Genomic DNA, 57,171 nt, shown 5'->3' on the forward strand with positions numbered 1-57,171 from the left:
TCACAGTGCCGGGCCGGCGGATACCATCCCAGCAGACGCGCCGCTACGCGGGCATTACCAAATGATTCTTCGATAGCAGCTACGCGGGCATCTTTGATGAGTCAACGCGGACCGTTGCCAGTTCCCGGGGGACGGCCTAGACTCGGCCCACAACCCCAGCCGGGGAGAACTCCAGAACCCTTCACTCATCCCCTGTTCTGGGCGTGCGGATAGGTTCGTGTTCTGGGCACACAGAACAGGAATCGGCCATGACTAAGTATCTTTTCCAAGCAAATTATGTGGGCCAGGGCATCAAAGGCCTGATGCAGGAGGGTGGGTCCAAGCGTCGGGACGCGGTTGTAAAGGCCCTGGAGTCGGTTGGGGGATCACTGGAATGCATCTACTACGCGTTCGGCGAGACGGATGTCCTGGGGGTCTTCGACGTTCCCGATCAGCCCAGTGCTGTTGCCCTTTCCCTGATGATCAATTCCACCGGCGCCGTGGACCTTCATCTCACCCCGCTCATGACACCCGAGGATATTGACGCAGCCGTGGGCAAGACACCTGCCTACCGGGCCCCCGGTCAGTAACGGCTTCGACTGGGCTGCCTCGTGCAGCGCCAGTCGAACCTTCGGTCACCAGAAGGGACGGCCGGCAGGACCCACCCGAGAGCCGCGAGTTCCTTTCAAAAATATTCGAAAAAATCCGGTCTGGTTTCGGCGTCCAACCCATAGGATCAGGAAAGTGCCGCTAGGCACCACCTGACCGGCGGATTTCCAAGCCGCCTTGCCGATTGCGGGGGACCGATCGCTATGCTCAGAACTTTGAAATTTATCGCGGCAGTGGTTGGGCTGGGTCTGGCTTTGGGACTGATGCCGGCACAGGCCGCCCAGGCAGCGCCTGCCACAGGCCGGATTTCCCTCAGCCCGGCCACTGGACTGGCAGGATCCGCCGTCACAGTCAGCGGAACGGGGTTCAAGGCCTCCACCACGGGGACGGTGATCGCCGGTGCCACGACTTTTCCCTTGAAAACGGCGGCCTCGGGTGCCTTCAGCACCTCGATCACCATCCCTTCCACAGCCACTGGATCGTTGACCATCACGGCCAAGACCTCTTCCATCCAGGCCTCGTCCGTGTTCACCGTGACGGCACCGGCCCCGACGCTCCCTCCGGTCAGCACGGCCGCGCTTCGCTTCGGGGTCGCCACGGCCGGCGGCCCGCTGGCCAGCGGCGAACTGGATGAAGTGGCGCAACTGGCCGGCGAAAGCCCGTCCACCATTCTCTTTTACAAGGACTTCCTCCAGGCGCCCCCCATCGCCGAGATGAACTCCGTCCGGGCACGCGGCGCCGTCCCGCTCATCACCTGGGAACCTTGGGCCTGGGGCGGCGGAATGGAACAGCCCGCCTACTCCCTGGACCGAATTGCCGCTGGCGACTTTGACGCCCACATCACGCAGTGGGGCCAGGCACTGGCGGCCTGGGGCCAGCCGGTCCAGCTCAGATTCGCCCACGAGATGAACGGCAACTGGTACCCGTGGGCCGAAGGCGTCAACGGCAACCAGCCCGGCGACTATGTAGAAGCCTGGCGCCATGTTCACGACATTGTTGCTGCCACTGGAGCCAGCAACGTGTCCTGGGTTTGGAGCCCGAATGTTCCCTACTACGGTTCCACCGATCTCGCCGGACTCTTTCCCGGCGCCGGGTACGTGGATGTTGTAGCCCTCGACGGGTACAACTGGGGCACGTCCGCCTCGTGGAGCGGCTGGATATCGCCGCAGGATCTCTTCGCTCCGGGGATAGCCCAGTTGCGTACTCTGGCACCCGGAGTTCCCATCCTGATCAGCGAGACGGCTTCCAGCGAAGCAGGGGGCAACAAGGCTGCCTGGAACACTGAGCTTGTGTCGTATCTGGCGGCCCAGCCTGATGTTATGGGCTTCGTGTGGTTCCACCTCCAGAAAGAAACCGACTGGCGGATCAACAGCAGCGGCACCGCCGCCTCAGCATTCAAGTCCGCATTGCAGGCGCGCCGGACTCCCTGACACGGTCTTCAGGGACGCGCCTTGTTGTCCCGGCGGACCAGCCCCAGCAGGGCAACACCAATGAGCATCACGCCAAGCGCGGTCAGTAGGGCGGCCATGACGTCCAGGCCGGTGTAGGCCAGTCCGGTAGCGCCCAGAGCGGCTCCGGAAGCGGGTAGGGCGGCGTTCATTCCGTACATTTGTTAGTTGATTTCCTCTGCTGTGTATTGCGCTTCCCAGCGGTCTATCCGCCGCCGGGTGATCTTTGCCGTCAAGACAGCGCACCAGGAGGCCAGAAACCACCCGGACCGCAGCCACATAAACAATTCCTGCGGGAAAAACGTGGCTGCCATCAGGACGTCCTTCCAGTCGCGGTGCGGAATCCGCAGGGCCCGTTTGATGTCCAGCGCCACGAACAGGATTGGCACCAGCCACCAGAACAGGACGACGCGAAACACTCCCAATGAGAGTGAGAGGGCAATGACGGCGATCCACAGCAGCTTCAGGAACACACCCAGCAGACCCATGGCCTGCTGGCCCCAGTCCCGCAGGGTCAGCCGGTTGATTCCAAGGTCCAGCAGGTCTTCCACGGTGCCGACCTGCCATTTCATCCGCTGGCCCCACAGTGCTTTGAGTGTCTTCATCGAGTCGGTGTAGGCGCGGACATCGGGGGAGACCTGGCAGACAAAGCCCAGTTCCCGGATGCGGTACGTCAGTTCGAAGTCCTCGACCTGTGACGTGTAGACCCACGGCCCTTCCCGGTCGTCCCGGGCCGCGATCTGACGGAGGACGGCGTTATTGATAGCGCAGCCGGTTCCTGCCAGAACGCTGGTCCGGCCCCTCCTCAGGGCGGTATCGGTCCACGTGGCGAACTCAGCCTTCTGCAGCCGACTCAGAAATCCGGGGTCCTGCATCGTAAATTTCGACGACGAGCCACCGAGGAGCGCGCCCGTTTCCGCGCTGAACTCCCGGGACCAGGCTTCGACGGCGTTCGGGGGCAGGACCGTATCCGCGTCGAGGCAGATCACCACGTCGGCGTCGAATGCGTACTTCGCCCAGGCCCGGTTCAGGGCTTCGGATTTGCGGTGTTGCAATCGGGGAAGCTCCATGGTGGTCACCGGGTACTTCCGCGCTTCCCAGGCCGTTGAATCGGTGCAGCCGTTGGGGATGACCACGATGAGGTCCGCGGGACGGGACTGGAGCATCAGGCCATCGAGGGTTGCCCCGATTGAGCCGGCCTCGTTGTAAGCGGGCACCAGCACGACTATGTGCAGGCCCACCGAAGCTGCGGTAGCCACGGCGGCCTCCTCGGGTGGTTTCGCAGACCCCAGCGGCCTGCGAATCCATCCTGCAGGCGCCTTCTCAGATTTCGCCCCCGGATACCGTCAAGGTTGCATCAAGGACTTCGTCTGCAGAGGGCGAAGCGACGAAATCTGTCTGGTTGGCCACACTGTTGCCCAAGTAGCGGCATAATGACCTAAACTGCTTCACTGAGGCGCCTGAAATGGTGCCGTGCAGCGACGAAAGTGAACATGCCATGGCTACCGATTACGACGCTCCACGCAAGACTGACGACGAGCCTTCTGCCGAGTCGCTGGAGGCCCTGCAGGCATCCCGCAGCGGCAGTGCCCAGACCGCAGTCATCGACGTCGAGGAGACCGACACCGCCGAAGGCATCGACCTTCCCGGAGCCGATCTCTCGGGCGAAGAGTTGACCGTCATTGTTGTTCCCGAACAGTCCGATGAGTTCACCTGCTCATCCTGCTTCCTGGTCCGGCACCGGTCCCAGGTTGCACGCGAAAAGAACGGCCTGAAGTACTGCATCGAGTGCGAAGGCTGAACGGCCGACGGCGGCACTCCGGTGAGGCGCGCCGGCGTCGTTATTATGCATAACGGCAGGGTGCAGAAACGGTGTTAATAGCGTTTCGATGGCCCCGTAAAGTGCTCCAGAATTACGCCCGCGTGACCGGAACCAAGGCCGATTAACGGTTCCGTGCCGAAGCGGCAACAACCCTTTTGAGTGGCCCTGGAGACTCCTACGCTTGAGCTACCTAATCACTCGAAGGGTGGCCCACAATGAAAAAGATTCATACGTGGCTGACAGTCATTTTGATGGCTGTTGGATTGGGTTTCCTGGCTCCGGGGTCCGCCTCGGCAACCACATCGTATTGCGGGCTCGTATGGGGATCGCTGGCTGAATCAGACCCGGCCATGAGCACCGCATCCGTCACCAACGTCAGGACGGGGCAGCACTACTGCTTCGACCGGATGGTGGTTGATCTCAACGGCCCTGTTGCCGGCTACACGGTTCAGTACGTTCCGACCGTGGTCCAGGACGGTTCAGGTTTTGAAATCCCTATGCGGGGTGGCGCGTTCCTCCAGGTCACTGTGAATGCACCGTCCCACGACAGCAACTACAACGCGACATACAGCCCGGCGAACAACGCCGAACTGTCAAACGTTTCGGGATACCAGACCTTCCGTCAGGTGGCTTACGCAGGCAGCTTTGAAGGCTACACAAGCATCGGCCTCGGCGTCCGTGCACGGCTCCCGTTCCGGGTGTTCACCCTGGACGGCCCCGGATCCGGATCGCGCATGGTGGTGGATGTAGCGCACTTCTGGTGACCCGCGGTTCGCTGCTGTACTGCAGTTGAGACAAGATCAGGAAAACCAAAGAACGGCGCCCTGCTCCGGAGACTTTCCGGGCAGGGCGCCGTTCTGTGTGCTGTGGGTGGCGCAACTACTCGGGGACTACCAGCGCAGGCGTGTCCCGGCGGATGGTTTCGCCGCGGAAGAACCCCGGGCGGAGGCGTGCCATGACAACCATGAGCACGGCCCCAAGCAGCAGGATCCCGATGCCCAGGACAAAGACCAGTCCAACCCCGAAGACCTCGGAGCCGCTGCCGAACTCCGGCGCCCAGCTGTCGACGGCTGTCTGCAGGAAAACCACAAACAAGCCGACACCGCCCAGCACCGGGCAGAGCAGCCGCAGCATGAAGTTGCGGACGCTGCTGAACACGCTGTTCCGGAAGTACCAGGCGCAGGCGATGGCGGTCAGGCCGTAGTAGAAGCAGATCATCAGGCCCAGGGCCAGGATGGTGTCGTTCAGGACGTTTTCGCTGATCACATGCATCACCGCGTAGAACCCAGCGGACAGGATGCCCGCCGCCACTGTTGCGAAGCCCGGCGTCGAGAAACGCTTGCTGATGTGGCTGAACGGCGCAGGCAGCGCACCGTAGTGGGCCATGGCCAGCAGGCTGCGCGACGGCGACGTGAACGTGGACTGCAGGGACGCGGCGGAACTGGACAGCACCGCTAGCGACATCAGGATGGCGAACGGCCCCATGATCGGCGAGGCCAGCGCCGTGAAGAGGTTCTCGTGGTTCTCAGCGTTGTTCAGGCCAATCCCGGTATCGCCGACGCCGGCGAACATCATGGTGGAAATGGTCACCAGCAGGTAGATCCCCAGGACAACGACGGCGGTGAGCGTGCCGGCGAGGCCCGCGGTCTTTTTGCCGTTGGCGGTTTCCTCATTCACCGTCAGGCACACGTCCCAGCCCCAGTAGACAAAGATCGACAGTGAGATGCCGGCAGCGATCTGCCCGAACGTCTCGATCCTGGTGACGTCGAACCACTCCCAGCTGAACGGGATGGCCGTTTCCGACGTGGACCAGTTCGCGAACGCCATGCCCACGAAAAGCCCCAGGACCAGCAGCTGGAATCCGACGAGTCCGTACTGGACCAGCTTGGTGGTGTGCAGGCCGCGGTAGCTCACCCACACGGCGAGGGCCACGAACACGAAGCATGTCAGGACGTTCAACGGCTTATTGGCCGCGAGGTCCGCGAGTTCAGGCGCACCCGTCAGCTGTGACAGGAAGAGATAGAAGAAGTCCACGGCCACGCCCGCCAGGTTGGACAGGACGATGATGTTGGCGGCGAGCAGTCCCCAGCCGCCCATCCAGCCCACCCAGGGGCCAAACGCTTTGGTGACCCAGGTGAACGTGGTGCCGCTGTCCGGGGAATCGGCGTTGAGTTCCCGGTAGGCGAGTGACACCAGGATCATGGGGATGAACCCGATCAGGAAAATGACGGGCAACTGGAGCCCCGCCTCATTAACCGTGGGGCCCAGGGCGCTGGTCAGCGTGTAGGCCGGTGCGATGGTGGAAATGCCAAGAACGACGACGGCGAGGAGGCCCAGCTGCCCGCCCTTCAGTCCTTTTGTGGTGATGCCGTGCGCCGAGCCGGCCGGGTCGGTCCCGGATGGCTGGCCTGCGGGGGTGCTCGTGCGGGTGGTTTGGATCATGGTGGGCCCTTTCTACGAGGCAGCAGGCTGCTGTTGGGTGATGCAGTGGATGCCGCCGCCGCGGGCGAAGAGCTCACGGGCGTCAATGCCGACCACACGCCGGCCGGGGTAGGCCTCCGCCAGGATCTGCAGCGCCTTGTCATCGTTGGGGTCCCCGAAGGTACAGGCGATGACGCCGCCGTTGACCACGACGTGGTTGATGTAGCTGTAGTCGACAAAGCCTTCGTCATCCCAGAGCACTTCAGGGGCGGGGACTTCGATGATGGTCCACTCCCGTCCGGCCGCGTCCCTCGTGGTGCGCAGGTGCTCGATGATGTCGCGGCTTACCTGGAAGTCCGGGTGGCGGGGGTCCTGCTGGGAATGCACCAGCAGTGTGCCGGGGGAGGGGATGGCGGCCACGATGTCCACATGACCGCGCGTCCCGAACCGTTCCGAGTCGCGGGCCAGTCCGCGCGGGAGCCAGACCACCTGCGTGGCGCCGATGGTCCGGGCGAGCTCGGCTTCGACGTCGGCCCGGCTGAGTCCCGGGTTGCGGCCCGGATCCAGCTGCACGGTTTCGGTCACCAGCACGGTTCCCTGGCCGTCCACCTGGATGCCGCCGCCTTCGTTGACCAGCGCGGACACGATGTGCGTGGCGCCGGATCGGCCCGAGACTTCGCCGGCGATCAGCGCGTCCTTGTCCCAGCGCGCCCAGTCCTGGGCGCCCCAGCCGTTGAAGATCCAGTCGACGGCGCCGAGGCTCCCGTCCTGGTCCAGCACGAACGTGGGGCCGATGTCCCGCATCCACGCATCGTTGAGCGGGGCGGCAAGTACCTCGACGTTCCGGTTCAGATAGCGGGCGGCGATACCGACGTCGTCGGGGTCCACCACCACGGTGACCGGCTCAAATTCGACGGCGGCGTTGGCCACCGCTGCCCAGGTGGACCGGGCAGCGTGGGCATCTTCCTCCGTGTCGCCCAGGGTGTAACCGCCGGTGGGAAAGGCCATCCACAGCCGCTCCTGCGGAGCGGTTTCGGCGGGCATGCGCCACGTGCTCATGCGGTCACTTCCTGACGGTTGATGGAGCCTGGGGCCACGACCGCAGGGTTCCCTGACCGAGCTTGCGAGGTTAGGGGGCGGGTGGGGAGCGAAATCCCAGCCTCTTCGCCGCCGAGCGGCTGGTCACGGCGTACGGGTTCCGTAAGCCGGCCGTAGGTATCGGGGCGGCGCGTGGACAGGAAGGGGAAGAGCGTCAGCCAGTCCCGCCGCTGGTCCAGGTCGAGGTCTGCCACCAGAACTGCGGAGGCGTCACGCGGGGCCTGCACCAGGACGCGGCCGTAGGGGTCGGAGATGAAGGAGGAGCCGTAGAAGTTCAGCGTTCCTTCACTGCCCCAGCGGTTGGGGGCGATCATAAAGAGCCCGTTGGCGATGCCGTTGCCCACGATGACCTGCTGCCACAGCGGCTGGGTGTCGAATTCCGGGTGGTCCGGTTCGGAACCGATGGCGGTGGGGTAGACCAGGATCTCTGCGCCGCCGAGGGAGTAGAGCCGGGCCACCTCCGGGAACCATTCGTCCCAGCAGGTGGGCATGCCCAGCCGGGCGCCGCCCAGTTCTGCCGGCGCGTGGACCTCGTAGGCATCCGCGGCCGCCGGCCCCTGGCGGAAGAACTTGTCTTCGTAGTAGCCGGCGGTGACCGGGATGTGGAGCTTGTGCGTGCGGGCGAGCAGTTCGCCCTCGGACGACACCAGGATGGCGGTGTTCAGCCCCAGGCCGTCGTCGCTGCCGTCCGGGTTCGGTGCCTGCTGGTACAGCGAGGCATGGACAGCCACGCCGTGGCGGCGGGCCGACTCGGCAGCAAACCGGAAGGTGGGTCCGGTGAGCAGGTCCTCAGCGATGTCCGACGGCCGGGGCCGCACCGCTCCAGGGCGCGTGGTGTCATTTTCGGGGCAGGTGTCTGCAGGGTAGCGGGAAAGCGTGAGTTCGGGCAGGAAGACCACCGACGCGCCGAGCCGGGCGGCGCGGCCGATTCCTTCATCGAGTTCCGCCTGCAGGACGGCAGTGTCTGCGTGCCAGCGGTGCTGCACAACGCCCACCCGAAGGGCAGGGCGGACGGACGGCGTTGTCCGGGCCAGGGACGTGGGTGAGTCGAGGCAGGAAATTTCAATCATGTGCTTACTTCCAGTGAGACGACCGTCACTAAATGAATGACGTTCATTTAGTATGAAGGGTGCACGGCTTTCGCGCAATGGTTTAAATGAATTCCATTCTTTTGTCTCGCTCCGTGAGATTAGTAAGCTCACTGAGAAATTCGCCTCCGGCCTGCCGCGATCGATCCCGTGGCTGATAGCGTCGGGACTACTGGACCAATCGAGGAGGATTCATGAAAGCTTCACCGACCCTGACCAATAACCTGCAGGCCGTACTTGCGGACCTGATCGAGCTGCACATCCAGGGCAAGCAGGCCCACTGGAACATTGTGGGGACCAACTTCCGGGACCTTCACCTGCAGCTGGACGAAATCGTGGATGCCGCCCGGCAGTTCGCGGACGATATGGCCGAGCGGATGCGCGCCCTGCATGCCCTGCCGGACGGCCGCAGTGCCACCGTGGCTAAGTCCACCAGCCTCGCGCAGTTCCCCGAAGGCCTCATTAACACGAAGGACGCCATCGAGCGGATCGTTGCCGCGCTTGAGGCTGCCGTGGGCACCATGCGCAAGGTCCATGACGAAGTGGACGAAGAGGATCCCACCACCGCGGACCTGCTCCATGAATTCATCGCCAAGCTGGAGCAGTACGCGTGGATGGTGAACGCCGAGACCATGAAGGCCTCCGCCAGCGTCACCGCCCCTGACGCCAAGTAAGAGTCGGCCCCTAGTGAGGCCACAGGCGCCCGGCGCAGGAAGGACTTCCTGCGCCGGGCGTTTTTTGTGCGCTCGCCGGCGGGCCGGAGACGAGCGCCTAGTCCGCCGTCGGAACTTTCCGGAGTACGACGGCGGCAAGGACTGACGCGCTCGCCATCAGTACCAGCGCAATTGCCGCAGTGGTGTGGACGCCCGAATCAAACGCCAGGCGTGCTGCGCCGCGGAGCGCTTCGGCCAGCGGAGCAGGCAGGCCGGCGGCCAGCTCCACGGCGCCCGCCAGAGTTTCACCCGCCTGGTGTACTGCAGTGCCCGACGCCGTTTCCTCCACCCCGGCCGGAAGCCGGAGATTGCGCTGGTAGGAAGCGGTCAGGATGGAGCCCAGCACCGCCGTCCCCAGCAGGGACCCCACCTCATAGCCCGTCTCGGAGATGGCGGCCGCCGCTCCTGACTTCTCCGCTGGAACGGAGCCCAGGATGAGGTCATTGGAAATGGTTTCCGCTGTGCCCACGCCCAGGGCGAGGATCAGCAGCGCGGCCAGCAGGAGGGCCGGGCCGGAGCCGTGGTCACCGAAGACCACGATTCCGTAGCCGGTGGCGCTCAGGGCCAGGCCACCCGCCACCACAAAGCCCGGACGCACCTTCCGGACCAGCGGCACCACTGCCAGCCCGGCCAGCACTGTGGCCACCAGGGCCGGGATCATGGCAATTCCGGCGGCCGACGGCGTCATTCCGTCCAGGAGCTGCAGGTGCTGGGCGAGGAACAGGATGAAGCCGTTGAAGGAGAACAGGGCCAGCACGTTTGCCGTGATGGCAGTGCTGAAGACCCGGTTGCCGAACAGGGACATGTCCAGCAGGGGGCTGGCCAGCCGCTGCTGGCGGCGGACAAAGACGACGCCCATGGCCAGGCCAAAGGAAACAAGACCCACGGGAGCGGCCCCGACACCATCGGTCGCCAGCTCCTTGATGCCATACACAACGGGCACCATCACCAGCAGGGACAGGGCGATGCTGGGCACGTCCACCCGGCCCGGGCGCGGATCTTTTGATTCCGGGATGAACGCAGGGCCGAACGCCAGCAGGGGCAGCATGATGGGCACGGCGACCAGCAGGATGGCGCCCCACCAGAACTGCTCCACCAGCCACCCGCCGAAGATGGGACCCAGGGCGGCGCCGCCGGAGAAGCCGGCAGCCCAGATGGCAACGGCTAGCCGACGCCGGTTTGGGTCCGGAAAAATGTTGCGGATCAGGGACAGGGTTGAGGGCATCAACATGGCCCCGAAGAACCCCAGCATGGCCCGCCCCGCTATCAGCCACTCCGCGCTGGGAGCAAAGGCTGTTGCTGCTGATACCGCGGCGAAGCCAACACTGCCGGTCAGCAGCAGCCGGCGGCGCCCGATCCGGTCGCCCAGGCTGCCCATGGCGACCAGCAATCCGGCAAGCACCAGGGGATAGGCGTCCACAATCCACAGCAGCTGGACTCCGGTTGTCTCCAGGCTGCTCGCGATGGCCGGAAGCGCGAACGTCAACGCAGTGTTGTCCACCGCAACCAGGAGCACCGGAAACATCAGCAGGGCCAGCGCGAGCCAATCGCGCCAGGGCGCCTTGGCGGGCCCTGACGGCCTGAAATCGGCAGCCGTGGTGGATGTGCTTCGGGTGTTCTGGTTGGACTGTGCGGACAACGTCATGCCGATAACTATACCGTCCAGACGGTACAGTTAAGAAACGCGACCCGGAGCGTGCATGATTGAAGCCATGGCCAGAAATCCCGTCGCACGCGACGCAGTCCTCGACGCTTTTGAAGAACTCCTGATCGATGTGGGGGAGCGGGCTGCCACTTTGGATGCAGTGGCCAAGCGGGCAGGTGTGTCCAAGGGCGGGTTGCTCTATCACTTCCCCAACAAGGAAGCGCTGATCGCTGCGGTGCTGGAGCGGCTGGACCGATTGGCCGTCGAGGACCTCGCGCTGATGGCCGCAGCGGCCGAAGGTGCGGCGGCCTACTTCATCCGTTCCTCGCTCTGGTCCGACTCGCCCATGGACCGATCCTTCGTGGCCGCCACGCGCCTGGCTGAAGTGGCCCATGAAGAGGCCCGGCGCCGCTTTGCCGCCATCCAGCAGCAATGGCTGGACCTGATCGCGGCCGACGTCGGCACGGCCATGGCGAAAGCCGTGCTGTATATGGGGGACGGACTGTATTTCAACGCCATGTGGGAAAGCGGTACCACCGGGGACGGCCGGGGCAGGTATGGAGACATTGAGGAGCTCCTCGCTGCCGTGGAGCGGCTGCGGGACTGAACCCCGCCGACCTCATTTGCCCGGTGGCCCGGGGCGTAGGAGAATTGGACGGCGTGGCGACCATCTGCGGCCGCCACAAAATCTGAATATGCCTTTGATCTGCGGCGGGAGAGTTCTGTTAGTAGGTACAACAGGCGCCGTAGGAGCAAATCCTCCCCAGGAATCTCTCAGGCCCACGTACCGCCGCGGCCAGGCAACTCTGGAAAGTGGCAGGCCGTCCGCCTGAAGCGTCCCGGATCACTCCGGAATGTCAGGACCGCTGTGCCCACCGACGGTGCAAGCGCAGCCTAGCGGAAGCAGGCTGCGCGGAATCTCTCAGGTCCCACAGAGCGGGGAGGAACCCGAGTCGATGTGGCGCACCCTGCGCCGCCTTAGTAATGGAGTTCCTTGTGAGTGTTAATTCGGCCTCGGCCACTTTCGTTGATCGGCATATTGGTGCCCGCCGCCAGGCCGATATCGACTCCATGCTCAAGGCCGTCGGCTACGGCACTGTGGACGCGCTGGTGGATACGGCCGTCCCCAACGGCATCCGGCAAGATGTGGCACTCCGCCTCAAGGACGCCCTGAGTGAGGTTGAGGTCCTTGCCGAGCTGCGGAAGCTCGCGGCGAAGAACAAGACGGCCGTGCAGATGATCGGCCAGGGCTACTACGACACCGTGACCCCGGCTGTGATCCGCCGGAACATCCTCGAAGCCCCGGCCTGGTACACGGCCTACACGCCGTACCAGCCCGAGATTTCGCAGGGCCGGCTTGAGGCTTTGCTGAACTTCCAGACCATGGTCCAGGATCTGGTGGGCCTGCCGATCGCGAACGCGTCGCTGCTGGATGAAGCCACCGCGGTGGCCGAGGCCGTGCTGATGATGCGCCGGGCAAACAAGAACAAGGAAGCCCATGACGGCAAGACCGTTCTGGATGCTGACTGTCTGCCGCAGACCATCGCGATCGTGAAGGGCCGCGCCGAGGCCCTGGGGTTTGAGGTGGAGGTCGCTGACCTGTCCCAGGGCCTGCCCGACGGCGTCATCAACGGGATCGTCCTGCAGCAGCCGGGCGTCTCCGGCCGGGTCTTCAACCACGCCGCAGTGATCGCCGCCGCCAAGGAGCGCGGCGCCCTCGTCACGGTCGCCGCCGACCTGCTGGCGCTGACGCTGATCACCCCTCCCGGGGAACAAGGCGCGGACATTGCCGTCGGCTCCACCCAGCGTTTCGGTGTGCCGCTGTTCTTCGGCGGCCCGCACGCGGCGTACATGGCGGTGGCGAAGGGCCTGGAGCGGTCCATGCCGGGCCGCCTCGTCGGGGTGTCCAAGGACGACGCCGGGACCCCCGCGTACCGTCTGGCGCTGCAGACCCGTGAGCAGCACATCCGCCGCGAGAAGGCCACGTCCAACATCTGCACCGCGCAGGCACTGCTGGCCATCGTCTCCTCCTTCTACGCCGTCTACCACGGCCCGGACGGCCTCAAAGCAATCGCCGAGACCACCCACAGCCACGCTGCAACCATCGCCGCGTCCTTGAAGTCGGCCGGCCTGGACGTCCTGCACACAAGCTTCTTTGATACCGTCACGGTTTCCGTGCCGGGCAAGTCTGCGGCCATTGTTGCCGCAGCGGAGGCCAAGGGCATCAACCTGCGCCACATCGACGGCGACACCGTCGGCGTTTCCGCCGATGAAACCACCACCCAGGCCATCGTTGCCGGGGTTCTGGAAGCCTTTGGTGCTGCGGCGGTGGACGCGGCCGCCGGCACTGACACTGAGTTCGCGCTGGATGCCGCCGTCGAGCGTTCCTCCGGTTACCTGCAGCACCCGGTGTTCAACACGCACCGTTCCGAAACCCAGCTGCTGCGCTACATCCGCAGGCTGAGCGACCGCGACCTCGCCCTGGACCGCACCATGATCCCGCTGGGTTCCTGCACCATGAAGCTGAACGCCACGGCCGAGATGGAAGCCATTTCCTGGCCGGAGTTCGCCTCCATCCACCCGTTCGCCCCGGATTCCCAGACCGTGGGCTGGCGCGAACTCATCGGCGGGCTGGAAGCTGACCTCGCGGAAATCACCGGGTACGACCAAGTCTCGCTGCAGCCGAACGCCGGGTCCCAGGGCGAGCTCGCCGGCCTGCTGGCCATCCGCGGCTACCACCTGTCCCGTGGGGATGCCCAGCGCACCGTCTGCCTGATCCCGGCCTCGGCGCACGGCACCAACGCCGCCTCCGCCGTCCTGGCGGGCATGAAGGTCGTTGTGGTTGCCACCGCCGCGGACGGCAGCATCGACCACGCTGACCTCTACGCCAAGATAGAGGCGAACAAGGACGTCCTCTCGGCCATCATGATCACCTACCCCTCCACCCACGGGGTGTACGACGCCGACGTCACCGAAATCTGCGACGCCGTGCACGCTGCCGGCGGCCAGGTCTACGTGGACGGCGCCAACCTCAACGCCCTTGTGGGCCTCGCGCAGCCCGGCAAGTTCGGCGGCGACGTCTCGCACCTGAACCTGCACAAGACCTTCTGCATCCCGCACGGCGGCGGCGGACCCGGCGTTGGCCCGGTCGCAGCCAAGGCCCACCTGGCACCGTTTATGCCCGGTGACGCCAACAAGGCAGCCCACGAAGCGGGCCACGGCGTGGCCATCAGCGCATCCAACTACGGNCTGGGCCTACGTAAAGCTCATGGGCGCCGAAGGCCTGACTGAAGCGACCAAGTCGGCGCTGCTCGCGGCCAACTACGTTGCCGCCCGCCTGAACGAATACTTCCCGGTCCTCTACACCGGCGAAGGCGGACTCGTGGCGCACGAATGCATCCTGGACCTCCGCGACCTGACGGCGAAGACCGGCGTCACCGCCGAGGATGTGGCCAAGCGCCTCATCGACTACGGCTTCCACGCCCCCACCCTGGCGTTCCCGGTGGCGGGCACACTCATGGTGGAACCGACGGAGTCCGAGGACCTGGTGGAGATCGACCGGTTCATCGACGCGATGATCACCATCCGCAAGGAAATCGACCAGGTGGCCAACGGCGACTTCAGCGTGGAGAACAGCCCGCTGCGCCACGCACCCCACACAGCGTCCGCCGTCGTCACTTCCGACTGGACCCGTCAGTACCCGCGGGAGCAGGCCGCATTCCCGGTCCACCACCTCAAGCAGGACAAGTACTTCCCGCCCGTCGGCCGCATCGACGGCGCAGCAGGGGACCGCAACCTGATCTGCTCCTGCCCACCGCTGTCTGAGTTCGAAGACTAGGGCCCGGCAGACTGTTTCCGGTGGTGAGCTTGTCGAAACCGATCTCGATAAGCTCGATCACCGACAGTCGGTGGGTCCGCGGCATCCGGCAGCATGCTCCCCACCGTCCCCCTAACCTCGCAAGCTCGGTCAGGGAACCCGGACGGCGTGGGCCCAGCGCATGCAGAGGATATCGGGGACCCCCGAGGGATCTACTCAACCGGAGGCTTTAGACTTGTGGCTACATGTCCGCACGTAACTACGAGTACAGAACCGCGCACAAACCCCTGAGATTGGACACGGCCCCCTTGCGAGAATTCACCGCCCGCTTTGCCACAGCGGAGGAAATTGAGAACTGGGACAAGCACGTCACGGCCAACCCGAACGGCGGCAACATGTTGCAGTCCGCTGCCTACGCGTCCGTGAAGAACGGCAGCGGCTGGACCTCCCGCTTCCTGGTCCTGGAGTCTGCCGGGACCGCCAGCTACAACCTGGTGCTGGAGAAGAAATTCCCGGTGCTGGGCCGCCTGTGGTACCTGATCAAAGGTCCTGACCTGGGTGCCGTCGAGGACCTGAAGCCGGTCTTGGACGCGTGCGCTGCATTCGCCCGGAGCCGGAAGCTCAACGTCTTCACCATCAAGATTGAACCTGACATTGTGTCCACCCCGGAAGCCCGGGCACAGTTCGCCGCCGCCGGCCTGGTGAAGGCCCCGAACATCCAGTCCAATGACTCCACGGCGCTCCTGGACATCGCGGCACCGGAGAACCAGGTGTTCCGGTCCATCTCCTCCCGCGCCCGCAACGCAATCCGCCGGGCAGAACGCGAAGGCTGCACCGTGGCGCAGCAGGAGCCAGGCCCGGAAACGTACCGGGCGCTGTATGACCTGATGGCCGACACGGTGAACGCCAAGGGTTCCATGCCTTTGCGCAGCCTCGAGTACTACACGCGCTTCTGGGACGAATTCTGCACCCGCGGCCAGGGCAGCTTCTTCTTCGTTTATGAGGACGGCAAACCCAGTGTGGGCGCCTTTGTGATCAACTACGGATCCAAGGCAACCTACAAGGACGGCGGCTCCACCCAGAACAGGAAGCAGTACGGCGATTCGCACCTGGTCCAGTGGCAGGCCATCCGAAGAATGCAGGAACTCGGCTGCATCGAGTACGACTTCTGCGGCACATCGCCCTCCGGCCTGATCAAGGACAAGACCCACCACCTGTACGGCATGGGCATGTTTAAGACGAGCTTCACCAAGACGGTGACGGACTTCGTCGGCTGCTACGACTACGTGCTGTCGCCCGTCAGGCACACCCTGTGGGTCAAGGGCGCGGAACGGGTCTTCCGCCGGCTTGAAACCGAACGCACCGGCCAGCAGTTCTACTGACAGCCCACCAGCCATTCTCACCATCCACACCACGAAGGCCAGAGCCTGCCCCAGGCGGCAGCCCAGCCATAGATGAGGTTATTTCTGTGAATCCAACCAAGGCCGGAGCCGGACTCGAGCTCAGCGTCCTCAGCGATGCCGAGTTTGAGTCCTTCTCCCTCAAGCATCCGCAAAACAACTTCATCCAGTCCGCTGACTTCACCCGTTTCCAGCGTGCCCGCGGTCAGTCAGTGGAACTGTTCGGTGTAAGGCGCGACGGCGATCTGGTCGCCGCCGGGAAACTGAACTTCACCACCAACCGCTGGGGCTACAAGGTGTGCGAGTGCGCCAAGGGCCCCCTCCTGGACTACACGGACGCCGCACTGGTGCGTGACGTCGTCGGACTCCTCAAGGAACGTGCCGCGGAGCGCAAGGCTGCTGAACTCCGGATTTCCCCGAACCTGACGTACATCGCCCGTGATGCCGACGGCGCCGAACACCCCGAGATCGTGGACAACAGGCCGCTCGTGGCGGAACTGGCGGGCCTCGGGCTTGAACACCAGGGCTCGGACATGAACTTCGCCAACGTGAACTGGATGTTCATCAAGCAGCTCAGCGGCGTCTCGGACGCCGAGGAGCTCATCATGGGTACCAGCTACCGGACACGGAAGGCCATCCGGAAGGCTGAAAAGAACGGTGTGTTCCTGGAGCAGGCCACTTTGGAGTCCCTTGACGAGTTCTACGAGGCGCTGAGCACGGCGGGGGACGAGAAGGGCTTCTTCTACCGGGAACGCGAATACTACGAACAGCTCCTGCGGACCACCTCGGCCGAGTTCACCAAACTCATGATGGCCAAGATCGACATCCCCGCGTACCGGAAGTCCATCACCGAACGCCTGGAAGCGGAATCCGCGTCCGCAGCCGAACTCCGCCGTGAAGTTGAAGAGACCGGCAGCAAAAAGAAGGCCAACCGGCTCAAAGTGGTCCAGGACCTCGTGGACAGCTACGAGCGCAGCCTCAAGGACATCGAGCGGTTCCCGGACTCGGTGGGTGTGGCTGCAGTGGCTGCCATCCACTTTGTCTGCTTCGGCGACGAGGTGGTTTGCGTTATCGGCGGCACCAAGCAGGACTACATCTACTTCAACGGCGCCACGTCCCTGTACTGGGGAATGATGCTGCACGGGCTGGACAAGGGCTACTCGCGCTACAACTTCTACGGCACCTTCGGCATCCAGGGACAGGACGAAGAAGGCCACGGCGGCTACGAGTTCAAGAAGGGCTTCGGCGGCGACGTGGTCCAGCTGCTGGGTGACTTCGTGATGCCCGTCCGGCCGGTAGCCTTCCAGGCCAACCGCCTGGTCCGCGCGGCCATCGCGGCGGCGCGCACCCTGCTGGGCAAACTGCCACTGAAGCGCCAGGCCTAACACCAAACCACGAACTGCCAGAAAGGGAGGAGCACCAAGGTGAACGATCGACCTGAAAACCCAAGGCGCAGGCCTCCCACCGACGGTCTGCCCAAAACAGAGCCGCTCACCCCCTCCCAGCTCCGCCAGGATGCCGCGGCCAAGCGGATGCTGCGGCGCCTGGTGCGGGGGGAGAACCCGCCGACGGCGCCACTGAGCATTGTGGACAGGCTCGCCGGAAGCCCCTACGCCAACCCCATGATCCAGGTGGGAGGCGTGGACACCTCCGCACGCAAAACCCTGGACTTTTCCCTGCACCTGGCCGAGACCATGTTCCGGTACGGGGCAGGCGCCTTGGAAGTGGAGACGAGCATTATTGCCGTCACCGCGGCGCTGGGGCTGAAAAACATCGAAGTGGACATCACCAACCAGTCGGTGGCTATTAACTATGCGCCCAAGGACCAGACGCCCATCTCGCTGCTTCGGGTTGTGCGGTCCTGGACCAACAACTATGCCGGGCTGGCCAAAGTACACCGGCTGGTGACGGACATCGTGGCCGGGGGAGTGGGCCGCGATGAAGCCATCCGCCGGCTGGACGAGGCCATCACCAGCCCCAAACCGTTCCCGCGCTGGATGGTCACCATAGCGTTCGGCGTGTTCGCCGCAGTTTTTGTGGGTGTGCTCGGCGGCGGGCCGGTGTCCTCGGGCATTGCCTTCGTGGCCAACATCGGTGTCAGCCTGCTTGCCCGCCAGCTGGGTCGGTGGCGGGTTCCGGACTTCTTTACGACGGCGGCATGCGCCTTCGCTGTCACGCTCTCCGCGTTGCTGTTGTGGCGCTTTGACCTCACCAATGCACCGGCGATTGTGGTGGTGGGAGGCATCCTCCTGCTCCTGCCCACCGGACGCCTCGTCTCCTCGGTCCAGGACGCCATCAACGGCTTCCCCGTGACCGCCGCGGGCCGGTTCCTGTCCACGTTGCTGACTTTCGGCGCGATTGTGGCCGGGATCGCGGTGGCCTTTGTGGTGGGCGCGATGACCGGAATGCAGCCCATTAGTGTCACCCAGACGTTCCCGCCTGCATACGATCTCTGGGTCCTGGTGATCTTTATCGCCGTCGCAGTGATGGCCATCGGCATAACGGAGCAGACATCGTGGGAGCTGCTGCTGCCTACCGCAGGCGTGGGCGTGGTGGGCTATTTTGTGCTGCTTGGTGCCGCGACCCTCGGCGTGGGTGACCGGTTCTCCCCGGCGCTCGCCGCCGTCGTGATTGGCCTGCTGGCGCGGGTGGTGGCGTTGAAGATGGGCGCACCGCAGCTGGTGGTGGCCGTCCCGGCGGCCCTGATCCTGCTGCCTGGGCTGACCATTTTCCGGTCCATGTATGTGCTGACCATTGAGGAATCCGAAATCCTCCTCGGCGCCGGCGGTATGCTCAACGCCGGCGCGATCGTCCTGGGCACAGCCGCCGGGATCGTCCTCGGCGACACCCTGGCCCGGCCGCTGACACGCAGCCTGGCCAGCAACGAACGCCGCCGCGCCCGGCGGCGCTAGGTACAGCTCAGATCTTCCCTGCTTAGATCTTCCCCACGGGCAGTTTCTTCTCGGCCTGGAAGTCGTCCTCCACCCGGCCCTGGGCCCAGTAGCCGGACAGCGAAACCTGGCTCCGTTCCAGGCCGCGCTGGACGAAAAACACGTCCCGCAGGCTCTTCATGTAGCCGCGCTCGCCATGGGCAAAAACGTCAACGCGGCCCGTGGGCCATTCGGCGTCGGCCACCGCTGAGACGAGGAGGTCCCCGGCGCCTGCCGGCGCGCCGTGGCGGCGTAGCCAGGTCACCTTAACGCCCGCCGGGGACGCAAGGGGCTGGATGTCGGCGTCGCTGTCCACCTCGATAAACGCCAGGCCGGTCGCTTCAGCCGGCAACGATTCGATGGTGGCGGCGATCGCAGGAAGTGCGGCTTCATCGCCGGCAAAGAGGTACCAGTCAGCGTCAGGCGCCGGGTTGTAGGCACCGCCCGGGCCGGTGAAGGTGAAGGCGTCCCCGGGCTTGGCGGCAGCCGCCCAAGGGCCGGCCAGCCCTTCGTCACCGTGGATCACAAAGTCGATGGCGAGTTCCTTGGCCTCGGTGTCCACCCAGCGGACCGTGTAGGTCCGGGTGAAGGGCCACTGCTCGCGGGGCATGGATTCGCGGATGGTCCACAGGTCCAGGGGCTGGGCATAGTCAACGCCGGGCTGCGGAAAAACGATTTTGATGTAGCGGTCCACGAAGGTGTTGTTCACGTAGGCGGCAAAACCTTCGCCGCCGGCCACGATCCTGACCATGTGGGGCGAGAGTTCTTCGCGTCGAATGACCGTGAGATCGATCTGCGGACGTGTTTTTTTCGTGGCATTGGTGGTGGCCGGAAGAGTGCTCATAAGGCAAGCCTAAGCTAAGGGACCGGAGGGAGTTCCCAGGTTACGCCAGGGCATCCCTGGTCCTGCAGCAGCTGGTTGATGGTGCTGAAGGGCCGGGAGTCGAAGAATCCGCGCGACGCCGACAACGGGCTGGGGTGGGCGCTGGACACGACCGCCGCGCCGGGCAGGAGGGGCCGGACGCTCTCCGCGTCCTTGCCCCACAGCACCGCCACCAGCGGCGACGGCCCGCCGTCGGAAGTGCGCCGGCTGGCCACCGCGGTGACTGCCGCCGTCGTGATGACCTCCCAGCCTTTGCCCCGGTGGGAGCCGGCTGCCCCGGCGCGGACGCTCATGACCCGGTTAAGCAGCAGGACCCCTTGGCTGGCCCAGGCGGACAGGTCGCCGTGGACGCGCGCCGGAAGGCCGAGGTCGGACTCCAGCTCGCGGTAGATATTCGCCAGGCTCCGCGGGATGGGGCGGGTCCGCCCGTCAACGGCAAAGGACAGGCCGATCGCGTGGCCCGGAGTCGGGTAGGGGTCCTGGCCCACTACCAGGACCTTCACGCCAGCCAGCGGCTGCCGGAAGGCGCGCAGAACGTTCGACGGCGCCGGCAGCACCCGGTGCCCCGCGGCAACTTCGGCGGCCAGGAAGCCCAGGACGCCGCGCAGCTCACTCTCTACGGGGCCCAGCGCCTCCGCCCAGTCGGCAGCCATCAGCTCACTGAGCGGCAGGGCGGCCATCTCGGCAAAGCCAACGGCCTCCGCCGGGTCCGCTGTCAGTTCGAACAGCGCGTCAGATTCAAACACGCTCCCATTCTCGCAGGGTTGCCGGACGCCGCGGCCGGGGCGCAAATGACAACTGTGTTATTCACGCCGTAGCATGGGGAGGAGATTTTGTAACTTGACCGGTGATTCAGCGAGACCAGCGAAGGGGTGTGCCGTGGCGGAACCTGCTCGGGAACATATGCCGGAGCCGGAGGAGCGCGGTTCTTTGCTGGCTGACTTTACCCTCCGCGACTCCCCGTTGAGCGAGCGCGACCAGCAGATGCTGGCACTGGAGCGGCAGTGGTGGAAGTACGCCGGGGCCAAGGAACAGGCCATCAGGGAGCTGTTCGATCTGTCCGCGACCCACTACTACCAGCTGCTCAACGCCCTCATCGACACCGAGGCTGCACTGGCCCACGACCCCATGTTGGTCAAGAGATTGCGTAGACTACGTACGTCGCGTCACCGGGCACGCACTGCACGACGCCTGGGTTCCGACGCCTGACCACGCTCGTGCTGAGCCATCAGCAGCAATCAACAAGGACGTCTCCCCACCATGACCAAATACGCTCGGGATGAATTCGACAAGGTTCCGGAGTCCGCCTCGCGGCAGGGCGTCCACCGTGCGGCCTCGGCGCCTGCCCGGCGGAAGCTGTGGCCCATCCTCGCGGTGGGGATTGTGGCATTGGCCATTGGAGTGGTGTCCTTCCTGATCCTTCCCAAGCTCGGGTTCACCCAGGCCGGCAGTGAAGCCTCCACCAGCCTGGAATCAACCGCTGCCCCTGAGGCAAGCGTGGCACCGTCGGCCACTGCTGAAGCCTCCACGGACCCTGAGCCCTCCAATAGCCCTGACGCGGAGCCCAGCGCTTCGCCCAGTAACATTCCCTCCGCGGTTGTGCTGGACAAGACCCAGGGCGTGGCCATCTACAACGCCGCCGGTAAGGCCGGGCTCGCCGGACGCATCAGCTCGATGGTCCAGGCCGATGGCTGGACGCTGGGTCAGGTGGGGAACTGGGGCGGCGCTCCGCAGCAGACATCCGCGATCTTCTATTCGGGCCCGGCGCAGAAAGCCAACGCCGAAGCAGTCTCCGAACTCCTGAACATCCCCACGCTGGTGGAGAGCCAGGACTTCCAGGTGCCGTTGGTTGTTGTCCTGGGGCCGGGCTACCAGTAGCGTCTCGCGGTCACGCCCGAATAACTTTTGGGCACCGGAGCGGCCGTGTGGTTCGGCCCGCCGGATAGCTTGTCGCTAGAGTGATTTCAGGCTTCGGTCCGTAACAAGCGGCACACTTCCGACGGGGACCGACGGCACGACGGAAAAGAGTGGACATCATGGCATTGGGAACGGTTAAGTGGTTCAACGCCGAAAAGGGCTACGGCTTTATTACGGTGGACGGCTCCGCGGACGATGTCTTTGTGCACTGGTCGGCCATTGAGGGCGAAGGTTACCGCGCCCTGGATGAGGGACAGCGCGTCGAGCTTGAAGTCGGCGAAGGCGAGAAAGGCCCGCAGGCAGAAAACGTCCGGCCCGCTCAGTGATCTCCCGCAGCTTGCGTTCAACAATCGTCCTCACAACCACAGGGGCGGCACTCTTGCTCGCCCTGGTCGGCTGCGCTGGGGCTGGCGGCAACGCCCGCGTTGACTCCGCTGAAGCATCCGGTGACGGCACGCTGCGGATCGGGCTGATCCAGGACAGCACAGGGGAGCAGGCCTTCCTCAACGACTCGCAGCTCGCCGCGGCCCAACTGGCAATCAAGGAAATAAATGCGGCCGGCGGACACAAGGGCAGGCCTGTAGATCTGGTGGTAGGCGCCGGTGATGGCGCCGACGCCCAGGCCAGGAATCTGGCCTCAGCCAAGGTTGATGCGGTGATCGGCCCCACGGATTCGAGTCACGCCGCCGCCGCCATCGACGTCCTCTCGGCCGCGCGCGTCCCGCTCGTGTCGCCGGCCAACTCCGCTGCCGGCCTGTCCCGCTACAAGAGCGGCGGCTATTACTTCAGGACGGCCGCGGCGGACGTTGCCCAGGCCTCGGTGCTGGTGAAGCTGGCCAAGGACGGCGGCGCCAAGAGCCTTGCCGTGGTCCACCAGGACAGTGACTACGGCAAGGACGTTTCGGCCGCGGTGACCGGTGCCGCCAAGAACGCCGGCCTGGAAACCGTTTCCACGACCGCATTCAAACCCGGCGACGCCGGTAACGCTGCAGCTGCTGCCAAGGCCGCCACTCCTGACGCTGTAGTGCTGATCGCCAGGGACGACGCCCAGGGCGCCATCGCAGAGCTCAATAACGCGGGACTTTCGGGCAAGAGCATCATCCTGAGCGACGGTGCCTTCGCCCAGTACGGCTCGGGACTTGGATCCAAGGCGCTCGACGGCGCCCGTGCAGTGGTGCCGGGCCTGTTGCCGTCTGCGGACTTCCAGGCCCGTCTTGTGTCGGTCAACCCTGCCCTGAAAGACCTTTCGTTCGCCGCAGAGACCTACGACGCCGTGAATCTGGCGGTTCTGGCGGCAGCGAAGGCTGACGACGATGCCGGCCGCTCCATCGCCGCCAACCTGATCGCCGTCTCCGGCGGGACAGCAGGCGGGCAGCCCGCCGCGCAGGCCTCGGGCCCGGCCACCAAGCCGTGCCTGTCCTACACCGACTGCCTCGCGGTCCTGAAGACCGGGGCAGGCATTAATTACGACGGCGAATCGGGGCCGGTTGCCTTCGACGCCAACGGTGACATCACCACGGCCAACTACATGGTGTTCACCTACGGCGCAGACAACAGGGCAGTGCTCAGCGGCCGTGAGGCGGCAGGCCGGGCCGCAGGCTGATCGCCGGTGGCGAACGGGCCGCCCTGACAGGGCCATTTGCGGGACCTTTCGCTTGCACTCTCACCTAGGGAGTGCTAATTATTGAGTTAGCACTCCTACGTACCGACTGCTAAAGCAACGTCCGGTTTGTCCGGCATCGGGCTTGGCGGCGGTCGTGGAGCGAGAGAAATACCTAGCTGGAGTGAGATCCCCAGCCGCGGCATACAGAGGCCGCCGGTGAAGGATCGTCCGTCGCGGGCACTGCAGAGAGGTTCATTCTTAACGACTGTCCCGAAAGGACTACTGCCGTTATGGCCAAGATCATTGCATTTGATGAAGAGGCACGCCGCGGTCTTGAGCGGGGCCTGAACATCCTCGCCGACGCCGTCAAGGTCACCCTCGGCCCGCGTGGACGCAACGTCGTCCTCGAAAAGAAGTGGGGCGCCCCCACGATCACCAACGATGGTGTTTCCATCGCCAAGGAGATCGAGCTGGACGACCCTTACGAAAAGATCGGCGCCGAGCTGGTCAAGGAAGTTGCCAAGAAGACGGACGACGTCGCTGGCGACGGCACCACCACGGCTACCGTGCTGGCGCAGGCCCTGGTCAAGGAAGGCCTGCGCAACGTCGCGGCCGGCGCTGACCCGCTGTCCCTCAAGCGCGGTATCGAGAAGGCTGTAGCGGCCGTCACGGTTGAGCTGCTGGCCTCCGCCAAGGAAATCGAAACCAAGGAAGAGATTGCGGCTACTGCCTCCATCTCCGCCGGTGACGACGAAATTGGCGCCCTGATCGCTGAAGCCCTGGACAAGGTGGGCAAAGAAGGCGTCATCACCGTCGAGGAGTCCAACACCTTTGGCCTGGAGCTCGAGCTCACCGAAGGCATGCGCTTCGATAAGGGTTACATCTCCGCTTACTTCGTTACCGATACCGAGCGCCAGGAAACGGTCCTTGAGGACCCGTACATCCTGATCGTCAACTCCAAGATCTCCAACGTCAAGGAACTGGTTGCTGTCCTGGAAAAGGTCATGCAGTCCAACAAGCCGCTGCTGATCATTGCCGAGGACATCGAGGGCGAGGCCCTGGCCACCCTGATCGTCAACAAGATCCGTGGCACCTTCAAGTCCGTTGCCGTCAAGGCTCCGGGCTTCGGTGACCGCCGCAAGGCCCAGCTGGCCGACATCGCTGTACTCACCGGTGGCCAGGTCATCGCCGAGGAAGTCGGACTCAAGCTGGAGACCGCCGGACTGGAACTCCTGGGACGCGCCCGCAAGGTTGTTGTCACCAAGGACGAGACCACCATCGTTGAAGGTGCCGGCGACGCCGACCAGATCGCTGGCCGCGTTTCCCAGATCCGTGCCGAGATCGAAAACTCCGATTCGGACTACGACCGCGAGAAGCTGCAGGAACGCCTGGCCAAGCTGGCCGGCGGCGTTGCAGTCATCAAGGCCGGTGCCGCAACCGAGGTTGAGCTCAAGGAACGCAAGCACCGCATTGAGGACGCTGTCCGCAACGCGAAGGCTGCTGTTGAAGAAGGCATCGTCGCCGGTGGCGGCGTTGCGCTGATCCAGGCCGGCGCCAAGGCGTTCGCGAACCTGAACCTGACCGGTGACGAAGCAACGGGTGCGAACATCGTCCGCGTTGCCATCGACGCCCCGCTGAAGCAGATCGCCTTCAACGCCGGCCTCGAGCCTGGCGTTGTTGTCGACAAGGTCCGCGGCCTGCCTGCAGGCCACGGCCTGAACGCAGCAACCGGCGAATACGTCGACCTGCTGGCTGCCGGCATTAACGACCCCGTCAAGGTAACCCGCTCTGCCCTGCAGAACGCGGCTTCCATTGCCGGTCTGTTCCTCACCACCGAGGCCGTTGTGGCCGACAAGCCGGAGAAGAACGCTCCGGCCATGGGTGGCGGCGACGACATGGGCGGCATGGGCGGCTTCTAGTCCCCAGCGCCCGGACTACGTTCCGCGCAAACCATAATGCGGCCCCCTCCACTGGAGGGGGCCGCATTTGTTTTCGCTACTTGCGGGCCGTGGCCAGCATCCCTTCGACTTCCTTCTTGAACGCGTCGGCGGCTGCCTGGGGAGTCAGCCGGTCGTACAGGACTTCATCGGTAAACCGCTTGATGACGTTCTGGACGCTGCCGGCACCCACCGGCGGGACGGGAGGTGCGTCGGCGATGTCCGGCGCAATGTCCTTCAGGAAGGCCACCACAGTGATGTCTGCCGGCTTGAGCGCCGGTGTGATGCCCTCGACGATCTCAGAGTTGCTGGGGACTCCGCGGTCTGTCATAAGGATCGCGCCTGCCGCGGGGCTGTTGGCCAGGTAATTGATAAAGGTTGCGGCGGCTTCCGGGTGCTTGGACCGTGAGGACGCGGACCAGAACATGGTGGGCTTGTAGTACATGCCGTTGTCCGCAGACTTCCCGTCGGTGCTGGGGGCGCGGAGCATCCTGATGCTGCTGCCCGTGGTGGTTTCCAGCGATCCCAGCTGGTTAGTCCACCACCAGGCCATGCCTACCCGGTTGGTGCCGAACAGGCTCTCCTCAAGGCCTGCGCCGGAGTCCTCGGTGGCCACCGTGGCCGGCGGGCTCGCCTGGGAATCGCGCTGTTCCTTCAGCCGTTCCCAGAACGAAGCGGCCGTAGCGGTGTCGAAGTCCAGTTTTCCGTCCTGGGAGTAGAGGTTCTCGCCGTGCTGCCGAAGCCAGATGATGAGGTCCGCCTCGTTGCTGCCATAGGCTGCGCCGTAGCTCTTCCCGTCACCGGCCGCGCTGAGTTTCGCGGCAGTGTCCATGAAGTCGTCCCAAGTCCAGGTGGTGTCGTCGGGGACAGGCACGTTTGCTGCCTCAAAGACCTTGGTGTTTGCCATGATGACGTAGGCGTTCTTCCCGGTGCTCAACCCGAACTGTGCGTTGTCGTACTGGCCGGACTCCAGTGATTCCTTGTCCAGCTTGGAGGTGTCGATCCCGCCCTGTTTGGCCAGGTCCAGCAGCGCCCCTCGGCCACCGTACTCGGCGATGTATTTCTGGTCCATCTGGATGACATCCGGTGCGTCATTGGCCGCGGTCGTGGTGGCTAGTTTGTCCCAGTAGCTGGCCCATTCGCCCGGCTCGGATTCGATCTTGATGTTGGGATGTTCCGCCTCGAACGCGTCGATGGCTCTCTCTGTTTGGGCGTTGAGGTACTCGTTGCCCCACCACGCGAAACGCAGGGTGACTTCGCTGGTTTCGCTGGAGCCGGCGGGTGCACCGCAGCCTGTGGCGAGCAGTGAGACAGCGACGGCGACTGCGCCGAACTGGAACGTCCTGCGGCTGATGGCCCGAATCTTCATTGATGTGCCTTCCTCAAAAGGGTGGAGGTCCACCCCGGAGCGTGTCCCGTGACGGCGTCGGTGCCGGTGGGGAAGCCTCGACTGAGAAAGCGCTTTCCCGGTCAGGATTCCGATTCTGCCGCGCTTCGGCTTCGGCGTCAAGGCTTTTCGGTAAGCGGTTTCCCAAGGGCTGGTGAACCGGTTGTCGGCGCTGTCTGGCAGGATGGTTAAGTGACAATTACTGCAGCGGCCGACGGTTCGGCTTTAGGAAATCCCGGCCCGGCCGGTTGGGCCTGGTATGTGAACGACGACTGCTGGCGTGCGGGGGGATGGCCGCACGGCACCAACAACCAGGGCGAGCTGATGGCCGTCCTGGATCTGTTCCGTGCCACCGCCCACGTCCCGGAGGAGGACCTGAGGGTCCTGTGCGACAGCCAGTACGTGATCAACTCCATCACAAAGTGGATGCCGGGCTGGAAACGCAAGGGGTGGCGGAAGGCCGACGGCAAACCCGTCCTGAACGTGGAGCTGCTCAAGGAACTTGACCGGGAAATCGTCGGCCGGAAATACACCTTCGAATGGGTCAAGGGCCACGCAGGCCACGACCTCAATGAGGCAGCCGATGTCCGCGCGCGTGCAGCGGCCACCGCGTACCAGCAGGGTGTGGCAGCGCGTTCAGGCCCGGGCTTCGCGGGAGCCCCGGCAGCGGTTGGCCCAGCAGTTGATAGCCGGGTTGCCGTCAGCTCTGGGGCAGTCACCGCACTGACCAGCCCCGACGCCGCCACTCCTGCCAGCCTTCAGGCCGCCACCACAGCCGGCGGTGCTGGCTCCGACGGTCAGGGCTCGTACGGCCAGGACTTCTTCAACCAAAGCCCCTACGACGAGCCGGACCTCTTCAGCGAGCTGGAGAGCGACTCCTTCATCCCGTCGGAGTCCGCCGGGGCCGAGATGAGCCCCGAAGCGATCGTCGAGGCCCTCGAACGCGAGTTGTCGGGCCCCGACATCCGTGGCGACATCGGCCGCACCGGCGTCCTCCTGCACCCTGATTTTATGGAGATCGGAACCTCGGGCAGGGTATGGACCCGTGACGCCACGATGATGGCACTGGAAGAGGAACCAGGGCAGCACACTGAACTGGAGATCCTGGGTGCGGACCGCATCGGCACCAGCGCGATCCTGCTGACGTGCCGAAGCTACTCGCGCTCAGGCACGGCTCTCCATAGCTCACTGTGGGTCTTGGACGGCAACAGATGGCGGCTCCGATTCCGCCAGGGGACGCCGGAGGCGTAGAAGCCATTTCGGCTGCGGACTCAGCTGAAGCGCTGGGTGTTGCCCTGCTCGGCCTGGGCGTAGGTGGACGCTGCTGATGCCAGGGCCATGTTGATGGATGCCAGCGATGCCTCCACCTTGCCCTGGGTGAGTGTCCACTCGGTCACCAGGGCCTGGAAGTTGTTGGCAGCCGAGCCCCGCCAGGTGGACTGCAGTTCGTCCAGGCCGCGCTTCATGGTCTGGACGTCCGAGCTGATCCGATCCACGGTTGCTTTGACGTTGGCCGACTTGAGCTGAAGGAGTTCGGTGTCCACGGAAATGATGCTCATGGCTTGCTGCCTCTCGAAGTAGTGGGACAGCATCTGCTGCCCGCCCGGCTGCTCCGGGCCACTACAGCGAGCCTACGGACGGGCACTGCCCGCACGCCACGCTCCATGGCTATATGTGGATAACCTTGCCATCTCCGTGGCCTCCGTCCACAGGATCGCCATCCTGCGTGGCCGTTGCGCCCGGGTGGGCTTCCCCCACGTGGTCATCGCCGGCGTGAGCCTCGTCGGTGGCGTCGTCCCGGACCGGCAGGCTGACCACCAGCGTGGCCCCGCCGCCGTCGGTCTTTTCCACCCTGACGGACCCGCCGTGCGATCCCACGATGGCCGCGACAATCGCGAGCCCCAGGCCGCTTCCGCCGGTCTCGCGCGTCCGGGACGTGTCCGCGCGGTAGAAACGCTCGAACACCTTGGACGCGTCCTCTTCGGAGATGCCAGGGCCGTGGTCACGGACCTCGATCACCGCGAGCGGCTGCCCGCCGTCGGAGGTCCGGACCCCGACGGCTAGTTCGATCGGGCTGCCGTCCGGGGTGTAGCGCAGGGCGTTCCCCACGAGGTTCCCCACCACCTGCCGCAGTTTTGCTTCGTCACCGAGCACCGGCGCGGGGGCGGCCGGATCGTCACTAAGACCGGTCAGGGAGATGGGGCGCGAGCGGTCGCTTGCCTGCGTGTCCACCACCGCATCGTGGGCAATCAGCTGCAGGTCCACGGGCTTTTGCTGGAGCGGGCGCTGTTCGTCCAGCCGCGCCAGCAGGAGGAGGTCCTCCACCATTGAACCCATCCGTTTGGCTTCGCTTTCGATTCGGCCCATGGCCGTGGCCACGTCCTCGTCGGTGGCCAGCGCGCCATGGCGGTAGAGTTCGGAGAAACCCCGGATGGTCACGAGCGGGGTACGCAGCTCGTGGGAGGCGTCGGCCGCGAACCGGCGCATTCTGCCTTCGGAGGCTGTCCGGGCGGCGAAGGCCGTCTCGATATGTGCCAGCATGGCGTTCAGCGAGCTCCCGAGCCGCCCCACTTCAGTGCCGGGATTTTCGACGTCCACACGCCTGGAAAGGTCGCCCGCGGCGATGGCGGCTGCGGTCTTTTCCACCTTGGCCAGCGGACGGAATGACCGGGACACGGTCCAGCTGGCGATCAGGGAGGCCAGCAGCAGGGTGAGCAGGCCAACGCCGGTGACCACCAGGGTGGCGTGCTTGAGGACATCATCCACGCTTTGCAGCGGCAAGCCGATGACAACGACGGCGGGACGGCCGATATAGAGCACGGTCACCGCGACCACCCGCCAGTTCTGGCCGTCGGTGCCCCTGACCTGGTACGGGCGGGTGCCCCGGTTCTGGGCGTCCTCAACGGAGATGGTTGCGATGTCGGGATGGTCATCCGGATCGCCGCCCAACAGCTGGGGGTCCTCACCAGGGGTGTACAGGATCAGCGAGTAGTCAGTGGGGACCATCGGGTTGGTGGGTGCCTGCAGCTGGGTGAACGAGCGCTGCTTGCTGGCGAGGTCGACGGCGGCGTACAGCTTGTCATCCACCTGCGCCTGGAGGTAGCTGTGCAGCAGCGTGAGGGTGCCGGCGCCGGTTGAGGTCAGCGCAACAATCAGCAGTGCCATGATCATGGCCACCAGCTGGGACCTCAACGAGGCCGATTTCCACCGCTGCAGCAAGGTCAGCGCTTCTCTGCCGTCCGGAGCACGTAGCCGACTCCGCGTTTGGTCTGGATCAGTGCCGGTGCGTCCGGATCAATGTCCACCTTGCGCCGGAGGTAGGAGATGTAGGACTCCACGATCGAGGCGTCGCCGTTGAAGTTGTACTCCCAGACGTGGTCAAGGATCTGGGATTTCGACAGCACCCGGTTGGGGTTCAGCATGAGGTACCGGAGGAGCTTGAATTCCGTGGGGGACAGTTCGATCACGGTGCCGCCGCGGCGCACTTCGTGGGCGTCGTCGTCGAGCTCCAGGTCGTCCACCCGGATCACGGCGTCGTCGTCGAGCAGGGGCTGCGTGCGGCGCAGGACGGCACGGATGCGGGCCACTACCTCGTCCAGGCTGAACGGCTTGGTGACGTAGTCATCCCCGCCTACTGTGAGGCCGGTGACCTTGTCCTCCGTGTCGTCCTTCGCCGTGAGGAACAGGACCGGAAAGTGCTTACCCGAAGCCCGCAGCTTGCGGGTGACGGTGAAGCCATCCATGTCCGGCAGCATCACGTCCAGCACCGCCAGATCGGGCGCGTGGAGCTCGGCGGCGGCCAGCGCGTCACGGCCGTTGGCGGCAGAGACCACCTCGAAGCCTGCGAAGCGGAGCGAGGTGGACAGCAGCTCGCGGATGTTGGGTTCGTCATCAACAACTAGCAGCTTGGCTTCTGGGCCGGTCTTCTTCATGCTCCCATCATGCTCCCAGAAACTGTGAGTTTTCTGAATGGATGGTGGGTGTTCCATGGGGAGCCCGCCGTGGCATGGCCATCCCCATCGCCGGACAGGAACAGCGGGTGGCCGTCAGACGGTGCCGACATCCTTGGCGTCCATGATCCGGTAGGCATAGCCCTGCTCTGCCAGGAAGCGCTGCCGCTTGGCCGCGAAATCCTGGTCCAGGGTGTCCCGGGCAACCAGAGAGTAGAAGCGGGCCGCCCGGCCGTCCTTCTTGGGGCGGAGCAACCGGCCCAGCCGCTGGGCTTCCTCCTGCCGCGACCCAAAGGAACCGGAGACCTGGATGGCCACCGAGGCCTCGGGCAGGTCGATGGAGAAGTTGGCCACCTTGGAAACCACCAGCGTGTTCACGTCGCCGGCCCGGAATGCAGCGAAGAGCTTCTGCCGTTCCTTGACGGACGTATCGCCCTTGATGACGGGAGCCTGCAGGCGCTCGCCGATCTCGTCCAGCTGGTCAATGTATTGCCCGATCACCAGCAGCTGCTCGCCCTGGTGCCGGGCCACCAGCTGTTCCACGATCAGGGTCTTGGACTCGGACGTAGCGCACAGCCGGTACTTGTCCGCGTCCTCGGCCATGGCATAGGCCACGCGTTCGTCCCGGGGCAGGTCAATGCGGACCTCCACACAGTCCGCGGGGGCGATGTAGCCCTGGGCTTCGATGTCCTTCCAGGGCGCGTCGTACCGTTTGGGCCCGATGAGGCTGAAGACCTCGCCTTCGCGGCCGTCCTCGCGGACCAGGGTGGCGGTGAGGCCCAGCCGGCGGCGGGCCTGCAGGTCCGCGGTCATCCGGAAGATCGGCGCCGGCAGGAGGTGCACTTCGTCATAGATGATCAGGCCCCAGTCGTGGCCGTCCACCAGCTCCAGGTGCGGGTACAGGCCGCCGCGTTTGGTGGTGAGGACCTGGTACGTGGCGATGGTGACCGGGCGGACCTCCTTGACCGCGCCCGAGTACTCGCCGATTTCATCCTCCGTCAGGGACGTCCGCTTGAGCAGCTCGTCCTTCCACTGCCGGGCTGCCACCGTGTTGGTCACCAGGATTAGGGTTGTGGTGGAGCTCGTGGCCATGGCCGCGGCACCCACCAGCGTCTTCCCGGCCCCGCAGGGCAGCACCACCACGCCGCTACCGCCGGCCCAGAAATTCTCGGTGGCGAGCTGCTGGTACGGGCGGAGCTTCCAGCCGTTCTCGTTCAGGGCGATCAGGTGGGGTGTGCCGTCCACGTAGCCGGCCAGATCCTCCGCCGGCCACCCGATTTTCAGGAGCAGCTGCTTGAGCTGGCCGCGCTGTGAGGAGTGGACCACAATGGTTTCGCCGTCGATCCGCGGCCCCAGCAGGGGCTGGATCTTTTTGGCCCGGATGACCTCCTCCAACACGGGGTAGTCGTCCGTGCGCATCACCAGGCCGTGCTGGGGGTCCTTCTCCAGCCGCAGCCGCCCGTACCGGGACATGGTCTCTTCGACGTCGATCAGCAGCGAATGCGGCACGGGGAACCGCGAGTATTTGAGCAGCGTGTCCAGGACCTTCTCCGCGTCCAGGCCGGCGGCGCGTGCGTTCCACAGGCCCAGAGGCGTCAGGCGGTAGCTGTGCATGTGCTCCGGGGCGCGTTCGAGCTCGGCGAAGGGGGCGATGGCGTGGCGCGCCTCGGTGGCCAGTTCGTGGTCCACTTCCAGCAGGATGGTTTTGTCACTTTGGACGATCAGCGGGCCGTCGTTCACGCGGGGCAGTCCTTCACTGGCGCAGTTCTTCTGCGGCCTCAATGTCGATAATGCGGTGGATGGAGAGCACGCGCTCGGTTTCCTTGGCAGGATCAAAGACCCTGACGCGTCCGCCGTTTACGGAGAGGGGAACAACTGTCTCCAGGCAGGAATTCCCCTGGCTGTCCACCACGTTCATGCTCACGCGCTGCTTGAGCCGGATAGCCCGTTGCAGCGTCTCCAGCCCAAGCTGGGTCGCAGCTTCGCCGGAGCCAGCCACGGGGCCTACGTGGTTTCCGGAGGCTTCAGCCCGCCTGTTCCGCAGGACGGCCAGCTGCGCGGCGACGTCGTCCTCGGCGGGTGCGGTCCGCGGCGCCGTGTAGATGGGGCGGGCGCTGCCGGGAACATTGTTAGTGCGGCGGAGCCGGACCACTCCGGGCTCGGCCTGGTCCACCGACGGCGAGAGGCCCAGTCCGCGCAGGACCTGGGCTGTTTCCCGCGGCGGAGCGGTGGAGATCAGTACCGTCGGCGCAATCCGGGCCAGCCCCAGGCCGGCCGCTTTGGACTCCGCCGCCAGCTCCAGCACCGTTGCCTCATCATCGCTTTGGATAAAGCTGGCGGCCGTTCCCACCCGGAGCCGGCCGTGCCGGGACGCCGTGTCCTCCACCAGGTATTCCAAGGGCTGGGGCACGGCCGTGGCCGAATGCTCACGCAGGAACTCCAGCAGGCTCGAGGCGTCATGCCCGGCGTCCAGCGCCCGCCGGACCGAGTTAGCGGAGAACCGGTAGATAGTGGCGGGCCCGTGCCCCTCGGCGTCGGCCATCACCAGTAGCTTTTCGGCCAGCTCCGGAGCCAGGTAGCCCGGGGCAACTGCGGTCAGGTCCGCCTGAAGCAGGACGTGGTTCAGTGCCGCAGGCAGATGCTCGCCCAGGATGCCCAAGGCTTCGTCCGGGTTGTCTTCGGCAATGGCGCTGCCCAGCTGGCTCAACGCACCGGAGCCGATCAGTCCGAGCAGCTCCGCTTCCGCGAGCACACCCCTGATCAGGGAACTGAACCGGCGGGCCATCCGCGGCTGCGTCCATTCAGCCCGCTGGAGGACGGCCGCAGCATCCAGGACCGGTGCCGTGCCGTCCGCAGCGGCAGCCTCCTGGGTGAGTTCCTCCAGGATTTCCAGGATCCGCTTCCTGACCACGGGGGCGTCCGGCCGCTGCGCCTCTGCCGAAAGGGCATTAACGGTGTTCCCGGCCAGGGCACGGTGCGCGGCGGGAACGCCGCCGGGGCCGTTAGCGGGCTGACCCACCAGTGAAGGCACACGCTCGCTCGCGAGCCAGGCATTGACCAGCCACAGCCACTGCTCCTGGCGGGGGAGGGCCAGCCACTCCAGCTGCGGGGGCTGCACCCACGAGGACGAGTCCACATCAAGGCGCAACAGGCCGGCGAGGGCGCTGACCTCCAGCAGCAGGCCCGCCCGGTGCTGGTCGATGCGAAGCGTCTCGGCAAGCCGCTTCATTTCCCGTACACCGACGCCGCCGCTGCGCAGCGTGGCCAGCGGCTGTTCGCGGACGGCGTGGAGGAGGTCACCCACCAGCCGGAGGGTTTCGGCGATGGCGCCCAGCGCCGCGTTCCGGCGAAGCGCAGCGGTGGTGCTGCCCAGCTCCGGAACCGGCGGGGACAGGGAGAAGTCATTGATGATGGCGCCGCCACGCAGCGACAATCCCACGCTATGCGGCAATTCCACGTGCGCGGCGTCCAGGGGGACCAGCAGGCCCCGGGCCAGGAGCCAGTCAACGGGCCCGACGTCGGCGCCCTGGTTCGAGACCGACGCCTTCCGTTGCGCCTGCGGGACGGCACCCATGGCCCAGTTGCGGAATTTGGCGAGCAACGCCGTCGTGCGTTCCGGGGCTCCGGCCAAAGCCTCGCCGAGTGCCTCGGGCGAGGATGTCCAATGCTGCAGCGCGAGGGCTGCCTCCATGGGGGTGGTGGCGTTCTGGATGGAGACGCCGCTGCGGTGCAGCTCGGCAACGAGCTGGACTGCCCGCTGGGCAAACGCGGGCTGGAGCCTGACCAGCTCGGTGTAGCTGCGCCCCAGCCCCGCAGGATAGATTCCCACCACGTCCTTGAGGCTTCCCACCGGCAGGTAGTAGCGCTGGCGGTGGCCCGAAACCGCCGTTCCATGCGGCGGCTCTGCCCGGTGCACCAGAGCCAGTTCCTGGAGCGAGGCCAGGATGCGTTCCAGCGCCGCCACCGTGGACCCTGGAATGAGTTTCCGGACGCCCGCCGCCGAGGCGCTGTGTTCGGTGTCCGTGTTGGTACAAAGATGCAGCGTTTCCAGCACCTGCATTTGTGGCCTGTTAAGCCGCTCGAGCGCGCGCTGGACGCTGACCCGCGCACTTGCCCGCGCGGCCAGGGCGGAAAAGTCAGGAACGGCGGGGGACATAAGGTCCGGCCGCGCTGCAAAGAGCGCCCGCAACGAGTCATCGCTGCGTGCTTCCAGTTCTTTGCTGAGCGCGCGAATAAGGGACATCAGTCCAACGTTACCGCCCGCCGGACTTTCCTGCCCGGCGCCGGCCCGCCACGCTGTCCAGCACCAGGAAAAGCATCAGCAGGAACGCCATAGGCAACCCGTACAGGGCAGTGGCAGTGACCCAGGCCGGAGCAGCGGAGCCTGCGAAGGCCAGTGCCATGACGGCTCCCACCGCCACGAGGGAAAGCATGGCAACAACCGCTGCGCAGATCATCAGTGGGCGCCGGTATCGCGAGGGTGTCATGCAGGCAACGCTAACAGCCGGGCGGCCGGTGGTGGCGCCACAGGTTGCCGTGAGCGGCGGGCACACAGCCGCAGGCAGGCGGCAGGACGAAGGGTGCATGAAAGCAGGATTCCGGCCCCCGGCAGGATAACCTTGAAGAACAGACCAACACGGTCCGTCGCTGTCATACCCTGAACCCGCACATCAGTGCGGATGCGGTGACTGCCGGCCGTGTCAGAAGACGTCAGAACGAAGAAGGTTGATTACGTGCCTACCGGCAAGGTCAAGTGGTATGACAAGGAAAAAGGTTTCGGATTCCTCGCAGGCGAGGACGGCCAGGAAGTCTTCCTGCCCAAATCATCGCTGCCCGAAGGCATCACGGAGCTGAAGGCCGGCACCCGGGTTGAGTTCGGCGTTGCCGACGGCCGCAAGGGTGCACAGGCCCTGGGCCTGCGCGTCCTGGACAAGACGCCGTCCATCGCCAAGGCTAAGCGGCCCAGCGCCCGGGACCTCGCACCGCTGGTCCAGGACCTGGTCAGCGTGCTGGACAACCTCTCCGGAACCCTGTCCGCGGGCAAGTACCCGGAAGGCAACAAGGGCAAGGCCATCGCGGCTGCCCTGCGTAAGGTTGCCGACGAGCTGGACGTTTAGGTCTTGGCCATGAACGCGGAAGCTGAACAGCCGGACACCACAACAGCGGAGAAAGCGGGCGCCAAAGCCGAGGCCAATCGCCGCGCCGGCGTGCCCGTGTGGCGTACCGGAAAGCCGGATGCCTTCCTCGCCGCTGCCGTTGGCGAGGCGCGAACCGCCATCGAGGGTATCGCGGCGGCGTCGGACATCGGTGCGCACCTGGCTGCCAAAAGTGAGGGCGACCGCCTGGTCACGCACCTCTTCGAATCAAGAATGGCCGGCTACCACGGCTGGCAGTGGTACGCGGTCCTGACCAGGAACTCCCGCTCCAAGGTGGTCACGGTCAGCGAGCTTGGCCTCCTGCCGTCGGAGGACTCCACCCTCTCCCCGGAGTGGGTGCCGTGGGCCGAGCGCGTCCGCCCCGAGGACGCACAGGCGGCAGAGGAAGAGGAGCCACGCGCTGCGGAGGTTTCCGCTTCGAAGCCGGACGCTTCGCAGGCCGAGGCTGACACTTCCGGGTTCGAAGACCGGGACGAAGGCTCCGAAGACGACGACCCCGCCGGCGAGGCTGACTAAGCAGTTGCCAATGCGCAGGGTTGAGAACCAAGAAGGCCGGCACTGATGTCCACCTTCAAATCCCTGCACATCCTCAACTACCGGATCTGGTTCCTCGGCGCGCTGGTTTCCAACATCGGAACCTGGATGCAGCGGACGGCCCAGGACTGGCTGGTGTTTGACCACCTCACCGATCACGACGCCGGGGCCATGGGCATCACCATGGCGCTGCAGCTGGGGCCGCAGCTCTTCCTGGCGCCGGTCGCCGGCCTCGTGGCGGACCGGTACAGCCGCCGGCAGCTGCTCATCATCACCCAGTCACTGATGGCCCTCCTGAGCACCGGCCTGGGCATCCTCGTGGTGCTCGGCGCCGGCCAGCTGTGGCACGTCTATGGCTTCGCCCTGCTGCTGGGCATGGTCTCCGCCCTCGATGCCCCGGTGCGGCAGACCTTTGTCTCTGAACTGGTGCGGGACGATTACCTGCCCAACGCCGTGGCCCTGAACAGCGCCTCGTTCAATGTCGCCCGGATGATCGGGCCCGCCGTGGCCGGCGTCCTCACCGTGGCGGTGGGTCCCGGCTGGGTGTTCCTGATCAACACCTTCACGTTCCTGGCCATGCTCCTGAGCCTGTGGAAGATCCCCGCCGCGTCACTGCGCCAGCTTCCCCGGGCGGCTCCGGGCAAGGGCCGGATCCGGGAGGGGCTGCGCTATGTGCGGTTCCGGCCGGACATTGTGGTGGTCCTGGTGGCCGTGTTCATCGTGGGAACACTCGGCCTTAACTTCGTGCTGTTCATCGCCGCGATGGTGGGCACGGAATTCGGGCTGGACGCCAGCGCGTTCGGGCTCATGAATTCCATCATGGCCATCGGCTCCGTGGCAGGCGCGCTGCTCTCCGCCGGCCGCGGCAAGCCCCGCTTGCGGATGATCTTCGGCGCGGCGGCTGCCTTTGGGGTGACCTCGGGACTGGCCGCGCTTGCCCCGGACTACTTCTGGTTCGGCGTGGCGCTGGTGCCGGTGGGCCTGTTCGCAATCACCATGATGACCAGTGCCAACGGCTACGTCCAGACCACCACCGATCCCGTGATGCGGGGCAGGGTCATGGCCCTGTACATGGCCATCTTTATGGGCGGCACACCCATCGGCGCCCCGTTGGTGGGATGGGTGGCCAACGTCGCCGGCCCCCGGTGGTCGCTTTCCGTTGCGGCCGCCTCCGGGATCATCGCCGCCGTGATCGGAATGATCTGGATCATCCGTGCCCAGCGGCTCCGGCTCACCTTCAACCGGCGCGCCCGCGGCCTGCGCTACTTCGGCGTCGTCTCCCACCTGGGCGTCCAACAACCGGGGGACAACGCAAACGGCGCCGCCCGGGACGAAAACCCGGACGACGCCGTCGGACGCTGACAACTGGCCTCACCACAAAAACAGCGCGAACGGACACTTGGGGCCCCGGTTTCGGGGCCCCAAGTGTCCGTTCGCGCGGGTGCGGCTACTTGCGCAGCTTGCCCACCACGTAGTCGATGCTTGCCAGCAGCGCGGAGACGTCAGCCGGCTCGATGGCAACAAACGTGGCGATCCGGAGCTGGTTGCGGCCCAGCTTGCGGTACGGCTCGGTGTCCACGATCCCGTTGGCGCGGAGCACCTTGGCGATCGCGGCGGCGTCGATCGAGTCGTCGAAGTCGATGGTGGCGATGACGTTGGAACGGTCCTCCGCCTTGGCCACGAACGGGGTGGCGTACTCGGAGGCCTCGGCCCAGGAGTAGATCCGGCCGGCGGAGTCAGCGGTGCGGGCGGACGCGAAGTCCAGGCCGCCGTTGGCGTTCAGCCACTGCACCTGCGCGTCGAGGGTCACCAGGGTGGAGAGCGACGGCGTGTTGTACGTCTGGTTCAGCTTGGAGTTGTCGATGGCGGTCTGGAGGTCCAGGAAATCGGGGATCCAGCGACCACTGGCCTTGACCCGGGCGGCGCGTTCCAGCGCGGCGGGGGAGAAGAGACCCAGCCACAGGCCGCCGTCGGAGGCGAAGTTCTTCTGCGGGGCGAAGTAGTAGACATCGGCCTCGGAGACGTCCACGTCCAGGCCGCCGGCTGCGGAGGTGGCGTCCACCAGGACCAGGGAACCGGCGTCGGCGCCCGCGACGCGCTTGACCGGAGCCGCGACACCCGTGGAGGTTTCGTTCTGCGGCCAGGCGTAGACATCCACGCCAGCCTCGGCGGCCGATACCGGACGGGTGCCGGGCTCGGACTTGATGATGGAGGAGGCGTCCAGGAACGGGGCCTTGTTGGTGGCTGAGGCGAACTTGGAGCCGAACTCGCCGAAGGACAGGTGCTGGGCCTTCTTTTCCACCAGGCCGAAGCTGGCGACGTCCCAGAAAGCGGTGGAGCCGCCGACGCCGAGGACCACTTCGTAGCCTTCGGGGGCGCGGAAGAACTGGCTGATGCCTTCACGGACGGAGCCTACGAGGTTCTTGACCGGAGCCTGGCGGTGGGAGGTGCCCAGGATCGTCTTGGACGCCGCTGAGAGCGCTTCGAGCTGCTCCGGCCTGACCTTGGAGGGTCCTGCGCCGAACCGTCCATCCTTTGGCAGGAGGTCGGCGGGAATAGTGATGCTGGTTTCGCTCACGGGGGCTCCAATTTCGGCATGGACGTGGCTCACGTCCGGGCGGTGGGGTGGCCGGTAGTCGGCGGTGACTGCATAAGGACCTCCTTTATTCTGCCTGAACCCTCGAATGGGCGGGGAACCGGGGCCGTCACAGTCCGGCCAATGAGACTGTTTGTCTCCGCCCGGGCATTATCCAGACAAATTCAAAATAGGCTAAGCTTTTTAGCGGACCTCGCCGCTGAGCGGGACGCGATACGGTGGGACAACGCAAGGTACTGCGCTCGAGGAGCTGAGCTGGATGACGGATCTGATCGATACTACGGAGATGTATCTTCGGACCATTTTGGAGCTTGAAGAAGAGAACATCGTTGCTCTTCGCGCACGCATCGCCGAACGGCTGCGGCATTCCGGACCCACGGTGTCCCAAACCATCGGCCGGATGGAACGCGACGGGCTGGTCGTGGTCTCCGGAGACCGCCATCTGGAGCTCACGGAAGCCGGGCGGAAACGCGCTACGGAAGTGATGCGCAAGCACAGGCTCGCGGAACGGCTCCTGGCGGATGTGATTGGCCTGGACTGGGCCTATGTCCACGATGAAGCGTGCCGCTGGGAGCATGTGATGAGCGAACGCGTAGAGCAGCGCATCTACGAATTGCTCAACCACCCCACCGAGTCTCCGTACGGCAACCCCATCCCCGGGCTGGCCGCCCTGGGCGGGCCGGCGCCCGCGCTCCCAGACGCCGGTGTGATTAATCTCCTTGATGCGATGCAGGGCTACGGGCCGGCGTCGAACGTGACAGTCAGCCGGCTGGCTGAGCCCATCCAGGTGGAACCTGAGCTGCTGGTCCAGCTGGATGAAGGCGGGATCAGGCCCGGTGCCACGGTGTCCCTGGAGCGCGTCGGGGAGTACATTTCCGTGCGCGTGCCGGGAATCGAAGGGGCGCTCGAGTTGCCCCCGGAAGTGGCATCCCACGTCTTCGTTTCCGTCAGCTGACGGGAAGGCGGTCCGCCGCGTGGGGCCGCGCCATAGCGCAGCGACGCAAGGTTCCGCAAAGATAACGGAATTGTTACTGTCCAAGTTAATCACCTATAGTTGAAACTCAGCGTCGATACAAAAGCGTTACCTGATCCGGAGCCGAGCTCTGCCAGCGGATCAGGTGCATCAGTCACCAACTGGCAGAGGCGGGGGAACCACAACCGGCAGTCGTAAGACTGCCTTGGGGTTAAGTCCGTCAGCAGCAAGCCTCTTCCAGCGAAGGATCCTCACGGGATATCTCTGCGCCAAGTGCTTGTCACGGCGGACCGGGTCTTTGAACTCTCTGACCCGAATCCGACAGCTAACTTCGCAGGCTACCCAGAGAGGAACATTCTTGACCACGCAATACTCCAGGGGCCGCCGTCGCGCGGTGGGTCCCGCCTCGGCGCCCAGAGTGGCCGAGGATTTCAGCGCGGAGAGGCCCCGCGACCCACAGCGGGAAGCCCGCCGCCGCCGGGGACCCTTCCGGCAGATGACGGATTTCGCCGCCGCCAGTGGCCTCGGCCAGAAGGCCGGCATCGCCTTGGCAGCGACAGGCCTGGCTCTCACCGTGACGGTTCCTGTGACCGGCCCCGTGATGGCCACTCCGGCACCCGGCCAGGCTGCGTCGGCCGTTTCCGCTGCTCCGCAGCCCGAAGTTACCGCCGAAGCCGCCGCCCAAATTGATTTCAGCCGCTCGTCCGTGGTGACCCAGGGTGATCCCGACGGCAAACTGAAGCAGCTCCTGAGTGCCCAGTCCGCGGGATCCATTACCCGCGCCGCCTCTGCCGGAAGCCTCGGCTCGCCGCTCGCCCAGCTGGCTACGGCCTCACCCTTCGGATTCCGAGTCAGCCCGATTACCGGCGGCTCCGGCGACTTCCACCGTGGCCAGGACTTCGTGGCACAGTGCGGAACCTCTGTCCTGGCTGCTGCCAGCGGTACCGTCACCTTCGTTGGCTGGCACCAGTACGGCGGCGGCAACCGCGTGGTGGTGGATCACGGCAATGGCCTTGAAACCACTTACAACCACCTCTCCTCCGCCAGCGTCAAGGTAGGCCAGACAGTCAGCCGCGGCGATGTTGTTGCCCTCAGTGGCACCACGGGCGCGTCCACGGGCTGCCACCTCCACTTCGAGGTCCAGGTCAATGGCGAAGTCGTTGACCCCACCGGCTGGCTCTGACCCAAATGATGGCCAACTCTCGAATCGCAGCGACGTGCCGTGACCTGAATGTGACATTGGCTCAGAACTCCTGTAACGTCTAAAGCGCGTCAACTTTTCCGAAGTTGACGTTCTTGAGTGGATTGCCTAGCTCTGCCACCGCTCAAGGTCCGTTCGCATGACATCGTCTGGCAGGGGCGGGGGAACCAATTTTGGTCTTCGATTCTGAAGGCCTTGGGGTTAAGTCGCAAAGCTTCCACTGTGAAGCAGCGCGGCCGGGTGACTCCCATCCGAATCCGACAGCTCACCTCGCAGGCATTGGGAGAGGCTACCTTCGTGTCTTCACGCCATACTTCTGCGCGTCACCGCGCACAACCGGTTCGCACTAACCCCTTGGGCTCCGTGTCCAAGGCCGTCAGTGCCAATGCCGGGACCGTAGGTCGCCAGGCTGCTGTTATCGCAGCTGCATCAGGTCTGATCCTGAGCATGGGGCTTCCGGCCAACGCCGCGGATTCCACCGCCGGCGTTTCCGCCTCTACCGAGTCCGGTTCCGCGCAGACGGCACTTGCCGTAACTGCCGCGCCCACGGCTACCGTTTCCTTCGAGCGCCCCGTGATCAAGACCACGCCGGCACCGAAGGTTGAGACGGTCCGTGCGCAGTCCACGGCCTCCGAAGCCGGGGCTCAGGGTGCTGCCGCAACCGAGGCCGCGGCCTCCAAGCTCGCGGACACTGTCTCCTCCGCCGCCGCTTCGGGTCTGGCAGCAGTTGCCTATACCGGTATCGGCAACCCCTACCTCTGGGGCGGCACCACTCCCAATGGCTGGGACTGCTCAGGCTTCACGCAGTGGGTCTATGCCCAGGCCGGCATCAGCATTCCCCGCACCAATGCCTGGACAGCGATGCGACCCACCGCCACACCTGCTCCCGGTGACCTGGTCATGCAGAATGGCGGCGCCCACGTTGGCATTTACGTCGGCAACGGCATGATGATCAGCGCACTGAACCCGTCACAGGGCACTCTGCTCCACTCCGTGGCATCCACGGGCACCTCCGCGTTCTTCACAATGGCCCCGTAGTTCCTGCAATCCAGTTCCTGCAGCCCTGCGCTGCCGGAACCGTTTTTTCGCGAGAAACTCTTCGCTAAATCCCCGTTCGGGGCGTGCCGGCGTACCCCCAAGATGCCGGCGCGTCCAAAGCCCTTAGGCTGCCCACGCGGTCCTGAGGAAAACGAAAGAGAGAAAATTAATGACTACACGTGCAACTGTTGCACGGCACCGCGCCGAGGTCGCCAAGACCAACTCGCTGGCTGTCATTGCCAAGGCTGTCGGCGACAACGCCGGCGGCATGGGCCGTCAGGCTGCGGTTATCGCTGCTGCTTCCGGCCTTGTCCTGACCAGTGGTATCGCTGCGAACGCGGCTGACACCGGCGTCCAGCGTGAAGCTGCGTCCGCTTCGAACCTTGAGGCTGAGGTTTCCGCCCCGGCCATCATTTCGGCTGCTTCCACCATTGCCATCTCCTACGAGAAGCCCGCAGTTACCACCACGCCGGCTCCCGTTGAGGCTCCCGCGCCTGTTGTTGAAGCTCCGGCTCCAGCCAAGGCCGCGGCCACCATCACGGTAGCGTCGGCAACTCCGGCCGCTCCGAAGGCTCCGGTCTCCGCCAGCGGCAAGGGCCAGGCCATCCTGTCTGCAGCCTACGCACAGCTCGGTGTGATGCAGGACTGCACCATGCTGGTCACGAACTCGCTGGCTGCCGTGGGGATCAACTTCCGCGACTGGCCTGCAGGCTACCTGTCCCTCGGTCAGACCGTGAGCGCCGCCGAGGCCCAGCCCGGCGATCTGTTGTACTACGCCGACGGCGGCGCGGGCGTTGCCCATATTGCCGTCTACGCTGGCAACGGCCAGGCCGTGCACGGGGGCTACAACGGCAACCAGACCGTTGTGTTCAGCGCCAATGTCGGCTCCGGCCCCGTTTACATCCGCGTGTCCTAGCAGCTGATTCAGCCTTCAAAGGACCCCCGCCACACGGCGGGGGTCCTTTGCTGTCTGCTGTCTGCTGCCCTGATCCGGTGAGGTGCACGAATCCGACACGTGACGGCGGCCGCTTCTGCGATTAGCTGATCCCGGGATTCTTTGTTTACTCTTGTGGTGTCGATCCATAGCCCGGACATGCCGGGGGCAGCCGGCCCTCGTGCCCCTGACGGGTGCGGCCACAAAGAGGTACGTGCATGCGCACTCTCGTTCTGAATGCTGGATATGAACCGCTGGCGGTAGTCACCTTCCGCCGGGCGCTGGTGCTTGTGCTCACGGGCAAGGCCAGCGTCATTGCCGAGGGCGATGATCCCGTGGTGGGACCGCAGGAGATCCTGGGCCGACCGTCCGTGATTCTCCTGAACCGTTACATCCGCCCCAGATACAACCAGAGCACCGCAGTCAGCCGCCGCGGAGTCCTGCGGCGGGACGGCCACCGCTGCGCGTATTGCGGCAAAGGTGCCCACACCATCGACCATGTGCAGCCCAAATCACGTGGCGGCGCCGACTCCTGGGAGAACCTGGTGGCCGCGTGCCTCCGGTGCAACAACACCAAGGGTGACCACACGCCGGCTGAAATGGGCTGGAAGCTGAGGTTTGATCCGGAACCGCCGCATGGCACCATCTGGCAGATCAAAGAACTTGAGAAGCCCACTCCGGCCTGGGATCCGTTCCTGCTGCCCGAACGGGCCGCCTGAGCGGGCCGCCCTGTTCCGGTCCCCACGGCAGTTCCAGCCCCGCGCAGCATTCCAGCCCGCGCGGTTAAGCTGGGAGGGTGGACGCTGACCCTCTCGACTTCGATGCCGTCATCCTCGCCGGCGGCCGTTCGTCGCGGCTCGGTGGCGTGCCCAAGCAGAGTCTGACGTACGACGGCGACTCCCTGTTGCGCCGCTCCGCCGCCGCTGCGAGGGGAGCCCGGGCCGCCGTCGTGGTTGGTCCGGACACCGGGGAGGTGCCGGCCGGCGAAATCCCTGCCGGGGTTCTCCGTTGCCGTGAAGAACCCCCGTTTAGCGGACCCGCGGCCGCCATTGCGGCCGGGCTCGCGGCCCTGGCCGCTGCGGATGGCAGCCGCCCCGGGCTGACGCTGGTGCTGGCCTGCGACATGCCCAACGTGGGGCAGGCGGTGGCGGTGCTGAAGGCTACTTTGCGTGCGCGAGGACCCGCCGCCGGAGCGCCCGCGGGCTTGGGGCCGGACGGCGTGGTGGCCGTCTCGGAGGATGGCCTCCGTCAGCCGTTGGTCGGTTTTTATAACACGGCTGCACTACAACGTTCCGTGGCGGAACTGGAAACCACAGGACGCTTAATCAACGGTTCGGTGAGGGCACTCCTTGCTAGTCTGGACGTGCAGCTTGTCGCCGTTCCGGCCGGCTCCACGGCTGACGTGGACACCTGGGACGATGCCGCCGCACTTGGAGTGGCCGGTCCGGATCCCATAACCGGGCTCCGGGGCAACACCGCCGCAGATGATTTGGGAGGCAGAGCGTGAAAAGCCAGGACGAAACGCTGGAAGAGTGGTGCAGGTCCCTGCTCCAGGCGTATGAACTGGAGGATGTCCAGATCGACGTCAACACCATCCTGTCGCTGGCCGGCGTGGCAGCCCACTCAGTGGTCCGCCCCGCCGCCCCGCTCACCACCTTTATTGCCGGCTTCGCCGCCGGCCTGGCTGCGGGAGCAGGGCAGGCCACCAACGCCGCCGCCATGACCGCTGCCATGGACCGTGCCCGCACCCTGGCTGCTGACTATGACGCCGAATCCGCCGGGACGCCCGTCGAATGACTCCCGTTCAGTGACCGCCGCCCCCGGCGACGTATCCGAAAACCCCGAGCAGGAAACAGCCCCGGCAAAGCACCTTGCCCACACCTGGGACGAGGCTCGCAAAGCCGCCTTTGACATCGCCACGCCGATTCCGCCGGGCCGGGTTCCGCTGAGCCACGCCCTGGGCAGGGTCCTGGCCGAAGACATCACCGCGTTGCACGACATGCCGCACTACGCGTCGTCTGCGATGGACGGATGGGCCGTCAACGGCAGCGGTCCGTGGATCGTGGCGGAAGCCGGCCAGCGGCTGGCACCCCACCAGGGCAGCCCCATTGTCACGGGCGGACTGATCCCGCCCGGCGCCAAAGCGGTCCTGCGCAGCGAAAGTGCCGTGCTTGGAACGGACGACGACGGCCTGCCGCTCCTGATGACCGGCGGCACCGCCCGCCCCGGCGAACCCGGGAACGGCCAGCATATCCGCAGGGCCGGCGAGGAAGCGGCAGCGGGGGAGGTGCTGGTCAAGGCCGGTGTAACGCTGAACCCGGCCCATCTGGCGGTCGCGGCGCTTGCCGGGCACGATGACCTGCTCGTCCAAGGAAAGCCCGTCGTCAAACTACTGCTGACCGGCTCCGAAGTTGTGTCCCGGGGGCTGCCGGTTCCGGGACAGGTCCGGGACACCTTCGGTCCGCAGCTCGCGGCCGTTGTGGAAATGCTCGGCGGCATTAACGGCGGCCAGGAGCGGATCGGCGATTCCTACGCTGAGTGGCTGGACGGCCTGGCCGACCTCCCGCCCGAGGTGCCGGACCCCTCCGCGCTGCCTGCCGACGTCGTGATCACCACCGGCGGTACTGGCGTCTCGGACACCGACCACCTCCGCCGGGCTGTGGCGGAACTGGGCGGGCGGCTGGTCATCGACGGCATCGCCATGCGCCCCGGCCATCCGGCTGTCCTGGCCGAGCTCCCCGACGGTCGCTTTGTCCTGGGGCTCCCCGGAAACCCGCTGGCCGCCATGATGGCACTGTCCACGGTGGGCGAACCGCTGCTGGCGGCGCTGGGCCACGGCACCATGCCGCCGGTGCAGGAGGTCCCGTGCGGGACCACCATCGAGCCTGAGCCGGGCCGGACCAGGCTGATGCCCTTCCGGCTTCTGTACGGGATGGCTTCACCGGCCAAGCACACGGGTCCCGGGATGATGCGCGGACTGGCGTCGGCGCACGGTGTGATGGTTGTTCCGCCGCATGGTGTGCAGCTGGGCGAACCAGTCCCGGCGTTCGCTTTGCCGTGGGGGCCGCCGGTGCCCGCGCCCGCGCAGCCGGGTACCAAGCCCAAGGGCCGGCCCGCCGCTAAGCCGGCCACCCGGGCAGCTGGCAAGGACGCTGCGAAGCCCGCCGGTCCGGTGGACTGGAGTGCCCTGCTGGGGTAGGCGCCGTGCTGCGGAACCATGTACGCCACAGCCCGGCCAGTGGTGCAATGATGGACCTATGAACAGCGCCAGCCGGCAGGTCCGGAACGTCCACGGGGCCCTTCAAGACAGTCTGGCGGTTCGCTGATGGGGCGCGTGACGCAGCGCCGCAAGGTGCACAAGTATGTTTTGGATGGCTCGCCCAATGCCCTTGAGTTCCCGGTCCGCCACCGCGAGGACGTCCTCGCCGTCGAAGAGCCGCTGGAAATCCGGATCGGTGCACTGTCATTCTCGGTGACCATGCGGACGCCCGGGGACGACTTTGACCTGGTGGCCGGCTTCCTGGTGTCCGAGGGGATCATCTGGGCTCCGGAGCAGCTGGTGTCGTTGCGGTTCTGCGCCGGCGAGGACGAAGACGGCGTCCAGACGTTCAATGTGGTGGAAGCCCAGCTGCGGCCCGACGTCGAACTCCCTGCGAAGGGTCGGAACGTCTTCACGTCCAGCTCCTGCGGTATCTGCGGCACGGACTCGATCGAGGCAGTTCGCAAGTCCTCCCATTTCAGCCCGGTGGCGGATCCATTGACCGTGCCCGCCCATGTGCTGGCATCCCTGCCCGGGCGGCTCCGCGAAGCGCAGGACGTTTTTGACGTCACCGGCGGAGTGCACGCCGCGGGCCTCTTCCGCATAACGGACGACGGCGGCGTGCAGCTTTTGTGCCTGCGCGAGGATGTGGGGCGCCACAACGCCGTGGACAAGGTAGTGGGCTGGGCCCTGCGGGAGCGGTTGCTTCCGCTAACCGGGCTGGTCCTGCAGGTCTCGGGCCGCGCATCGTTTGAACTCGTCCAGAAGGCAGCGTTGGCGGGCATTCCCGTACTGGCGGCGGTGAGTGCGCCGTCGAGCCTTGCTGTGGAACTGGCGGAGGCCAGCGGCATGACCCTGGCAGGATTCAGCCGGGGCACCAGCCTGAATATTTACGCCGGACAGGGCAGGATTACGCTGCCCGCCGCGCAGGTTCCCGCGCCGGTTCCCACGCATGTTCCTGAGCCGGTTCCGGGGGAGGACGCGGCCGAGTTAAGCGCGAACGCGCCGGGATAAAACGGCGCCAGCACCTTCGGCGAAGATTTCCGGTGACGCTTGGCTATTGTGCTACTAGCCGGTAGATTTTATCCATCGATTGGACGCGTTTGGTCCGGATTCGAGTACTCCAGTTCAAGCACCTAAGAGGGTTTACATTGCATGACGACCGCCGGATCACCGAAGTCCGCCTGGACCGGTTTGTCCGCGAGCGGATCATTCCCGCTGTTTACGCCCGCACTGTTCCGCTGAACCTGAGCAGCTGGGATGCGCCCGGCGAGCCTGTGTCAGTGATGGAAGCCCTGCGGAATCACTTCACGCCGCAGGAACACGGTGCTGCCTGGGGCCAGCCGTGGGGCACCAAGTGGCTGCGCCTGCAGGGCGACGTCCCGGAGGCCTGGGGCACCGGGCCGGACACCACGGTGGAAATCGTGGTGGACCTTGGCTTCATCAACGAAGCCCCCGGATTCCAGTGCGAGGGAATCGCCTGGCGCCCGGACGGCACTATCATCAAGGCCATTTCGCCCCGCAACCAGTACATTCCCCTGAAGCTCCTGGGCAGCGGCATGTCTGTTGACTTCTATGTTGAAGCGGCCGCCAACCCGGACATGGCGCAGGGCTGGACCTTCGCCGCCACACCCTACGGGGATAAGGAAACGGCAGGCGCGGCGCCGCAGTACCGGCTGGGCAGGATCGCCATCGCCGAACTCAACCAGACGGTCTGGGAACTCCAGCAGGATATCTGGACCCTCGCCGGGCTGATGCACGAACTCCCTCCGGAGCAGCCGCGGCGCCATGAGATCCTCCGCGCGCTGGAGCGCATGATGGACCAGATGGATCCCGACGACGTCCCGGGCACCGCCGCAGCCGGGCGGGCAACCCTGGCCGAGGCCCTGTCCAGGCCCGCCTACGCTTCCGCCCATCAATTGGTGGCTACGGGCCACGCCCACATCGACTCCGCCTGGCTCTGGCCGGTGCGCGAAACCATCCGCAAATGTGCCCGGACATTCTCCAACGTGGTGGCGCTGATGGATGAGGATCCGGGCTTTGTGTTCTCCTGCTCCTCAGCCCAGCAGCTGGCCTGGATGAAGGAGTTCTACCCCGAGCTTTTCGGCCGGATCCGGGAGAAGGTCAAGGCCGGGCAGTTCGTTCCGGTGGGCGGCATGTGGGTCGAGTCGGACACCAACATGCCCGGCGGCGAGGCAATGGCCCGGCAGTTCATTGAGGGCAAGAACTTTTTCCTCGACGAGTTCGGCGTCGAATGCCGCGAAGCCTGGCTCCCGGATTCCTTCGGCTACTCCGCGGCCCTGCCGCAGATCGTCAAGGCGGCGGGCAGCCGCTGGTTCCTCACGCAGAAGATCTCGTGGAACCAGGTCAACCGCATGCCGCACCATACCTTCAACTGGGAGGGCATCGACGGAACCCGGCTGTTCACGCACTTCCCGCCCGTTGACACCTACAACGCCGAGCTCAGCGGACGCGAACTGGCGCACGCCGAGCGGAACTTCCGCGACCACGGGCGCGGGAACACCTCGCTCGTCCCGTTCGGCTACGGCGACGGCGGGGGAGGGCCTACACGGGAAATGCTGGCTGCCGCCAGCCGCACCGCCGACCTCGAAGGCTCGCCCAAGGTCAGGGTGGGCTCCGCGGAGAGTTTCTTCGCGCAGGCGGAGCACGAGTATTCCTCCCTGCCGGTCTGGGTGGGCGAGATGTACCTGGAACTCCACCGCGGCACCTACACCAGCCAGGCCCAGACCAAACGCGGCAACCGGCGCAGCGAACACCTGCTCCGCGAGGCCGAACTCTGGTGTGCCACCGCTGCTGTCCGCGGCGCCGGTTCCTTCGAGTACCCGGCAGCAGAGCTGAAGCGGCTCTGGCGGCTGGTGCTGCTGCAGCAGTTCCACGACATCCTGCCCGGCAGCTCCATCGCCTGGGTCCACCAGGACGCGGAACGCAACTACGCCGCCATCAGCGTCAGCCTCGAAACCCTCATTGGGCAGGCAGCGGCCGTGCTCCTCGGCGAGGGATCGCGGACGTTCCTGCTCAACGCCGCACCGCACACGCGCAACGGCGTTCCTGCCTTGGCTGCCGCAGAGCTTTCGCCGACCGGCCAGCCGGTCCAGGCAACCGCTCTGGATGGCGGTTACGTGCTGGACAACGGCATCATCCGGGCTGTCCTGGATGCCGATGGCCTGATTGCCTCCCTCACCGACTACGCCACGGGACGGGATGCCATCGCTCCCGGAGCCCGCGGCAACCTGCTGGAACTGCACCGGGACACGCCCAACGAGTGGGACGCGTGGGACATCGATGAGTTCTACCGCCGCAACGTCACCGCCCTCACGGCGGCGCAGGCCATACGGGTGGAGCACGCCGGAACCAGTGCCGTTGTGGTGGTGGAGCGGGTCGCCGGCACGTCACCGCTCACCCAGCGGATCACGCTGGATGCCGGAAGCGGCTCCCTCACCATCACCACCACCGTTGAGTGGCAGGAGAGCGAGAAACTGCTCAAGCTGGGCTTTCCGCTGGACGTCAGGGCGGACCGCTCCGCCTCGGAGACCCAGTTCGGCCATGTCTTCCGCCCCACGCATGTCAACACCTCGTGGGAGGCCGCCAAGTTCGAGATCTGCGCGCACCGCTGGATCCACGTGGCCGAGCCCGGCTACGGCGTCGCGATTTCCAACGGCGCCACTTACGGGCACGATGTCACCAGGAGCGTGCGCGATTCCGACGGCGGGACCACCACCTCGGTGCGTCTCTCCCTGTTGCGGGCACCCAAGTTCCCGGACCCGACGGCGGACCGGGGCCACCAGGAACTGACCGTGACCATCCGCCCCGGAGCCGGGATCGCCGACGCCGTGGAGGAGGGGTACCGCACCAACCTTGCACCCCGGCTGGTGAAGGGCGCCCGCGGCGTGGAGCCGCTGTTCTCCGTGGACAACCCGGCCCTGGCCATCGAGGCGGTCAAGCTTGCCGAAGACGGCTCGGGCGATGTTGTGGTCCGCCTTTATGAGTCCCTGGGGCAGCGGTCCGTCGGCGTGCTCACGGCCAACTTCCCGGTCACGGCCGTCCTGGCCACGGACCTGCTGGAGCGGGCCATCGAAGCGCCCGGCGTCAACACTGCCGCAGCAGAGCAGTCGGTGGAGCTTTCGCTGCGCCCGTTCCAGCTGGTGACCCTGAGGTTCGCGCGCTAGGTGCGGCATGGATGCCAGCTGTCCGGTCAGCACGCGGGCGGGTCAGCGCGCGGGCGGGGCCGAAATGGGACCTGGCCGTTAAATGGCTGAGTGGGGGCGGTCCCCAACGGCCCGCCACCACTCATCCCCCCAAAGAATGCAAAGACTCAACGGGCCCGGCGTCCAGGAATCTATCCCCGTTCGCGAACACCGGCACCCAACTTCACACATTCATGATTGTGCCATGTCTAATGATTTTGTGAAAGTCTGAAGGCTACTTTGCAGTAGAAGTCTTTTGTCTCGGCTCATTCTGCCCGGACCGCAGCTTGGCTACCCAGATCAGCGCCAGGCCGATGACAAAACATAGGACGGCTGTGTAGTTGATGACAAACTCCACTGAATTCAACGCCGGTGGGAGCGCCGGGAACAACAGGCTCGCGCCAATGGCAACCGCTCCGAGGGCAAGCAGGAATGCCGCTACCCGGACCAAGAGCGGAAAAGTGCTCCGGCAGGCCCGCACCATGGCAGGCAGCAGGACCATCGAAACGTACGCAGGGTAGGCGCGGCCTGCGGCACCGTAGTACTCACCCAGCAGTCCGTGCCGGGCGTCCTTGGCTGACACCGAGCCCATGCCCGCGGAGGACCCCGCCGTGTCCATCATCAGGAACACAACCACCACCATCAGCGAGGTCAGACCCAGCACAGCCATTCCGATCCGTCCGGTTAGCAGCCGGTAGGCGTCGTCGGCCCCAAACCCCCGGGTGACGCGGATGCCCACGAAGAAAATAGCGGCGAAGATGACAAAGCGGAGCAGGAGGTTGGCCACATTAACACCGCCGAGCGCCTGGTCGATGGCAAGGTACGGTGCCTGGATGCTGAGCAGGATGGCGAGCGTCATCAGCGCAAAGATGTAGAAGAGTGTCCGGTTCCTCCCCCTCACGGCACTGGGAACCCTCGCGACGGCCACCAGGCCGCAGACAGTCAGCGTGGACCACTGGAGGATTTCGATCATCCCAGGTTCTCCCAGATCTTTTCGGTTTTCTCGTGGTCATGTTCCTGCCGGCGGAGGGCCCTGCCGAGAGTCTGCAGCCGGTCACCGGCCAAGGTGGTCAGCTCGCCGTCGGACAGGCTGTCCAGGGCGGCCTGCCGGGCTCCGGGAGGCCAGCCGGCCTCCGCCTCCGTGACCAGCCCGGTGGCCACGAGGCCGCTGGCCGGGGCGACGCCGGCGGCAAGGGAGGTGGCAACCGCCAGCTCCGGAGCCAGCCGGTTTGCGCTCAGTTGTGCCGAATAGTTCTGCGGAGCGATTCCGGTGGCGGCGGAGACCCGGTGCCGCAGCTCGCCGTCGTCGATGGCCTCCACCCAGTTCTTGACCGAGGTGGCGTGCGGGGCCGGCTCCAACACGGACGAACCGGCCGGCGCGGCAGCCGCCGGCACGCCGCCCGGGTCCGCGGCGGAACGGGCCAAAACTGCCCGCAGGAGGTCCGGGGTGGAGATCTGGCTGACCAGTTCGGACCTGCTGGGCGGGCGCGTGTCCGTGAGCTGGCTGTAGGCGTCGAACGCCGCCAGCGCCGAAACGGGATTGACGTTGTACGCCCGGCTGATGCTCACCACCGTAGTCTCTGCCACCTTGCCCCGGACAAGCTGCTGGGCAAGGGTGGTCCGCTTGATGCCGGAGACGCGGCAGATGTCGGACGTGCTCGTGTTGGGGGCGATGCCGTGCAGCCAGCGCTGGAACGCTTTGGCAGGAATTGGCATATCGGCTCTCTGCTGAACGGATGATTGCCTTTTGATTTTAGCCTGACCTTTCGGAGGCAGTTTGGTGCGGCGTGCTGAGTCGACTATGCTTGATGGTCGAGCCCGTTGGTCCGTACACCCCCCAAGTCCGGACCGGCGGGCTCTTTAGTGCCCCGGCACTTTTCGGGGCGGCACATTGCGGATTCACCGCAGTTTCGGGCCGATTCAGGCGGGCTCCTCCGGCCGGGCGGCGGCGAGAGGATGGACCAACCTATGACTGCAACCCTTGTTGCCAAAGATCTTTCCGGCGGCCACGACCACCGGACGCTGTTCGACAAACTTTCCCTCACGGTGGCCCCCGGCGACGTGGTAGGTGTGGTGGGCGCCAACGGCGCCGGCAAGTCCACCCTGCTGCGCCTCCTGGCCGGTGTGGACCAGCCCCAAGGCGGCAGCGTCAGCCTCGCCCCCTCCGATGCCTTTGTAGGTTGGCTGCCTCAGGAACACGAGCGCGTGGCCGGAGAGACTGTGGCCGGCTACATCGCCCGCCGGACCGGCTGCGCCCATGCCACCGTGGAGATGGAGTCCACCGCCGAGGCGTTGGGCTCCGGCGCACCGGGCGCCGATGACGCCTACTCGCTGGCCTTTGACCGCTGGATGGCTTCAGGCGCGGCAGACCTCGACGAACGCATCCCGCCCGTTCTTGCCGACCTCGGGCTGGACACCGGCGCGGACGCCCCTATGACCGGGCTCTCCGGCGGCCAGGCCGCCCGCGTGGCCCTCGCGGCGCTCCTGCTCAGCCGGTTCGACGTTGTGCTGCTGGACGAGCCCACCAACGACCTTGACCTGGCCGGCCTGGCCAAACTGGAAGCGTTTGTGCAGGGACTGCGCGGCGGTGTGGTGCTGGTGTCCCATGACCGCGAGTTCCTGGCCCGCTGCGTGACCACCATCGTGGAACTGGATCTGGCGCAGAATTCCGTGGCGGTCTACGACGGCGGCTATGAGGCCTTCCTGGAGGAGCGCGCGGTGGCGCGGCGCCACGCTAGGGAAAAGTTCGAGGAGTTCGCGTCCACCAAGGCAGACCTGGTCTCCCGTGCCCGGACCCAGCGCGAGTGGAGCTCCCAGGGCGTGCGGAACGCCATGAAGAAAAGCCCGGACAATGACAAGATCCGCCGGGCCGCCAGCACCGAGTCATCGGAAAAGCAGGCCCAGAAGGTCCGGCAGATGGAATCCCGGATTGCCCGGCTGGACGTGGTGGAGGAGCCGCGGAAGGAATGGCAGCTGCAGTTCACCATTGGCCAGGCGCCCCGGTCCAGTGCGGTGGTGGCCACCTTGCGTGACGCCGTCGTGAAGCAGGGAAGCTTCACGCTGGGCCCGGTGAACCTGCAGCTCAACGCGGGGGAGCGGATCGGCATCACCGGCCCCAACGGAGCCGGCAAGTCGACGCTGCTGCGCCTGCTCCTGGGCGTGCAGGCGCCCGACGCCGGCAACGCCGCCATGGGCGCCTCGGTGGCCATCGGCGAAATTGACCAGGCCCGCGGACTGCTGGCCGGCCACCTCAACCTTGGCGACGCCGTCGAAGCCGTGCTCACGGACCTGACGCCCGCGGAGGTCCGCACGCTGCTGGCCAAGTTCGGGCTGAAGGCGGACCACACCACCCGCCCCGTTGATTCCCTGTCGCCGGGCGAACGCACCCGCGCCGCGCTGGCTCTGCTGCAGGCCCGCGGGGTGAATCTGCTGGTCCTGGACGAACCCACCAACCACCTGGACCTGCCCGCCATCGAGCAGCTGGAAGAGGCCCTGGGAAGTTATGAGGGCGCTTTGTTGTTAGTAACCCATGACCGGAGGCTGCTGGAGAATGTTCAGCTGGATGTCCGGTGGAACGTGGACAACGGAATGGTAACTGAACTGATGGCAGACGATTCCTCACAGGCGGGGCACCAGCGATGAGCATGGACGGCGTGGCCTGGCACTCCCTGTACAACATCTCCCGGGCCAAGAACGGCTCCCAGCCCTTCTCCAAGGCCACCCTGAAACGGGTCCTGGGCTTCGCCCGCCCGCACCGGACAAAGCTGATCGCGTTTGTGGCGCTGTCCATTGTGATGGCGTTCCTGGCGGTGGCCACGCCCGTGCTGGCTGGCCAGGTGGTTGATGCCATCGTGGCCAAGGCGGGTACAGACGAAGTGATCCGGCTGGCGCTGCTGATCGCCGTGGTGGCCGTTGCCGAAGCCGGCCTGGGACTGGTGAGCCGCTGGCTTTCGTCCAACATCGGCGAAGGCGTGATCGTGGACCTGCGCACCAGGGTCTTTGACCATGTGCAGAAGATGCCCATCGCGTTCTTCACCCGCACCCGCACCGGCGCACTGGTCAGCCGCCTGAACAACGACGTCATCGGCGCGCAGTCCGCCTTCGCCGGCACGCTGTCCGGCGTGGTCAGCAACGTGGTGGCACTGATCCTGACGCTGATCGTAATGCTCGGGACTTCCTGGCAGGTCACCGTGCTCGCCATGATCCTGCTGCCGATCTTCCTGATCCCTGCTCGCCGGATGGGCTCCAAGCTCGCGGACCTGCGGCGTGAGGCGGCAAACCACAACGCGGCCATGGGCACCCAGATGACCGAGCGGTTCTCCGCGCCGGGCGCCACACTGGTGAAGCTTTTCGGCCGCCCGGACGAGGAATCCCGCGAGTTCGCGGTCCGCGCCGGACGGGTCCGGGACATCGGCGTCCGCACCGCCATGCTGCAGTTCACCTTCGTCACCGCGCTGACGCTGGTGTCCGCGCTCGCCTTGGCCTTGGTCTACGGCCTGGGCGGCTGGCTGGCCATCGGCGGGCAGCTCGCCGCGGGCGACGTTGTGGTGCTGGCACTGCTGCTGACCCGCCTGTACGCCCCGCTCACCGCCCTGTCCAACGCCCGCGTGGAAATCATGAGCGCCCTGGTCAGCTTCGAGCGGGTTTTCGAGATCCTGGACCTCAAGCCGCTGATCCAGCAGAAGCCCGACGCCGTGGCCATCCCGCCGGGAAACGTTTCGGTGGAGTTCGACGACGTCCGCTTCGCCTACCCCTCCGCGGACAAGGTCTCGCTGGCCTCGCTCGAGGAAGTGTCCACGCTGGACACCCGCGGCGGCGAAGACGTGCTGCATGGCATCAGTTTCCGGGTGGAACCCGGGCAGACCGTCGCCCTGGTGGGCTCCTCCGGTGCCGGAAAGTCCACTATCGCGCAGCTGCTTTCCCGGCTGTACGACGTCGATTCCGGCGCCGTGCGGCTCGGCGGCACCCTGCCCGGCTCGGGGCTGGACGTCCGGGACGCCACCTTCGATTCCCTGCGGGACACGCTGGGGATGGTCACCCAGGACGGACACCTCTTCCACGAATCCATCGCTTCCAACCTCCGGCTTGCCCGGCCGGACGCCACCGAAGAGGACATGTGGGACGCCATCCGGCAAGCCCGCCTGGAAACCATGATCCGGTCCCTGCCAGACGGCCTGGACACTGTAGTGGGGGAGCGCGGTTACCGGCTCTCCGGCGGTGAACGCCAGCGCCTCACCATCGCCCGGCTGCTGATTTCCCAGCCCCGGGTGGTCATCCTCGACGAGGCCACCGCCGCACTCGACTCCACCAACGAAGCCGCCGTGCAGGCGGCCCTGGGCGCCGCGCTCGAGGGGCGCACCGCCGTCGTGATTGCCCACCGGCTGTCCACCATCCGTGCCGCCGACGTCATCCTTGTGGTCGAGGACGGGCGGATCGTGGAACGCGGGAACCACACCGATCTGCTCGCGGCCGAGGGCCGGTACGCCGAGCTCTACCAGACGCAGTTCGCCGAGGCCACGGCCGTAGCAGCGGAAGCCGTTCCGGAGTACTAGACCCACCCCTCAGCGGCGCAGCGCGGCCAGTTCCGGCAGGATGTGGTCCGTGAGGAGTGGGGCCAGGTCCGCTGGCAGCGGCGCGCCCCGATCCAGCGCAGCCAGGTCCAGCCAGCGGATTTCGGCGATTTCAGCTGACGGGTGCGCCGTCCAGGTTCCCGGCGCGGTAAACACGGTGGCTTCAATGTCCGTGGCCGCCTCGTTGGCGGCGTCGGCGATCCAGACGCCCATCAGCTCCAGCTCCTGCGGGTCTACGACGATCCCCACTTCCTCCTGAAGTTCCCGCGCCGCGGCGTGGACGGCGGTTTCACCGGCTTCTGGCTTGCCGCCGGGGTGCATAAACATGCTGGTGCCGCGCTTGCGGACGGTCAGGAGCCGGCCGGCGTCGTCGAAGACACAGACGGCGGAGACAACAATGCGGGCTTTCACGGTACCGAGCCTAGCCTGTTCAGACCAGCCGCTTCAGACCTGACGCTTCAGGGCGGACGTCAGCAGCAGGTCCTTGCGCGGGCCGGTCACATCCCACGTGTAACTGAATGTGTCCGGGCCTTCGTAGTTGTAGGCCACGCGGTACGTATCGGGATCGCACCAGTGCCGGTCCTGGCTGGCCTCCGGCGTGAAACTCATCCGGTGGAAGGGCCGCCCGTCGGCAAAAAATACGTCCAGGGCGTCGGGCCGGTCAGCGGGTTTCAGGACGTATTCACGCGAGGCAGGGCCGGTAAAGGTGGGCCAGCGCATGGTGCCTTCTTCACTGAAGGCCAGGCCGCCGTCGTCCGTAGGGGAAAAACGTACGACGCCGGCAAAGGTTCCGTGGGTGCCCGTTGACCGGTCCAGCAGCTGCCGTTCAACGGCCCAGCTTCCCTGAATGGAGAGGTTCCTGGCCGGCGAGGGGCCGAGCAGGTAGGCGCGGAGGTCAAACTCCGGTGACGGAAGATTCAAGTGCCCTCGATTGGAATCGAACCAACGACACCGGCTTTAGGAGAGCCGTGCTCTATCCACTGAGCTACGAGGGCGCATATCCGCTGGTCCGGCAGGGCCGGTCCGTCCGGACACGGATACAAGCATACAAGGTGGGA

At 65.8% G+C, this 57,171-nt stretch carries 50 protein-coding genes, 1 tRNA gene, 1 pseudogene and 3 riboswitches; of the genes and pseudogenes, 31 read left to right on the forward strand and 21 right to left on the reverse strand.

Features of this window, described 5'->3' with window-relative positions:
* Window positions 1-248: 248 nt before the first annotated feature.
* Together ACX80V_RS17200 and ACX80V_RS17205 are read left to right on the forward strand one after the other, a co-directional pair.
* The gene (locus ACX80V_RS17200) at window positions 249-569 is read left to right on the forward strand and encodes a GYD domain-containing protein (RefSeq protein WP_058930002.1); all 321 of its coding nucleotides are present in this window, start codon (window positions 249-251) and stop codon (window positions 567-569) included.
* Window positions 570-791: 222 nt separating this feature from the next.
* The gene (locus ACX80V_RS17205) at window positions 792-2,018 is read left to right on the forward strand and encodes a glycosyl hydrolase (RefSeq protein WP_485844164.1); all 1,227 of its coding nucleotides are present in this window, start codon (window positions 792-794) and stop codon (window positions 2,016-2,018) included.
* A gap of 8 nt (window positions 2,019-2,026) precedes the next feature.
* Here the strand turns inward: ACX80V_RS17205 and ACX80V_RS17210 are convergent, their stop codons facing one another.
* Both ACX80V_RS17210 and ACX80V_RS17215 read right to left on the reverse strand, forming a co-directional pair.
* A complete protein-coding gene (locus ACX80V_RS17210; protein ID WP_485844165.1) occupies window positions 2,027-2,197 on the reverse strand; it encodes a hypothetical protein in 171 nt (56 codons plus the stop codon).
* Between the two features lie 3 nt (window positions 2,198-2,200).
* Complete coding sequence (locus ACX80V_RS17215) at window positions 2,201-3,295, reverse strand: glycosyltransferase family 2 protein (RefSeq protein WP_485844166.1); 1,095 nt, start codon at window positions 3,293-3,295, stop codon at window positions 2,201-2,203.
* 239 nt (window positions 3,296-3,534) lie between these two features.
* On the opposite strand from ACX80V_RS17215, the gene ACX80V_RS17220 reads away from it, so the two are divergent.
* Window positions 3,535-3,837: a DUF4193 domain-containing protein gene (locus ACX80V_RS17220; protein WP_485844167.1), complete on the forward strand. Its 303-nt coding sequence runs from the start codon at window positions 3,535-3,537 to the stop codon at window positions 3,835-3,837.
* Between the two features lie 236 nt (window positions 3,838-4,073).
* Window positions 4,074-4,622 (forward strand): AMIN-like domain-containing (lipo)protein, encoded by a 549-nt coding sequence (locus ACX80V_RS17225; RefSeq protein ID WP_485844168.1) that lies wholly within the window; start codon window positions 4,074-4,076, stop codon window positions 4,620-4,622.
* Window positions 4,623-4,737: 115 nt separating this feature from the next.
* Here the strand turns inward: ACX80V_RS17225 and ACX80V_RS17230 are convergent, their stop codons facing one another.
* Genes ACX80V_RS17230 through ACX80V_RS17240 form a run of 3 tightly spaced genes read right to left on the reverse strand, consistent with a single transcriptional unit; the run spans window position 4,738 to window position 8,447 of the window.
* Window positions 4,738-6,300, reverse strand: a complete 1,563-nt coding sequence (locus ACX80V_RS17230) for an APC family permease (protein WP_485844169.1) — start codon at window positions 6,298-6,300, stop codon at window positions 4,738-4,740.
* Window positions 6,301-6,312: 12 nt separating this feature from the next.
* Window positions 6,313-7,338 carry an agmatine deiminase family protein gene (locus ACX80V_RS17235; RefSeq protein WP_485844170.1) on the reverse strand — a complete coding sequence of 342 codons (1,026 nt, stop codon included), beginning with the start codon at window positions 7,336-7,338 and terminating at the stop codon, window positions 6,313-6,315.
* Window positions 7,335-8,447, reverse strand: coding sequence for a nitrilase-related carbon-nitrogen hydrolase (locus tag ACX80V_RS17240; protein WP_485844171.1), 1,113 nt, complete (start codon window positions 8,445-8,447; stop codon window positions 7,335-7,337). The genes ACX80V_RS17235 and ACX80V_RS17240 overlap by 4 nt, the downstream gene beginning before the upstream one ends.
* 212 nt (window positions 8,448-8,659) lie before the next feature.
* On the opposite strand from ACX80V_RS17240, the gene ACX80V_RS17245 reads away from it, so the two are divergent.
* Entirely contained in the window at window positions 8,660-9,139 is a 480-nt protein-coding gene (locus ACX80V_RS17245; protein ID WP_056346612.1) for a Dps family protein, read from the forward strand.
* A gap of 97 nt (window positions 9,140-9,236) precedes the next feature.
* On the opposite strand, the gene ACX80V_RS17250 is transcribed toward ACX80V_RS17245, so the two are convergent.
* The gene (locus tag ACX80V_RS17250) at window positions 9,237-10,823 is read right to left on the reverse strand and encodes an MFS transporter (RefSeq protein ID WP_485844172.1); all 1,587 of its coding nucleotides are present in this window, start codon (window positions 10,821-10,823) and stop codon (window positions 9,237-9,239) included.
* 67 nt (window positions 10,824-10,890) lie between these two features.
* Here ACX80V_RS17250 and ACX80V_RS17255 point away from each other — a divergent pair, with 67 nt between their 5' ends.
* The 5 genes and pseudogenes from ACX80V_RS17255 (at window position 10,891) to ACX80V_RS17275 (ending at window position 18,952) form a co-directional block, all read left to right on the forward strand.
* Window positions 10,891-11,430, forward strand: coding sequence for a TetR/AcrR family transcriptional regulator (locus ACX80V_RS17255; RefSeq protein ID WP_485844173.1), 540 nt, complete (start codon window positions 10,891-10,893; stop codon window positions 11,428-11,430).
* 95 nt (window positions 11,431-11,525) lie between these two features.
* A riboswitch (glycine riboswitch) is annotated at window positions 11,526-11,623 on the forward strand.
* A 184-nt stretch (window positions 11,624-11,807) separates the two neighbouring features.
* Window positions 11,808-14,661 (forward strand): annotated as a pseudogene (gene gcvP / locus ACX80V_RS17260) (aminomethyl-transferring glycine dehydrogenase).
* 224 nt (window positions 14,662-14,885) lie between these two features.
* Complete coding sequence (locus tag ACX80V_RS17265; protein WP_485844174.1) at window positions 14,886-16,022, forward strand: lipid II:glycine glycyltransferase FemX; 1,137 nt, start codon at window positions 14,886-14,888, stop codon at window positions 16,020-16,022.
* 86 nt (window positions 16,023-16,108) lie between these two features.
* Window positions 16,109-17,425 (forward strand): peptidoglycan bridge formation glycyltransferase FemA/FemB family protein, encoded by a 1,317-nt coding sequence (locus tag ACX80V_RS17270; RefSeq protein WP_485844175.1) that lies wholly within the window; start codon window positions 16,109-16,111, stop codon window positions 17,423-17,425.
* Between the two features lie 39 nt (window positions 17,426-17,464).
* Complete coding sequence (locus ACX80V_RS17275; protein ID WP_485844176.1) at window positions 17,465-18,952, forward strand: threonine/serine exporter family protein; 1,488 nt, start codon at window positions 17,465-17,467, stop codon at window positions 18,950-18,952.
* Window positions 18,953-18,974: 22 nt separating this feature from the next.
* Here the strand turns inward: ACX80V_RS17275 and ACX80V_RS17280 are convergent, their stop codons facing one another.
* Window positions 18,975-19,814 carry a siderophore-interacting protein gene (locus ACX80V_RS17280; protein ID WP_485844177.1) on the reverse strand — a complete coding sequence of 280 codons (840 nt, stop codon included), beginning with the start codon at window positions 19,812-19,814 and terminating at the stop codon, window positions 18,975-18,977.
* A gap of 14 nt (window positions 19,815-19,828) precedes the next feature.
* On the reverse strand, window positions 19,829-20,599 hold the full coding sequence (locus tag ACX80V_RS17285) for a uracil-DNA glycosylase (RefSeq protein ID WP_485844178.1): 771 nt from the start codon (window positions 20,597-20,599) through the stop codon (window positions 19,829-19,831).
* A gap of 133 nt (window positions 20,600-20,732) precedes the next feature.
* On the opposite strand from ACX80V_RS17285, the gene ACX80V_RS17290 reads away from it, so the two are divergent.
* The 5 genes from ACX80V_RS17290 to groL all read left to right on the forward strand — a co-directional run bounded on the left by ACX80V_RS17290 (window position 20,733) and on the right by groL (window position 25,292).
* The gene (locus ACX80V_RS17290) at window positions 20,733-21,062 is read left to right on the forward strand and encodes a DUF3263 domain-containing protein (RefSeq protein ID WP_058929987.1); all 330 of its coding nucleotides are present in this window, start codon (window positions 20,733-20,735) and stop codon (window positions 21,060-21,062) included.
* Between the two features lie 51 nt (window positions 21,063-21,113).
* Window positions 21,114-21,731 (forward strand): LytR C-terminal domain-containing protein, encoded by a 618-nt coding sequence (locus ACX80V_RS17295; RefSeq protein ID WP_485844179.1) that lies wholly within the window; start codon window positions 21,114-21,116, stop codon window positions 21,729-21,731.
* A gap of 158 nt (window positions 21,732-21,889) precedes the next feature.
* Window positions 21,890-22,096 (forward strand): cold-shock protein, encoded by a 207-nt coding sequence (locus tag ACX80V_RS17300; RefSeq protein ID WP_157768943.1) that lies wholly within the window; start codon window positions 21,890-21,892, stop codon window positions 22,094-22,096.
* Between the two features lie 11 nt (window positions 22,097-22,107).
* Window positions 22,108-23,373: an ABC transporter substrate-binding protein gene (locus tag ACX80V_RS17305; protein WP_485844180.1), complete on the forward strand. Its 1,266-nt coding sequence runs from the start codon at window positions 22,108-22,110 to the stop codon at window positions 23,371-23,373.
* 290 nt (window positions 23,374-23,663) lie between these two features.
* Window positions 23,664-25,292, forward strand: coding sequence for a chaperonin GroEL (gene groL, locus ACX80V_RS17310; RefSeq protein ID WP_058929984.1), 1,629 nt, complete (start codon window positions 23,664-23,666; stop codon window positions 25,290-25,292).
* Between the two features lie 76 nt (window positions 25,293-25,368).
* On the opposite strand, the gene ACX80V_RS17315 is transcribed toward groL, so the two are convergent.
* Window positions 25,369-26,679 (reverse strand): ABC transporter substrate-binding protein, encoded by a 1,311-nt coding sequence (locus ACX80V_RS17315; RefSeq protein WP_485844181.1) that lies wholly within the window; start codon window positions 26,677-26,679, stop codon window positions 25,369-25,371.
* Window positions 26,680-26,889: 210 nt separating this feature from the next.
* Between ACX80V_RS17315 and ACX80V_RS17320 the strand changes: the two genes are divergently transcribed.
* Window positions 26,890-27,948: an RNase H family protein gene (locus tag ACX80V_RS17320; protein WP_485844182.1), complete on the forward strand. Its 1,059-nt coding sequence runs from the start codon at window positions 26,890-26,892 to the stop codon at window positions 27,946-27,948.
* Between the two features lie 20 nt (window positions 27,949-27,968).
* Here the strand turns inward: ACX80V_RS17320 and ACX80V_RS17325 are convergent, their stop codons facing one another.
* The 6 genes from ACX80V_RS17325 to ACX80V_RS17350 form a co-directional block, all read right to left on the reverse strand.
* Entirely contained in the window at window positions 27,969-28,256 is a 288-nt protein-coding gene (locus ACX80V_RS17325; RefSeq protein WP_058932786.1) for a WXG100 family type VII secretion target, read from the reverse strand.
* Between the two features lie 109 nt (window positions 28,257-28,365).
* Window positions 28,366-29,916 carry a sensor histidine kinase gene (locus ACX80V_RS17330; protein ID WP_485844183.1) on the reverse strand — a complete coding sequence of 517 codons (1,551 nt, stop codon included), beginning with the start codon at window positions 29,914-29,916 and terminating at the stop codon, window positions 28,366-28,368.
* 2 nt (window positions 29,917-29,918) lie between these two features.
* On the reverse strand, window positions 29,919-30,629 hold the full coding sequence (locus ACX80V_RS17335) for a response regulator transcription factor (protein WP_058929981.1): 711 nt from the start codon (window positions 30,627-30,629) through the stop codon (window positions 29,919-29,921).
* Between the two features lie 114 nt (window positions 30,630-30,743).
* A complete protein-coding gene (locus tag ACX80V_RS17340) occupies window positions 30,744-32,387 on the reverse strand; it encodes a DNA repair helicase XPB (protein WP_485844184.1) in 1,644 nt (547 codons plus the stop codon).
* 13 nt (window positions 32,388-32,400) lie between these two features.
* Window positions 32,401-34,890: a helicase-associated domain-containing protein gene (locus tag ACX80V_RS17345; protein WP_485844185.1), complete on the reverse strand. Its 2,490-nt coding sequence runs from the start codon at window positions 34,888-34,890 to the stop codon at window positions 32,401-32,403.
* Window positions 34,891-34,900: 10 nt separating this feature from the next.
* The gene (locus ACX80V_RS17350; RefSeq protein WP_485844186.1) at window positions 34,901-35,134 is read right to left on the reverse strand and encodes a hypothetical protein; all 234 of its coding nucleotides are present in this window, start codon (window positions 35,132-35,134) and stop codon (window positions 34,901-34,903) included.
* A 246-nt stretch (window positions 35,135-35,380) separates the two neighbouring features.
* Between ACX80V_RS17350 and ACX80V_RS17355 the strand changes: the two genes are divergently transcribed.
* The 3 genes from ACX80V_RS17355 to ACX80V_RS17365 are packed head-to-tail and all read left to right on the forward strand — an operon-like array spanning window position 35,381 to window position 37,699.
* A complete protein-coding gene (locus ACX80V_RS17355) occupies window positions 35,381-35,764 on the forward strand; it encodes a cold-shock protein (RefSeq protein WP_056347308.1) in 384 nt (127 codons plus the stop codon).
* 9 nt (window positions 35,765-35,773) lie between these two features.
* Window positions 35,774-36,319 (forward strand): DUF3027 domain-containing protein, encoded by a 546-nt coding sequence (locus ACX80V_RS17360; protein ID WP_485844187.1) that lies wholly within the window; start codon window positions 35,774-35,776, stop codon window positions 36,317-36,319.
* Window positions 36,320-36,364: 45 nt separating this feature from the next.
* Entirely contained in the window at window positions 36,365-37,699 is a 1,335-nt protein-coding gene (locus ACX80V_RS17365; RefSeq protein WP_485844188.1) for an MFS transporter, read from the forward strand.
* Window positions 37,700-37,784: 85 nt separating this feature from the next.
* Here ACX80V_RS17365 and serC read toward each other — a convergent pair whose 3' ends face one another.
* Window positions 37,785-38,915, reverse strand: a complete 1,131-nt coding sequence (gene serC, locus ACX80V_RS17370; RefSeq protein ID WP_485844189.1) for a phosphoserine transaminase — start codon at window positions 38,913-38,915, stop codon at window positions 37,785-37,787.
* A gap of 277 nt (window positions 38,916-39,192) precedes the next feature.
* Here serC and ACX80V_RS17375 point away from each other — a divergent pair, with 277 nt between their 5' ends.
* From ACX80V_RS17375 to ACX80V_RS17420, 10 genes are all read left to right on the forward strand, one after another.
* Complete coding sequence (locus ACX80V_RS17375) at window positions 39,193-39,888, forward strand: iron-dependent transcriptional repressor DtxR (protein ID WP_058929975.1); 696 nt, start codon at window positions 39,193-39,195, stop codon at window positions 39,886-39,888.
* Window positions 39,889-40,042: 154 nt separating this feature from the next.
* Window positions 40,043-40,261, forward strand: a riboswitch (cyclic di-AMP (ydaO/yuaA leader).
* Window positions 40,262-40,264: 3 nt separating this feature from the next.
* Window positions 40,265-41,089, forward strand: coding sequence for a M23 family metallopeptidase (locus ACX80V_RS17380; RefSeq protein ID WP_058929974.1), 825 nt, complete (start codon window positions 40,265-40,267; stop codon window positions 41,087-41,089).
* Between the two features lie 148 nt (window positions 41,090-41,237).
* Window positions 41,238-41,400: riboswitch (cyclic di-AMP (ydaO/yuaA leader) on the forward strand.
* A 70-nt stretch (window positions 41,401-41,470) separates the two neighbouring features.
* Window positions 41,471-42,145: a C40 family peptidase gene (locus tag ACX80V_RS17385; protein WP_485844257.1), complete on the forward strand. Its 675-nt coding sequence runs from the start codon at window positions 41,471-41,473 to the stop codon at window positions 42,143-42,145.
* A gap of 169 nt (window positions 42,146-42,314) precedes the next feature.
* Window positions 42,315-43,061 carry an NlpC/P60 family protein gene (locus ACX80V_RS17390; protein WP_485844190.1) on the forward strand — a complete coding sequence of 249 codons (747 nt, stop codon included), beginning with the start codon at window positions 42,315-42,317 and terminating at the stop codon, window positions 43,059-43,061.
* Window positions 43,062-43,297: 236 nt separating this feature from the next.
* Window positions 43,298-43,798: an HNH endonuclease gene (locus tag ACX80V_RS17395; protein ID WP_056346655.1), complete on the forward strand. Its 501-nt coding sequence runs from the start codon at window positions 43,298-43,300 to the stop codon at window positions 43,796-43,798.
* A 77-nt stretch (window positions 43,799-43,875) separates the two neighbouring features.
* Entirely contained in the window at window positions 43,876-44,586 is a 711-nt protein-coding gene (gene mobA / locus ACX80V_RS17400) for a molybdenum cofactor guanylyltransferase (protein ID WP_485844191.1), read from the forward strand.
* Window positions 44,583-44,876: a DUF6457 domain-containing protein gene (locus ACX80V_RS17405; RefSeq protein ID WP_485844192.1), complete on the forward strand. Its 294-nt coding sequence runs from the start codon at window positions 44,583-44,585 to the stop codon at window positions 44,874-44,876. The genes mobA and ACX80V_RS17405 overlap by 4 nt, the downstream gene beginning before the upstream one ends.
* Window positions 44,842-46,278, forward strand: coding sequence for a molybdopterin molybdotransferase MoeA (locus ACX80V_RS17410; protein WP_485844193.1), 1,437 nt, complete (start codon window positions 44,842-44,844; stop codon window positions 46,276-46,278). Before ACX80V_RS17405 ends, ACX80V_RS17410 begins: the two co-directional genes overlap by 35 nt.
* A gap of 126 nt (window positions 46,279-46,404) precedes the next feature.
* Entirely contained in the window at window positions 46,405-47,352 is a 948-nt protein-coding gene (fdhD, locus tag ACX80V_RS17415; protein WP_485844194.1) for a formate dehydrogenase accessory sulfurtransferase FdhD, read from the forward strand.
* Between the two features lie 137 nt (window positions 47,353-47,489).
* Window positions 47,490-50,525, forward strand: coding sequence for an alpha-mannosidase (locus ACX80V_RS17420; protein ID WP_485844195.1), 3,036 nt, complete (start codon window positions 47,490-47,492; stop codon window positions 50,523-50,525).
* 253 nt (window positions 50,526-50,778) lie between these two features.
* Here the strand turns inward: ACX80V_RS17420 and ACX80V_RS17425 are convergent, their stop codons facing one another.
* Both ACX80V_RS17425 and ACX80V_RS17430 read right to left on the reverse strand, forming a co-directional pair.
* Entirely contained in the window at window positions 50,779-51,516 is a 738-nt protein-coding gene (locus tag ACX80V_RS17425) for a hypothetical protein (RefSeq protein ID WP_485844196.1), read from the reverse strand.
* Window positions 51,513-52,259 carry a hypothetical protein gene (locus ACX80V_RS17430; protein ID WP_058929965.1) on the reverse strand — a complete coding sequence of 249 codons (747 nt, stop codon included), beginning with the start codon at window positions 52,257-52,259 and terminating at the stop codon, window positions 51,513-51,515. Before ACX80V_RS17430 ends, ACX80V_RS17425 begins: the two co-directional genes overlap by 4 nt.
* 252 nt (window positions 52,260-52,511) lie before the next feature.
* Between ACX80V_RS17430 and ACX80V_RS17435 the strand changes: the two genes are divergently transcribed.
* Together ACX80V_RS17435 and ACX80V_RS17440 are read left to right on the forward strand one after the other, a co-directional pair.
* Window positions 52,512-54,185 carry an ABC-F family ATP-binding cassette domain-containing protein gene (locus ACX80V_RS17435; RefSeq protein WP_485844197.1) on the forward strand — a complete coding sequence of 558 codons (1,674 nt, stop codon included), beginning with the start codon at window positions 52,512-52,514 and terminating at the stop codon, window positions 54,183-54,185.
* Window positions 54,182-56,095: an ABC transporter ATP-binding protein gene (locus ACX80V_RS17440; RefSeq protein ID WP_485844198.1), complete on the forward strand. Its 1,914-nt coding sequence runs from the start codon at window positions 54,182-54,184 to the stop codon at window positions 56,093-56,095. Before ACX80V_RS17435 ends, ACX80V_RS17440 begins: the two co-directional genes overlap by 4 nt.
* A 9-nt stretch (window positions 56,096-56,104) precedes the next feature.
* Here ACX80V_RS17440 and ACX80V_RS17445 read toward each other — a convergent pair whose 3' ends face one another.
* The 3 genes from ACX80V_RS17445 to ACX80V_RS17455 form a co-directional block, all read right to left on the reverse strand.
* The gene (locus ACX80V_RS17445) at window positions 56,105-56,524 is read right to left on the reverse strand and encodes an NUDIX hydrolase (RefSeq protein ID WP_485844199.1); all 420 of its coding nucleotides are present in this window, start codon (window positions 56,522-56,524) and stop codon (window positions 56,105-56,107) included.
* Window positions 56,525-56,557: 33 nt separating this feature from the next.
* A complete protein-coding gene (locus ACX80V_RS17450; protein WP_485844200.1) occupies window positions 56,558-57,034 on the reverse strand; it encodes a DUF6314 family protein in 477 nt (158 codons plus the stop codon).
* A gap of 1 nt (window position 57,035) precedes the next feature.
* A tRNA-Arg gene (locus ACX80V_RS17455) sits at window positions 57,036-57,108 on the reverse strand.
* Window positions 57,109-57,171: the final 63 nt, after the last annotated feature.

Source organism: Pseudarthrobacter arbutini (genome assembly GCF_054510915.1).

What these genes read in the sequence shown, in the direction of transcription:
- ACX80V_RS17375 (WP_058929975.1), top strand. Translation starts at nt 39,193, where the DNA reads ATGACGGATCTGATCGATACTACGGAGATGTATCTTCGGACCATTTTG.
- ACX80V_RS17240 (WP_485844171.1), bottom strand. Translation starts at nt 8,447, where the DNA reads ATGATTGAAATTTCCTGCCTCGACTCACCCACGTCCCTGGCCCGGACA.
- fdhD (WP_485844194.1), top strand. Translation starts at nt 46,405, where the DNA reads ATGGGGCGCGTGACGCAGCGCCGCAAGGTGCACAAGTATGTTTTGGAT.
- ACX80V_RS17365 (WP_485844188.1), top strand. Translation starts at nt 36,365, where the DNA reads ATGTCCACCTTCAAATCCCTGCACATCCTCAACTACCGGATCTGGTTC.
- ACX80V_RS17245 (WP_056346612.1), top strand. Translation starts at nt 8,660, where the DNA reads ATGAAAGCTTCACCGACCCTGACCAATAACCTGCAGGCCGTACTTGCG.
- ACX80V_RS17280 (WP_485844177.1), bottom strand. Translation starts at nt 19,814, where the DNA reads ATGAGCACTCTTCCGGCCACCACCAATGCCACGAAAAAAACACGTCCG.
- ACX80V_RS17410 (WP_485844193.1), top strand. Translation starts at nt 44,842, where the DNA reads ATGACGCCGAATCCGCCGGGACGCCCGTCGAATGACTCCCGTTCAGTG.
- ACX80V_RS17200 (WP_058930002.1), top strand. Translation starts at nt 249, where the DNA reads ATGACTAAGTATCTTTTCCAAGCAAATTATGTGGGCCAGGGCATCAAA.
- ACX80V_RS17395 (WP_056346655.1), top strand. Translation starts at nt 43,298, where the DNA reads ATGCGCACTCTCGTTCTGAATGCTGGATATGAACCGCTGGCGGTAGTC.
- ACX80V_RS17440 (WP_485844198.1), top strand. Translation starts at nt 54,182, where the DNA reads ATGAGCATGGACGGCGTGGCCTGGCACTCCCTGTACAACATCTCCCGG.
- ACX80V_RS17390 (WP_485844190.1), top strand. Translation starts at nt 42,315, where the DNA reads ATGACTACACGTGCAACTGTTGCACGGCACCGCGCCGAGGTCGCCAAG.
- ACX80V_RS17325 (WP_058932786.1), bottom strand. Translation starts at nt 28,256, where the DNA reads ATGAGCATCATTTCCGTGGACACCGAACTCCTTCAGCTCAAGTCGGCC.
- ACX80V_RS17250 (WP_485844172.1), bottom strand. Translation starts at nt 10,823, where the DNA reads ATGACGTTGTCCGCACAGTCCAACCAGAACACCCGAAGCACATCCACC.
- ACX80V_RS17205 (WP_485844164.1), top strand. Translation starts at nt 792, where the DNA reads ATGCTCAGAACTTTGAAATTTATCGCGGCAGTGGTTGGGCTGGGTCTG.
- ACX80V_RS17235 (WP_485844170.1), bottom strand. Translation starts at nt 7,338, where the DNA reads ATGAGCACGTGGCGCATGCCCGCCGAAACCGCTCCGCAGGAGCGGCTG.
- ACX80V_RS17430 (WP_058929965.1), bottom strand. Translation starts at nt 52,259, where the DNA reads ATGCCAATTCCTGCCAAAGCGTTCCAGCGCTGGCTGCACGGCATCGCC.
- ACX80V_RS17315 (WP_485844181.1), bottom strand. Translation starts at nt 26,679, where the DNA reads ATGAAGATTCGGGCCATCAGCCGCAGGACGTTCCAGTTCGGCGCAGTC.
- ACX80V_RS17230 (WP_485844169.1), bottom strand. Translation starts at nt 6,300, where the DNA reads ATGATCCAAACCACCCGCACGAGCACCCCCGCAGGCCAGCCATCCGGG.
- ACX80V_RS17360 (WP_485844187.1), top strand. Translation starts at nt 35,774, where the DNA reads ATGAACGCGGAAGCTGAACAGCCGGACACCACAACAGCGGAGAAAGCG.
- ACX80V_RS17350 (WP_485844186.1), bottom strand. Translation starts at nt 35,134, where the DNA reads ATGACACCCTCGCGATACCGGCGCCCACTGATGATCTGCGCAGCGGTT.
- ACX80V_RS17265 (WP_485844174.1), top strand. Translation starts at nt 14,886, where the DNA reads ATGTCCGCACGTAACTACGAGTACAGAACCGCGCACAAACCCCTGAGA.
- ACX80V_RS17335 (WP_058929981.1), bottom strand. Translation starts at nt 30,629, where the DNA reads ATGAAGAAGACCGGCCCAGAAGCCAAGCTGCTAGTTGTTGATGACGAA.
- ACX80V_RS17220 (WP_485844167.1), top strand. Translation starts at nt 3,535, where the DNA reads ATGGCTACCGATTACGACGCTCCACGCAAGACTGACGACGAGCCTTCT.
- ACX80V_RS17295 (WP_485844179.1), top strand. Translation starts at nt 21,114, where the DNA reads ATGACCAAATACGCTCGGGATGAATTCGACAAGGTTCCGGAGTCCGCC.
- ACX80V_RS17210 (WP_485844165.1), bottom strand. Translation starts at nt 2,197, where the DNA reads ATGTACGGAATGAACGCCGCCCTACCCGCTTCCGGAGCCGCTCTGGGC.
- groL (WP_058929984.1), top strand. Translation starts at nt 23,664, where the DNA reads ATGGCCAAGATCATTGCATTTGATGAAGAGGCACGCCGCGGTCTTGAG.
- ACX80V_RS17425 (WP_485844196.1), bottom strand. Translation starts at nt 51,516, where the DNA reads ATGATCGAAATCCTCCAGTGGTCCACGCTGACTGTCTGCGGCCTGGTG.
- ACX80V_RS17300 (WP_157768943.1), top strand. Translation starts at nt 21,890, where the DNA reads ATGGCATTGGGAACGGTTAAGTGGTTCAACGCCGAAAAGGGCTACGGC.
- ACX80V_RS17255 (WP_485844173.1), top strand. Translation starts at nt 10,891, where the DNA reads ATGGCCAGAAATCCCGTCGCACGCGACGCAGTCCTCGACGCTTTTGAA.
- ACX80V_RS17435 (WP_485844197.1), top strand. Translation starts at nt 52,512, where the DNA reads ATGACTGCAACCCTTGTTGCCAAAGATCTTTCCGGCGGCCACGACCAC.
- ACX80V_RS17345 (WP_485844185.1), bottom strand. Translation starts at nt 34,890, where the DNA reads ATGTCCCTTATTCGCGCGCTCAGCAAAGAACTGGAAGCACGCAGCGAT.
- ACX80V_RS17225 (WP_485844168.1), top strand. Translation starts at nt 4,074, where the DNA reads ATGAAAAAGATTCATACGTGGCTGACAGTCATTTTGATGGCTGTTGGA.